Raw genomic sequence first — 57,671 nt, forward strand, 5'->3', positions numbered from 1 at the left:
GTGAAGGCCAGCAGGCCGTGCTTTCTCCATTCGGGCATGGCCGCTACAAACTCACGGGTATTGCGGTCGGCATCCCAGGTACCCGTGTCGGCGTACTTCCACATGCTGCGGGTTTCGGCGTTGAGGTCGTCGTAGATACCCTGTACCATGCGGGAATTGGGCAGGAGGCCTTCCAGCCGCATTCCCTCGTAGGTCTTGCCTTTCAGGGTGACTTTGTTGTTGATGTAAAAATCTTCTCCTTTGATGGAAACTTCGGTTTTGCGTTTCTGGGCAACTGCCACCGTACTCAGCAACAGCAGGACAACAAGTAATTTTTTCATTGCAAATTCTGGTTAATTGTTCAGGATACTAAATCAGTCAATCGTCCACCGCATGCGCAGCCACATGGCTACGGCGGCAATATTCAGCAGGGCACCCGTCAGGAAAAAGGGGGTTACGCTCCCGCTCCAGGCAAACAGGTAGGGAAAAGCCAGGCTGGTCAGAAAAGCGCCCAGGTTACCGGCCATATTCATAGTACCCGATATCAACCCGGACTGGGCTTTGCCAATATCCACGCACAGGGCCCAGGAGGGCGGCAGGGTCATATCGGCCCCCAGCAGGGCTATTGCCAGAAAAGCCACGGCCCCTACTACCTCTTCCTGATAAATACTGCCCACCAGCCCGCCCGCCGCCAGGGTAAAGCCTACCATAGCCGGGATAGTCCGGGACCAGCGCTGGTGTCCTTTCCGGTACAAATGGTCAATCCATCCCCCCGACAGCCAACTGCCCGCCGCTCCGGCCAGTAAAGGCAGCGACGCCAGCCAACCGGCCTGGGTCGCCTCCAGCTGGTAGGTACGCTGCAGGTGCGGATACAGCCAGGTCAGGGCAAAAAAGAAAGTAAAATTGGAACAGAAGTACTGCCCCATAACCGGCCAGATAATCCGCTGGCGCAGCAGTTGCCGCAGGGTTATTTTTGGTTGGGCGATTTTTACATTCGCCGACTGCCGTTGCGCCAGAATCAGGTCCTTTTCCCGGCTCGATAGCCGGGGGTGTTCTTCGGGCAAATCCCGAAAGAAAAACCACCATAGTAAAGCCCATACGATACCCATTCCGCCCAGGATACCAAACGAAGCCCGCCAGCCGAGCCACTGGATGAGGGAGGCAATAAAGGGCAAAGCCAGCGCCGCCCCCAGCCGGGAACCGGAAAAATTGATTCCTGTAATTAATCCCCGCTCCCGTACCGGAAACCAGGAGTAGGTGGCCCGGGCAATACCCGGAAAAGCACCCGCTTCGCCCGCGCCAAAGAAAAATCGCAGGAAAAGCAACGAAATAAAATTCCAGCTCAGGCCGGTCAGTGCCGTCAGCAACGACCAGAATGATACAATGCCCGCCAGCATACGCCGGGGCCCCAAGCGGTCGACCCAGGAACCCGAGGGGGTTTGAAACAAGGCATACCCCAGGGAAAACGCCGCCAGTACCCAGCCCATCTGCTGGTCGCTAAGGTCTAGTTCCTGGGCAATGGGGTTTTTCGCTACCGAGATACACACCCGGTCGATGTACAGCAAAAGTGCCAGCAGGAAGGTACCCACAACAATCAGATAGCGAAGCATGAGGGAGGCTATTAGTTATGATTTTTGAATCAATAGTGTACGAAGGAAAAATTTTTGGCCAAAGAGCGGCCCCGGAGGCGGACGGCCGCTGCCGGGCCAAACTTTAGTAGCAAGTTAACGATTAGGAGAGATTTAAGCCCCAGCGGGGCGACTCCTTTAATTACATGTGCCGCTGCCACGGTGGCCGCTCCTACGGAGCTTGATTTATAATTTTTACGCTGTTTCTACTAAGATACCGCCCCTCTGGGGCTTAACTAGAATTCCTTCGTACACTCCTACTTGTGAATTCTGAATTAGATCACAAATGCTTTTACCAATCGTCACAGCTTTTGGTGCCGCCGGTGCTTTATTTTATTAGTATGATGAATCTAGCTTCTTTCCACTTCCAGAAACTTCTTCACTACTTCGTACAGCGCCTGGTCGTTGCCAACGTTGCCGGGGAATACTACGTAGGGAAATCCGCTGAGACGGCTGTCCTGGCCGGGTTCCCAGACTGATACCCCCGGAATAAGCTGACCTTTCACCATCGCTTTTTTTATCCCCAACCCCCTGGTGGCGATATCACTGGAAGTAATGCCTCCCTTGGCTACCACAAAAGCCGGTACCTCCTTAATGCGCCTGATGATGGATACCAGCAACTCCGAGTATTGCTGCCCAATCTGCATGGATTCGGCGCGGGTACTTCCGGTCTGGAGGGAACGCTGGGTGTACAGCAATACAGTTTCTCCCCGCTCGAGGTGTTTTTCAAGGGTAGTGGCCAGGTCCACCAGATTAGCCTCGTCGCCCAGCCGGGTACTTACCACGTAGGCCGGCAGGGAGATCTGGTCCATCAGGTAGCTGACCTGACGGGTACTCAGGGGTACAAACGACCCTACAACCACCAGGCCACCCCGGTGATTCCGGGGGTCCAGGAGTTCTTTGGCACGCAACATCGGGGCTGTTTCCAGATTGCCCAGAGTACGTACTACCGAAGCCCCCGACCGGACAAGTACCTCCCGCCCCTGCTCAAACAGCCTCTTTATCAGCTCCGAAACCAGGGTCAGGTCACCGTAAGACTCCGCGTCCGCAATGACTACTTTGAGTTCGGGGTCGAGTAGTTCGGTCACTCGTTGTTCCAATGCCGCACCAGTCAGTTCCTGCCGTTGTACGCGGGTAATCTGTTGCGGGCTAATAGCTCCGCCGGATTTCTCCATAACCCATTCGGTCAGGTCGGAGTGGGTGTACCCAAATACCGGGTCTTGGGCAAAGGGCGTTTCGGCTACGGGTACCGGCCTGCCTTCCTGCATCAGGTAATGTACCCCATTGATGGTATAGCGTCCGCCTTCGATGAAGGCGGGAATCAGAAAAGTCAGGGGATTCTGTAATCCGTAGCCCCGGCTCAGGGCGTCTACTTCGGCCGGAAAATGGCCGCGCAGGGTAGAGTCGGAGCGGCTTATCAGCAACAACCGGCGGTCATATTGCCGGGCCAGCAGGTGCAGTAACTGCCCGATGTCTTCGTTCATGGCCACCGCCTCCCCTTCGGAGAATGCCCTCGAATTGGTAAGTATATAAAATAAAGAAACCTGCTGACTGAACATTTCCTCCAGCGCCGTGGCATCCCAGGTTGTCAGGACCGGTACGTTATGCACGGTTTGGGTGCCGGTGGGGTCATCATCCAGTACGACAATCGTGGTAGAGTCTGAAAAAATAGTCATGGGTTTTGCATTACATTCCACTGTACAAGCCGCTTTTTTGTCTGAACTACCTATGAGCCGGCCGATTCGCTCCCGGTGGCGATACCTTCCACCGCAATGACCCGGGCCGGTGCGCCGTCCCCACCGGCGTATTTTAGAGGTAAGGCAAAGAGTAGTACCTTTTCCTGCCGGAGCTGGTCCAGATTACACAGCCCCTCCACGATGGTAATACCCCCACCCAGTAATATCCGGTGAATCAGGGTTACCTCCGGCAGATTATTTACATCCGCTACGGAGGGCGGCTCTACCCCAATCATTTTGACTTTATTATCCACCAGCCAGCGCGCCAGTTCCTCGCCGATGCGGGGTAGTGCGTCGCGGTACTCGTCCGTTCCGTTTCGTAACGACCAGTTGGTATAGAACAACAAGCTATCCTGCGGGCTGATTTTACCGGCAAGCTCTCCCAGGTGGGCCACTGTAAGTACCTCCCTGGGCTGCGTGTCGGGGAGGCGGAGGACCCAGGCCCAGCCTACCAGCTGCTCCAGGGGCATTGTATCAATCGTTTCCTGACCCATACCAAAATGCAGGGGTGCATCCACGTGCGTACCGGCGTGCGAATACAGGTGCAGGGTGGTAGCATTCCAGCCGTCCTGCTCGAGTACCCGGGCCGGTTCCCAGCTTACCCCCGGCGTACTGCGCTGGTAGGTTTGGGTGAGGTCAATGAGCCTCATTACGCTTCCAGGGCTTTGATTATGGCTTCGGCTACTTCGGCGGTACCGGCTTTGCCTCCTACGTCGGCCGTCCGGAGGCCGCTGGCGGTTACGGTATTAATGGCCTGCACGATGGCGTCCGCCGCTCCCTTTTCGCCGATATGTTCCAGGAGCAGAGCTCCCGACCATATCTGCCCGATGGGGTTGGCAATACCCTTCCCGGCTATGTCCGGTGCGGACCCGTGTATCGGCTCGAACATCGAAGGGAACTCCCGCTCGGGATTGATGTTTCCACTCGGCCCGTACCCCAGGCTCCCCATGATGGCACCGCCCAGATCAGACAGTATATCGCCAATCATGTTGGTGGTTAATACAACGTCAAATACTTCGGGGCGAAGGACAAAATTGGCCGCGGCGGCATCCACGTACATTTTGGTGTAGGCTACATCGGGGTACTGTTCGGCTACTTCCGCAATCACTTTGTCCCAGTAGGCCAGCGTATTGATAAGGGTATTGGATTTGGTCACGTTGGTTACCTTGCCCCGGCGCTTTTGGGCCAGTTGAAAGGAATAGTGGGCCACTTGCTCAATGCCCTTCCGGGTAAATACGCTGGTATCGGTAGCCAGTCCATGGGGGCTATCGGGATAGAGTATCTTGCCGTTCTGAACAAATTCGCCCTCGTTATTTTCCCGAATTACCACAAAGTCAATGTCCTGCTGCGTCTTATTTCTTAATGGGCCGTCAACACCCGCCAGCAGCTTTACCGGCCGGTAGTTGACGTACTGCTTAAAATGAGTTCTTACCTTAAAGGTGTAGAGTTTGGCGGGTAGGGTGTCATCAACTGCCGGTAAACCTACGGCCCCAAAGTATATAGCGTCGAAGGCTTTCAGGGTATTCAACCCATCGGTGGGCATAAAATCGCCGTGCTGCTGGTAGTACCCGGCCCCGAAAGGAAAATGGGTAACGTCAAGTGAAAAACCAAACCGACCGGCGGCCGCTTGCATGACGTCCAGGCCCAGGGGTACTATTTCGTGGCCAATCCCGTCGCCGTTCACGGCGGCTATTCTATACGTTTTTGACATGATGATTGCTTTCGATTCTATTGAACAATTATAAGATTACGTCCTTTGCTTTCTGCGGTATTTCTACCAGCCGTTTCCTAAACCAAAGAGATTGGCCGACAGAAAGCAACAGAAAAATAGATTATTTCTCTGCAAAGGTTTGCGGAAAGGTTTGCAAAAGATCAGGACTGCTCCGGTATAATACCTGCGTGCTGCTTCTTTTAAGGAAAGGCACCCGGAAAGACCCAACCATACAATTGTACTTTTAGAATAAATGGAAGAAATAAGTCTGAAAACTATCGCCAACCGGCTGGGTATCTCCATCTCGACGGTGTCGCGGGCGTTGCGCAACCACCCCGACATCCGGGAAGAAACCAAACGCGCGGTGGTACAGCTGGCCGAAGAGCTGGAGTACGAGCCCAACCACCTGGCGTTTCAGCTGCTCCGGCGAAAAAGCAATTCCATTGGGGTCATTGTACCCAAAATAAGCTACCCGCTCTACGCGGAGGCCATCAGTGGCATTGAAGCGGTAGCGGAAGCACAGGGGTACCAGTTGCTGATTTGCCAGAGCAACGAAGATTACCAGAAAGAAATAAAGCAGATCAACAGCCTGATTGCCTCGCGCGTCTCCGGCATTATTCTTTCTGTTTCGGCCCACACTACCCAGTACGACCACCTCCTGCGCATTCAAACCCGAAACATCCCTTTTGTACTTTTCAACCGCGACTGCGAACAGATCAGCTGCTCCAAGGTACTGATTGATAATTATAAAGCGGCCTACGAAGCGGTCAATCAGTTGCTCGCGGCGGGCCGCCACCACATCGGGTTCATGGGCGGTCCGCCCCACCTCCAGATCAGTCTTCGCCGGGAGGCCGGCTACCGGGCGGCTTTGCAGGAAAGGGGTATTACCATCAATGAAGACCTGATTCGGCAGGTGGAATTCAGCCGGGAAGCGATCCGGCAGGGAGTTACTAACCTCCTGGACGAAGCCCCGCAACTCGACGCCCTGATTACCTACAGCGACCAGATAGCGCAGTGGGCGCTGGTGCTGGCCCGGCAGCGGGGGCTCCGGATTCCGCAGGACCTGGCCCTGATCGGGTTCAACGACGAACCCGCCGACGAACTCCTGGAACCTTCCCTGAGTTCGGTGCGGCAACCGGCCTACGAAATGGGAGCCGAAGCGGCCCGACTGATTTTCAAGGAATTGCAGAGTACCAAATTTGCCTACGAAAAGATTATTCTGGAGAGCCGACTGATTCACCGGGGTTCCACCTGGGGTTCCGCCGGGGGATAGTAGTGAAAGAAAGTACTTTGCTTTTAGTACAAATGGAGTAGAAAGAATGACCTCAACCCAAGTACTTTATCGTAACCTCAGCCTTAAATTGAAAAAGACCATTACCTGCCACGGGGTAGGGCTGCTGGCGTTGCTGTGCGGACTGCTTATCACTTCCCCGCCTGCTTTAGCTACGCCCGACTCGCTGCTCACCGTAAGGAAAACACCCGACTTTGAGGTGAACGGAAAGGGGACCCACACCAACTGGTCCCGGGCCGAATGGTTCACCTTGACGCAACAACGCGCAGCCGGTCCCCAATTGACTACCCGCGCCAAGGTACTTTACTCAGCTACCGGCATGTACTTCCTGATGGAATGTGAAGACCGAAAGCTGACGGCCACCCTGACGGAAGACTTCGCTGACCTGTACAATGAAGACGTGGTGGAAGTATTCCTGTGGACAGACCAGTCGGTGCCGGTGTACCTCGAGTACGAACTTTCGCCGCTGGATTACGAGCTGCTTATCATGGTACCTAACATTGAGGGGAAATTTTACGGCTGGCGGCCCTGGCACTACGAAGGAGCCCAGAAGGTACGGCACGCGACCAGCGTACAGGGCGGGGAGAAGAAGTCAGGGTCAGCTATCACTGGCTGGACTGCGGAGTTCTTTATTCCGTATAGTGTCATGAAACCCATTGTGCTGGCCCCTCCTACTCCGGGTACCCGCTGGCGCGGCAACCTGTACCGCATCGACTACGACGCGGGCATGTCGGCCTGGTCGTGGCAAAAGACCCGGACCAACTTCCACGACTACCAGCGCTTTGGTACCTTTGTTTTTGAGTAACAGGACGTCCTGGTGAAGCTCACCCGTTAATTTGTCCGGCGGGTTTCCTCTTCCGAGCCGATACTACGTTGCCGGGCACCCTTTACCTGCTGATTGCCAAAAGAATAGGTTAAATTTAGCATAACAATACGCGTATCAAACGTCAGAACTCCGTTTTGGGTACCTGTAGGGGTAGAGACCGAGGGCCTGAAACGGTTGGTATGGAATACATCCTGCACGCTGAGTTTGAGTTTCATAACCGATGTTACAACCTTTTGTACGCCCGTATCCATTGCCCCCAGCCAGGGTGAACGCCAGATTCCATTAACGGCCGGTGTACTTATCCACCCGTTGAGTTCGGCGGTCCACCCTTTGCCAAAGGTAAAGGCGTTGTTACTGTTCAAACGTCCCGCCACGTTCTGAATTTGCAGGAGCGTACCTTCATAGTCGTACTGAAAATGGTTATAATAACCCAGTACATTGGTCTGAACCTGCCAGCCTTTCAGTACGGTCATTGGCCAGCTCAGCGTCAGCGTATAACCCCGGGATTGACCCAGATTTTCGGTCGTTACAAACGATTTGTTGCCCTCTACGGCATGGATCGTAAAAAACATCAGGTCGGTGGTATAGTTGGCTGCCAGGGAAGCAAAGACGCCGTTTTGCATACTTAGCTTGCCTTCTACTGCGTGCGTAAACTGTGGCTTCAGGTAGGGATTGCCTTCCGAATAGGCAAACGGGTCTACATAGCCCCGGGCCGGGTTAAGGTTCTGGTAGTTGGGACGGTCGATCCGGTGGCTGTACGATAGGGTCAGGGTCTGCTTTGGAGACAAGGGACGGGATACAAACAGGCTCGGAAACCATTTTAAATAGTTGCGAACCACGACTTGTTCCAGCGACAGCGAATTGCCTTCCGAATGGGTATGCTCCGCCCGCAAACCCGCCTGCACCTCAATCTTTGGTCCCTCTCCACGTCCTAGTTTGCCCGCAACGCTAACGTAACCGGCATTGATTCGTTCGGTGTACTGAAAATGATTGGACAATAACGGGTCGGGTACCAGTACTCCATCCCGCCCCATGCTTAGTTGCATGTCATTATCAGTTTTGACGGAGGCGGTTTTTAGCCCAGTCTCAAATTTCCAGCCGTTTGCGAGCGACCGGTTGTAGTCGACTTTCGCCGTACGGATATCTACCGTAGTAGGTTGCGTAATCAATAAATTTTCGGCGGGCAGAGTTACATCGCCGATAGCCACGAGCGTTTTGGTCATCAGGCTGTTAGAATATTCACGACTAAAATGCCCCCGGTCAAGATCAGCGGAAAGCGTCCCCCCTTTTTCCCCAAAGGTATGTTGTAGATTGATATTTCCGATCTGGTTTTGAGAAAGCGAATTATACGTTTTATCAGTATGAGTTTGCAGGTAGACGGGGCCAGTCGCTGTCCGTCGAAAACTGGATTGGGCCGGACCCACCTCGCGGTGATCAGACCAGAAACCCGTCCACACTGCACCGATCGTCGTGTTCTTACCGGGAGAAAAATCAAATCCGACTTTGGCATCCTGCCCCAGGTCACGAAATTTTAAATAAGAGTATTGCTCAACCAGGTTCCGCTGTACAATTCCGGCCTGTGTATTATCAGGCTGGTTTCGATTCAGTACAAAATCCCAGTAATTTCCGCCTCTATTCAAGCTGTAATTACCAAACAAGTTCAATTTTTGGGTCCGGTTGTTCAGTTGAATGCTCCCCCGTTGCCGGTCAAACCGCCCCGACCCACCTGCGATGGAGGCCGTCCCATTTGTACCCAGGGCCATGTTTTTTTTGAGACGAATATTAATTATGCCCGAATTTCCCGCTGCATCGTATTTGGCAGAGGGGTTTGTGATCAGCTCGATCTTATCAATATTATCACTCGACATGCTTCGCAGCATAGCAATGACATCCTGAGCGGAAAGGTACGTCTGCTTGCCGTCTATCTGCACAATGACCCCCTCCTTTCCCCGGAGCTGCAGCCGCTCGTTCTGGTAATCGACCGTTACACCGGGTGCCTTTTCCAGTACTTCCAGCGCGGTGCTACCACTGCTCACGATACTATTGGCCACGTTCAGGATGGTACGGTCCAGCATTTGTTCCACAAAGGGCCGTTTGGTAGCGACCTGAACCTCCGCTAGTTCGGTGGCTGACTCGGACAATACCAGAGCCGGGAGTTGTAAAGACTCCTTATTCACTTCGATATTTTCGGAATAGGCATTCTGAAACCCAACGCCATGGGCAGAATAATGGTACTTGCCAGCCAGAATGTTCTCAAATTCAAAATCTCCCCGATCATTCGTTGCGGTAGCCTTCACCAGGGTAGAGTCAAGGGTAAAGAGCGTTACTGAAATGAAAGCCATTCCCTGGGCCTGTCCGTCGATGATCTTTCCTTTCAGGGTAGTTTGTGCGTGTACATGTCCGAGTGCTACCGATGCGACGAGTATGTAGAGGAGTATTTTCATATTAAAATGTGGTAAAAGTGGTTCCTATATTTTTTAGAAAACCGACAGGCGAGAACGTAGCTATCGCTACCTTGCACCTCTTCAGCTAGCCAGATTTTTGATAAGGGTCGGTTACCAGCGATCTATTTTACCCGTTGCCAGGTTTCTGCAATGGAGTTCCCATTGGCTAAGGTACCCCTCACGGTCATGGTATCTCCCGATAGTTCCACCTGCAGGCGCTTTTCAGCCTGGTACAACTCCTCCACCTGGGCTGGTGTGGTATTGCAGGTTTTATAGGCGGCAGTGCGAAAGTCGGCTCCCACGCCCTGCAAAAAATCAACTTTTTCGGTGCAGATATTCTCCCCCAGGCTGTAGCTCCCTCCTGCCGTTGAAATCACTTCTTTGGTCGTGGCACAATGGTAGGTCCAGCTGTAATGCGAGGGCGTAATGGTTTTAAGGCAAACTTTATCCGGAGCAAGTGTTTGCGGAAGACCCACATAATTATAGGAGATCAGTGTCCAAGTACCCACTAGTCCGGCAGCCACCGAATCCGGTTGGGAAGCAGGTAAAGCCGCTGAACTGGTGAAACTAAAGAATGCCAGTAGCATGCCTGCTACTAAGGGTTGAGCTTTGAAGTAGGATTTCATAGTCGTAAAGTTTTGCGTTGATTACTGATTGCAAACTTCACTTTTCGCTATTCAAAAGGCTGTCTTTATCGTGCCAATTCCTGTCAGGATTGTGCCACCTGCTTTTGCAGGTACTCAGAAGGGGTCATTTGATAACTTTCTTTAAAGCTTTGGCTGAAATAAGAGGGACTCTCAAAGCCTACCTGGTAAGCTACCTGCGCAATCGGCTGACCTGCTTTCAGGAGCTCAGTAGCCCGCCTGAGCCGGTACTGCCGGATCACCTCATTTGGTGTCAGGCCCGTCAGAGTACTTAGTTTCCGGTAGAGCGTTCTCCGGCTGATGGTGACGGCCTGGGCCAATTGGTCCACATCAAACTGGGTATTGTCCAGTTGCGCTTCAATCGCCGAGTAGAGCGCCAGCAGGAACGTATCCTGTGGGGTAGCTTCAACCGGCGCAGGTTCAGGATTTGCATTAGCGGAGGCTCCGGCCAGGTGCTGCCGGTAGTACTGGCGCAACTTCTGCTGATGGCTCACTATATTCCGTAAGCGTAAGTGCAACTCCTGAGGATGAAACGGCTTGGTCAGGTACTCATCGGCGCCTTGCACCAGACCTGCCAGTTTGCTCTCCTGAGCCGCTTTCGCCGTTAGCAGTACCACGGCAATGTGGTTAGTCGCCGGGGTGGTCTTGATGAGCTCCGTCAGGGTGAAGCCATCCATTTCGGGCATCATGACGTCACTAATCACCACCTCGGGTAATTCCTGTTGCACCCGTTCCCAGCCTTCCTTCCCATTCGCCGCAGTAAGTACCCGGTACGACGCCGAAAGTTCATTGGCGATAAAGGCCCGCAACTCCGCGTGATCCTCGACCACCAGCACTAAGGGCGCCTCCGGATCAGCCGTTAAACCGGGATGGACTTTACCGGAGTCAGGTACTTGTCCTTCATGGGTTTCCGGAAGAGAAGTTGAAATGGGTAACGGAGTAGTGGCGTCAGTATCGCCTGGAATAGCCTCCTCCATGGGCAGGCTCACCCGGAAGCGGGTACCGCTCCCCAATTTACTCTCTACGTTAATCTGGCCGCTCAGCAGGGTAACCAGTTCCCTGACCAGGGAAAGCCCCACGCCGGTACCTTCAAAAGCCCGGGTAGACGAAGCATCTGCCTGATAGAAGCGATCAAAGATATAAGGTACCTGATCGGCGGCCATACCAATGCCCGTATCCGCTACCGTAAGTTGCACCTCCTTTTGAACAGGAGAATCCTGGGGTTGACTCTGCCTCATGTCAAGTGCTACGGAGACCGTTCCCCCGGCAGGCGTAAATTTAAGTGCATTGGATACGAGATTGCCCACAATCTTGCCCCATTTGTCTGCATCAAAGAGCCACTCCTGCTGCCCCAACCGGGCATCATAGTGCAGCGTGATGCCCTTTTCCTCGGCGGAATACCGGAAAGAGTCCACCAGTTGTCCGGTAAATTCAGCGACATTACCCCGGGAGGCGCTGGTGGACATACTCCCCGCTTCCAGTTTAGACAGGTCAAGTAATTGATTGATCAGCTGAAGCAGTTGGCGGGCATGCCGACCAATGAGCGATAAGCGCTGTTGATGGCGCGGCTCGGTGACCTCCCGGAGCAGTTGCTCGGCGGGCGAAAGGATCAGGGAGAGAGGGGTACGGAGCTCATGGGTAATATTGGCAAAAAAGCGCGATTTTAGCTCATCCACCGCTTTTAGCTGCTCAGCTTCCCACTGCTGGCGTTCTAGGGTCTGGCGTTCCCGTTCCCGCTGGAGCCGGAAACGAATATACCCTACCAGAAGAATTATAAACGCCAATCCGTAGCAAGTATAGGCCCACCAGGTACGCCAGAAGGGGGGATGAATAATGAGCGTAAGCGAAGTACCTTTATCGTTCCATACCCCATCGTTGTTCGCCGCTTTGACTCGGAAGGTGTACGTGCCGGGGCCAATGTCGGTATAGCTGGCCAAATGCCGGGTACCGCTATAGACCCAATCTGGATCAACTCCATCCAACCTATACGCATACTGGTTCTTTTGCGGGTTGCGGTAATTGAGGGCGGCAAACTGAATGGAAAAAAAGTTCTGGCTGTGTGCCAGTTCAATAACCGTGTCTTCCTGTATGCCAGGCAGAGGCTGATCAAACACGCGAAACTGAGTAATAACTACGGGAGGGATGTAACGATTCAGGGGCAGTTGAGCCGGATCAAAGGCGTTAAGTCCGTTAATGCCCCCAAAGTACAGCCTACCATCTCGGGCCTTCAGATAAGCAGCTACAGGTTGAGAACCGATTAGCTGATTGCTTTGCAGGCCGTCCTGGGCATCAAAGGCGGTGAAGGTGCGGGTGGCTACATTGAAGCGAGCGAGCCCTTTGTTGGTACCCAGCCACAGATTTCCCAAATCGTCTTCCAGGATGGAATATACCGAATTACTGGGCAGGCCATCCCGCTGCGTATAGGTGGTGAAGGTTTGCTTCTGGTGATCGAACCGGCTAAGACCACCTGCTTTGGTACCAAACCACAGGTTTCCCCTTGAATCTTCGTAGATACACTGCACAATAACCGACGGAATGCTGGTCGTATCGCCTGGAATAGGTTTGTAATGGGTAAAGGTGCCCGTCCGTTCATTGAATCTGGTTAAAGCGACGCTGCGGCTGCCAATCCAGAGATTACCCAAGCGGTCTTCCAGCAGGGCAATAGCCGGATAATCACTCAACCCGTTGGGATTGCCCGGATCGTGGCGGTAGTGCATTATGGTTCCGGTTCGTTGATCAAGGCTTTTGATACCGTTGGTCGTGCCCAGCCAGAGCAGACCATCCCGGTCTTCATAAAACGTAAATATCCGGTCGCCGCCCAACTCGGGCAAACCCGTTCGGGATGCGACAAAAGGCCGAAATGTTCCCGTTTTCGGGTTAAGTACCGAAAGCTTGCCATTACTATACCCTTGTTGGGTAGCTACCCAAAGAGTACCCCGCGTGTCTTCAAATAAGGCGCTCACACTATTACCTGGCAAACTGTTTGGATCAGATGGGTCGTGCTGGAAACGGGTAAAGGTACCTGAATGCTTGTCGAAGCGGTTTAAACCACCTTCCTGTGTACCTACCCAAATGTTGCCCTGTTTGTCTTCACAAAGGGCTGTAATGTCATTATGACTCAACGAAGACGCATCGAATGGGTTACGCTGGTAGAGCAGAAAAGGTTTGGGTGTAGCATCCAGTTTTTGAACGCCGCTGCCGTAGGTACCTATCCAAAGAATTCCTGACCGGTCTACGAGCAGTCCAACGATCTGATTACTACTCAGACTGGTAGGATCCGCAGGCTGGTGCAGATAGCGGGTGAAATGGGTTCGCTGTGGGTCCAGTTTACGTAAGCCGCCATTGAAGGTACCTATCCATAAATTTCCGGCTTTATCCTCAGCAATGGAATTTTGGCTGGTAAAGTTACCGTTTGAGGGAAGAGTGGAATCATTCGGTATAGTTGTAAACTTTCCTGAACGACGATCAAAACGACTCAGTCCCTGATCTGTACCCACCCACAGGACACCCGCACTGTCTTCAAAAATACTGGACACAATATTGTTATTCATCCTGCCGGGCTGTGCAGGTTGGTGTACATAGCGCTTAAAATGAATACCCGGTTTTCCCTTCACAAGCTGATGTAACCCGGTAGAGTTGCCGATCCAGAGGGTACCCTGCCGATCCTGGTAAATACACCCAATAGCATCGTGGATGGCGGCTACCCCGATAGCTCCTTCCTGCTGCCGGTAGCCTAAATCAATGGGCGGTGAATACTGCTCCGTCCGGGGGTTAAACTGGCGTAATTCACCGGCCCAGTTGCCGATCCACATCATGCCGGTGGCATCCTGATTAATGGCCGAAACAGCACGAAGTTTGGGAACAAAACTTCCCGTAGAAGTAACCGCGTAGCGGGTAAAGGTTTCAGTACGCGGATCAAATTTACACACCCCGCCCTCCGGGGTTCCAATCCATAACTGTCCCTGTTTATCCTCCCAAAGCGCCATAATTTCGTTTTGGGGTATGGAAGCTGTATCGTGTGGAGTAAGCTGGTAGGTGGTAAAGGTATACCCATCGTACTTATTTAGCCCGTCCTGGGTACCAAACCAGAGATACCCTTTGTGGTCCTCAAGCAGGCACGAGATGGAGTTATGGGACAAACCATCATTAATGGTCAGCTGCTCAAAGCCAACCTTCTGCGCTTGTAGATAAAGGGGTAAGATCCATAAGCAGCAAATACCCAGAAAGAGAAAAAGCAGTCGCATAGGCTTAAACCCTGTATAGTGGTTAAGTTAATAAATAATCCCATTATTGTATAGTACCCTGACGTACTCTTTAAAAATCAGGCTTTTGAAAAATTGTAAATTCAGCCAGTCGGACGAGATTGGGGCGCATTTAACGTAAAAAAATTGCTGATTATTGATGGGTTAATTACCAGGTAAAGTAAGGAACCTCCTTATTTTGGAAGTATAGAACGATCAATGTGGTGGCTTTTCTTATCACCTATATTTTTTTCAATACGATTACCTGCTGGTCGTGGCAGAAGACCCGTACCAACTTCTACGACTACCAGCGCTTTGGTACGCTGGTGTTTGAGTAGAAGCCAGTCCCTTAAGACCTTACTTACAATAAAACCGGCCTGTCAATGAAAAAGAATCTTCTCCTTACCCTTTGGGTAGGACTTTCGCTCCTGCTGATGGCTGCCCTGCCCGCAGCATTTAACCCAGGTACAGTACCCAAAGTGCCTGCCGCAAAGGTGAGCCGGTACCTGTACGTGGCTACCCCCGGCGTCCGAAACTACCTCGAGTACGGAGGGCACGGGCTGCTGGTGTACGATATAGATAATAATTATCGGCTTGTCAAACGTATTCCTACCTATGGGCTGGCTGATAACGGCAAACCCAGCAACGTGAAGGGAGTAGGTGTAAGCCTGGCTACCAACTGCATTTATATTACTACCCTGGAAGCGCTGCAGTGCATTGACCTCACCACCGAGAAACTCCTCTGGGAGAAGAAATACGAAGGTGGCTGCGACCGGCTGGCCATTTCGCCCGATGGTAAAACCATTTACCTGCCTTCTCTGGAGAAAGAACACTGGAACATTGTTGATGCTAAAACCGGCGATGTAATCAAGAAACTGGAAACCAACTCAGGTGCCCATAACACCCTCTACGGTCCGGATAATAATAAAGCCTACCTGGCTGGCCTCCGCACGCCCACTCTGGGCGTTGCCGATACCCGCACGCATACCGTCACCAAACAGGTAGGTCCGTTTAGCGCCGCCATCCGGCCCTTTACCATCAACGGCCGCCAGACCCTCTGCTTTGTCAATGTCAATAACCTGCTGGGATTTGAAGTAGGCGATATGGTAAGCGGGCAGAAGCTGCATCAGGTGGTGGTGCAGGGCTTTGAGAAAGGACCGGTGAAGCGGCACGGCTGTCCCAGTCACGGCATCGGCCTCACCCCCGACGAAACCGAAGTGTGGTTGGCGGACGCCTATAACCAGCGGATGCACATTTTTGACGCTACCGTCATGCCACCCCGACAAGTACACAGCGTGGCCCTGCGCGACCAGCCCGGCTGGATTACCTTCAGCCGGGACGGAAAGCACGCCTATCCTTCCACGGGTGAGGTGGTTGATGTAAAATCCCGACGCATCATTACCGCCCTCCAGGACGAACAGGGCAATCCAGTGCAAAGCGAGAAAATGGTGGAAATTCATTTTAACGGTAAGAAACCCGTACAGGCGGGAGACCAGTTCGGGATTGGCCGAGTCCTTTAACCAGAAAAACAGTCCCAAAGGAATTTACTAAAAAAGTAAGGGTAAAAAGCCGGAGGTAAGTCTTGCTATAAATATCTTTACTGCTTCCTGTAAAAAACCCTACCAATATTTTTAATGAATACTACGCTCCAAACGAATCGTTCCGCTGCCTCCCATCTGTTAAGTGTACCCGTCATTGTAGCAGCCTTGGGGTACTTTGTGGATATCTATGATCTGCTGCTTTTTGGAATTGTGCGCATTCCCAGCCTTTTATCTTTGGGCCTTTCCGAAGAGGCGGTTTCGACCGTGGGCGCCAGTATCCTCAACTGGCAAATGACCGGCCTGCTGCTGGGAGGCATACTATGGGGGGTACTGGGTGATAAAAAAGGACGGCTTTCGGTCCTTTTTGGCTCCATTGTAACCTACTCCCTGGCTAATATCGCCTGTGGGTTTGTGCAGGACCCCACCACCTACAAGGTACTTCGGTTCATAGCCGGCGTGGGGCTGGCCGGTGAGTTAGGGGCCGGTATCACGCTGGTATCCGAAATTTTACCCCGCGAACTTCGCGCCATAGGTACTTCGCTGGTAGCGGGTATTGGCCTGCTGGGGGCGGTAGTAGCCTATTTTACCGTTGAGTTTTTTGACTGGCGCAATGCCTACTTCATCGGCGGTGGACTGGGCATAGCCCTGCTGCTGCTGCGGGTGGGGGTATTCGAGTCCGGTATCTTTGAGCAGGTAAAAGGGCAAAAACACGTGGAGAAGGGCAACTTCTTTTCCCTCTTTACCAATCGGGACCGGCTGATCCGGTACTTGAAGTGCATTGGTATGGGACTACCCACCTGGTTTGTGATAGGTATTCTGGCTACTTTCAGCAATGAGTTTGGCAAAGCGCTGGGCATAGCCGAAACGGTAAAACCGGGCCTCGCCATCATGTGGTGTTACGTGGGCCTTTCGGTCGGCGACTTATCCAGCGGGCTCATCAGCCATGCCCTTAAATCCCGCAAAAAGGCCGTGACCCTGTTCATGTTATTTACCTTCTGCATTAGTGTGGCCTACCTCTACGCGGGCGTTAACACTGCCGGTCAACTATACTTACTTTCCGGATTGCTGGGCTTGGGTATTGGCTACTGGGCCATGTTTGTGACCATTGGAGCCGAGCAATTTGGGACTAATCTGCGGGCTACTGCCGCCACAACCATCCCAAACATGGTACGCGGTACGGTGGTACTTATGACCACTCTGTATGGTACTTTCAAGGGACCTTTGTCTATTATTGATGCCGGTGCCATGGTAGGTGTGATATGCTTTACCATCGGCTTCTATTCCATCCTGACCATCGAGGAAACCCACGGCCGCGACCTGGATTTTATCGAAGAGTAAAAAATAATTTTTTGAATCTAACACCTAACTAAAGGCCCCTGGAATCCTATCAGGTGGCCTTTTTGCATTTTTAGCCTACTATTTTCGGCTACAAATAACTCATTCTGAAAATATTTTTAGAAAAAACAGGATTAAAAACCAGTCTTTTCTCCATTAGTACCTAGAAAGCATCCAATTATTACAAAGACCAGAAAGTCATTCTACAAAGCTGCGACGGTGGTGATAGCAAAAAAGCCCAATGATGTTCTTTGGAACGCCTTTCGTCAAGGTGACCATGATGCTTTTCAGCAGATATACCGGCTATACGCCAAAGAATTACTGAGCTATGGGTATAAGGTCACTGGCAATGTTCAACTCATTGAAGACAGTATTCACGACTTGTTTATTGAGTTGTGGCAAAGTCGCACTCAATTGAGTGAAACCGATTCCATCAAATTTTACCTGTACCGGTCCCTGCGCAACAAGATAGTACGGGCTCAAAGCCAGGATAGGCTGTACCAGGCTGCCGACGTGGATAGGGTGGGAGAAAATCAGGATGAATTTTCCATTGAAAAGCATCTCATTGAACTCGAAGGTCACGAACAGCTACTCAGGCAACTCCGAAAAAGCTATGAACTACTGAGTCCCCGTCAGAAGCAGGCCCTGGACCTGAGGTTTACCCATCATTTTAGCAACGAGGAAATCGCTGAAATCATGGGCATCAACTACCAGTCGGCTTGTAAGTTTATTTATTCAGCTCTGAAAGTACTACGAGAAACGGTGCGTATATTTTGCCTAAGCCTGATTGCTTTTGGTAGCGACTTCCTATAACCCCCGGGATACCATGATACCTATTCAAGCATTTGTCATATACTCACGACCGTGACCTGTTTCCGAAAATGAACTACTACCAATATAGCGCCGAAGATTTTGCTGCCGACGATGACTTCAAAGCCTGGGTCCACGAACCTACCTCTGAGACAAATGCATTTTGGCAGGGGTTTCTGAAAGAATATCCCGAGCGGTTTTACCAGATTGAGGAGGCCAAACGTCTGATACTGGGATTGAATCATATTCAAAAAGAAGAGGTTTCGGATTGGCAGGTAGAGCGAATATGGTCCCGGATTGATACTTCCATTGCCACGAGCCAGACAAGTACCAAACAACGGTGGTTAAACTGGGGAATGAGTTGGAAAGTAGCGGCTGTCGTCCTGGTGGTAGCCGGAGCGGTCTGGCTGGCCCAGCCCTCACTTTTGAAAAAGGAAATAGCCTTACCGGAGTTAGGCGTAAAAACTTCTCCTGAGTGGACAGAAGCCGTCAATGAGAACGACAAAACCATGCTTATTCAATTGGCTGACGGCAGCACCATCCAACTTGATAAGAATAGCCGGCTCAAGTACCCAAAGGAGTTTACCGAGAGCAACCGGGAAGTATACCTGACGGGGGCCGCCTTTTTTGACGTTCAGAAAAATCCGGATAAGCCGTTTCTGGTTTATTCCAATGGCTTGATTACCAAGGTACTGGGCACCAGCTTTTATGTGCAGGCCCACACCGAGGCCCCCGATGTGAGGGTATCGGTCCGGACGGGTCGTGTGTCTGTTTATGCCGATAAGCCCAGCCCCACCCAGGATCCCGAAGCAAACGGCGTAGTACTTACTCCCAATCAAAAGGCTATTTACCAGCGCAAAGAAGCGACCATCAGTAAGGTACTTGTTGAAAAGCCCATACTGTTAATTCCAAAAACGCAGCTAAACTTGTTCGCTTTTGAGGCGGCTTCGGCCAGCCAGGTATTTACTGCGCTGGAAAAAGCCTATGGCATTGAGGTAGTGTATGACGAAGAACTACTCAAACACTGCTCCCTGACCATTAACCTATCCGAAGAAAACTTATTTCAAAAGCTGGAAGTAATCTGCAAGGTACTTGGGGCGCAGTACAAGCTCATTGACGGGCAGGTTATTCTATACAGCAAAGGCTGCGATTAAGTGGCCCCTGGTTTTTCTGTTAATACTTAAACGCCCTTAGTTATGAAATGAAACTTCCACTATTCCTAACCTGAAAACAAAAGCACCGGTAGTGTTGCGAGCGCTACCGGTGCAGTTTCCCCCTCTTTGATTTATCCGATCATGTGACGTCTGTTTCCAGATGTACAGGGAGGTGTTTTTGCTTATTTTATCACAAAAACAATTAAAACTAATGAAAAAATTACTACGTTTCAAACTACTCTTTTACCACCTCATGAAAATATCACTGATACAATGCCTTCTGGCGGTGATTTTTGCGGGTGCATCCCTGGCGCGTGAAGCCTCTGCCCAGGAGCTGCTGCAGATGCGGGTGAATTTGAAAATACAAAACCAGGAGGTACGTCAGGTACTGACGGCCATTGAACGACAAACGAAGGTCAAGTTTGCCTACCGGCCTAAACTTGTACCGGCCAGTCAGCGGATTACCATTACCAGTACCAACGAGTCACTAGCCGAAGTACTGGACAAAATAACCCGCCCCCTGCAACTGAAATACGAGGTCGTAGGCCAGCAGATTATCCTGAGCCCCCGGCCCGACTCCAATTCCTCTTCCTCCATCAATTTGCTCCAGCGCTCGGTTACAGTACCGGCCGACCGCCGTATAACGGGCCGTGTCACCGACGAAACCAACACCGGACTACCGGGGGTTAGTATAATCGTAAAGGGAACTTCCCGTGGTACAACCACCAACGTAAATGGCGACTTTGACCTGAATGTACCTGAAAATAACCCGGTTTTAGTGATCAGTTTTGTGGGGTACCTGACCCAGGAGATTGTGGTGGGAGATCAATCCCGGGTTATCGTATCGCTGAAAGCAGATACCAAGTCGCTGGAGGAGGTGGTAGTGGTGGGATACGGTACCCAGAAAAAAGGGAATGTAACGGCGGCAGTTACCAGTATTAAATCCAAGGATATCCAGAACCAAATTACCAAAAATCCATTGGAGGCCATGGCCGGACAGTTGGCAGGAGTCAGCGTAACGCAGGGTACCGGAAGGCCAGGAGCCAATCCGGTAGTCAGAATTCGGGGAGCGGGATCTATTAGCGCGGGAAATGCGCCCCTGTACGTGGTGGACGGAATGCCTTTGGAAGATGCATCGGCCTTTACGCAGATAAGTCCGAATGATATTGAATCCATAGATGTATTGAAAGACGCCGCATCTGCCGCTATCTATGGCTCACGTGGGGGAAATGGCGTGGTACTTATCACTACGAAAAAGGGGAAAGCCGGACAGGCCAAAATAGACTTTAACTACTATACGGGCATTCAGCAAGTCACCAAAAAAATTGATATGCAGAATAGGGATCAGCATATCCGGCTGATCAAAGATGGTGTTCTGTTAAGATGGACTGAGGCGGGAGGAGATCCCACTATACCTAACGGACAAAGGATCAGGAATGGCTCAAAGACGAATTACAACTATCCGGATTTCTACGATGATATCACTAACGTACCTGACACCGACTGGCAGGATCAGGTTTTTAGGGATGCTCCCATTTCTAACTACCAACTCTCCGGGCAGGGAGGTACCGACAAGGTACGGTTTTACCTTTCAGGCAACTACTTCACCCAGGATGGTATCATTAAAGCCACCGATTTCAAACGGTACTCAGCGAGGGTAAACGTAGAAGCTGATCTTACAACCTTTTTCCGGGTGGGCACCAACCTGATGCCTTCTTACACGAAGGAAAACATCCGCAACACGGATGGCCATTTTACGTCCGGGGGAGGCGCAGTACTCCAGTTGGCCCTACTGATGCCCCCTACCATCCCCCCACGGTACGAAGACGGACTGTATGGACAGGCGCTGGGTAACCCCGAATATCAGATTTACGCAGGTCCCATATTTTCGCCCCTGCCCATCCTGGAAGATCCTAATTACATTGATAACGCGGAGACCATCCGTATGATCGGAACGGCTTACGCTGAACTTGAGCCAATCAAAGACCTGAAAATACGGACTTCCTTCGGTGCCAATACCCGCAACTACACTGAGAACTTTTACCGCCCATCCACCGTCAGCATAGGGGGCTCAGCGGCCTCTACGCCCGGTCAGCCTAACCCCGTTCAGAGTCATATTGCCAGTAACGTTTCTAGATTCCAGAGCATAAACTATGCCTGGGAAAACACAGCCACCTACCAGAAAATCTTCGGCAGCATCCATGATTTCTCATTTTTGGCTGGTTACTCTGTGCAGAAGACAACCAGTGAAGGCATAACGGCCGTGGGACAAACGGGAACCTTCGAAAATGATCAGACACAGTACGTCACGGGTGCCGCCACCATTTTTGGCAATGGATCAAAAGAGCAGTGGTCGTTGCTTAGCTACCTCGGGCGGGTGAATTACACTCTGAAAGACCGCTACCTCTTTTCAGCTTCCATTCGCCGGGATGGGTCGAGCCGTTTTGCTACTAATAATAAGTGGGCTGTTTTTCCTTCTGCTTCGGTTGGGTGGCGGCTGTCAAGCGAACCTTTCATGCAAGCTCTGGGTGATTTTCTAAATGAGCTTAAAATTCGGGCAAGCTACGGTGTGACCGGCAACTTCAATATCGGAAATTACCGTTGGCAGGCGACCCTCTCGAAGGAAAATTACAATTTTGGCTTGGGCACGGGTGCTCTCGCTGCGGGCTACGCGCCGGGGAATTTCGCCAATCCGGACCTCACCTGGGAAACCAACAAGCAAACCGACATCGGGATAGACGCGGCAATACTCAAAAGCCGGATTGGCTTTTCGATAGATTATTACCATCGAATCACAGACGGTCTGCTCTATTCCATCCCTGTTCCTGCCATTAGTGGCTTTACTTCCACTTTTGGAAATGTAGGAGAAGTACAAAACAAAGGAATCGAGCTGGAGCTCAATACGGTCAATACAATTGGTGAATTCAAATGGACTACGAGTCTTAATGTTTCCCACAACCGCAATAAGGTACTGAGCCTGGGGCTGAACAATGAGCCTATCCGGGAAATAAGCGAAAATACTATTACTCAAATTACTGAGGTTGGCCAGCCAATGGCGCAATTCTATGGCTACAAGACCGATGGAGTATTTATGAACCAAACCGACCTGGATGCCAATCCGGCGATGAAATACAACGCTTCGGCCCGTCCGGGGGACATCCGGTTTGTCGATGTGAACGGTGATGGCACCATAACACCCGATGACCGTACCACCTTGGGCTCACCCTACCCGGACTTCATATATGGAGTTACCAATCGCCTCTCATATAAGAATTTCGACCTGGATATTCAGTTGCAGGGGGTGCAGGGGGGTAAAGTGTTTTTTCTGAACAGTCGCTTCATCGGGGGCGATCGCTTCAACCTTAATGCCCTGGCTGCAACAGCCGACTACTGGCGCTCGGAGAGCGAACCCGGAGACGGCATTACTCCCCGGCTCGGAGCACCCCAAATCACCGCCCATCACGCCTATCGCTTTTTACAGGATGCATCCTATTTAAGAATCAGAAACATTACTCTTGGGTATAATATCCCTAAACAAATTACGGAAAGGGCTCATCTGAATTCCGTACGAATCTACGCCACGGCACAGAACCCGATCACCTTTTCAAAGTACATCGGCTATAATCCGGAAGTAAGTACCAATGGAGAAAGCGTAACAGCACCGGGGATAGACTACGGAGTCTATCCTCTGGCACGAACATTCACGTTGGGAATAAACATTGGCCTTTAAATCTTTTCAAATAATGAAAAAGCAACTATTCATTTTTCTCACGGTCCTGTTCCTAACAGGCTGTAACGAAGATTATATCAATCTGAACCCTATTACCTCTGCTTCGACGGAGCGGTTTTATAATACAAGTAACGATTTTATCAATGCTGTCAACGCTACGTATGGTGTACTTCAAAACATGTACAGAAGTCAGTACTATTTTGGAGATATCCCAACAGATGATGCTCTGGCCCATACCGGAACCTGTATAAATGGAGCCTGTGACTTTGATAACTTCGTAGTCAACCCGGCAGAATCAGCGGCATCCAATGTTTTGTCCAATCGGTGGAATGATGCCTATCGGGGAATTTCGCGTAGCAACACCATTCTGGATCGAATTGATGCCGTTGAAATGAATGCCAATTTGAAAGCCCGACTCAAAGGAGAGGCAAAATTCTTAAGAGCACTATATTACTTTAACCTGGTGCAGATATTCGGAGAAGTGCCCCTGGTAGTACACGAGCTCAAAACCACAGAAGAATCGTATTCCTATGGTAAGGAATCTGTAAACAAGGTCTATGCCCAGATAGGACAGGATCTTAAAGATGCCGCAGCTGCCCTACCGCAGCGTTATTCCGGTGCCGATGTCGGCCGGGCCACTGCGGGAGCAGCCAAGGGCTTATTGAGCAGGGTACTGCTTTTTCAGGAAAAACATGCAGCTGCTTTGCCGCTGCTGAAAGAAATAATCGACAGCAAGACGTACAGCCTTCTCCCTACTTTTTCGGATGTATTTCGCCATGACAATGGCAATAATGCCGAGATACTATTCTCGGTTCAGTACACAAAGGGTGGTTTAGGAGAAGGAAATAATATCGTCACCCAATTTGCACCCCAAGGCTCGGGCAATGCTGTCATAGTTGGAGGCGGCGGCACCCTGAATCAACCTACAGCTGACATTCTGAACGCCTTCGAATCTGGAGACAAGCGTAAAAACGCAACCATCGCCACCAGTTACCTGGCCGCCAATGGCAAACCGGTGAATATATTCTTTGTCAGTAAATTCCTTGATCCTGCCATGAATGCTCCGCAGGAAACAGAAACGGACTACCCGGTGCTGCGCTACTCGGATGTACTGCTGATGTACGCCGAAAGCCTGAACGAAACCGGAAATACCAGCGAAGCCCATCAATATCTGAATATGGTAAGAAATCGGGCGGGGCTGGCCAGCAAGGAAGGTCTATCCCAATCAGCCATGCGGCTGGTTATCGAGCAGGAAAGAAGGGTCGAGCTGGCCTTTGAAGGACTAAGATTTTTTGATCTGGTACGCACCAATCGTCTCCTACCCGTGATGAATGAGTACTTTCAAAAAAACAATCTCAAAGTCAATGGTCAGATCATTCAAGTGAAGGACTATCAGAAGATCTTCCCTATTCCTCAATCGCAGATTGACATCAACTCCACCAAGATTACCCAAAATCCGGGCTACTGAGCTGGTCCTGAAACAACACTTAATACTAAATAGAAACCAATGAATTTACTCCTGTTGAAAATCAACACTCTTCTTGTTTTATACTTTTTGGGAAGTTACGGCTACAGTCAGAAAAAAGACAGGTCGGGCGAAGTCCTGTTGAGTATTCCTAATTTGATCTGCTTTTGGGACTTTCAAAAAAACCCGAAAGGCCAGGTAAACCTAACCAGCAAAGGCCCGTATGCCTACACCCTGAAAGAAATGAACGGGCCAATTGCCCTTAACGCTGAGGGGATATTCGGGCCATCCAGCCTAGAAATCGTTCGTGGACAGTGGCTAAGGATTAAGCGGGAAGACTGTCCGGCTCTAAATATTCATGGGAAAAAAGAAGTAAGCATAGTAGCCTGGATTAAGCGAAAAGCGAATGTCCGCTGGCAATATATAGCAGGCGTGTGGGACGAGCGGCACGAAAAACGCCAATACGCCCTTTTCACAGGTGGGCATATGCAGACCGACTATACTACGCTTACTCGTACTGCAGCCGAAAACCAAATTCATGGGTATGTATCGGACGTCGGTGGCCCAACGCCCGACAGGCCCTGGGCCTTTTCATACGCCACCGGAAAGCAAAAGCTTGAAGAAGATGTATGGCATATGGTGGCTTTCACCTATGACCACAAGCAAATCAAGGTTTATGCGGATGGCGAATTAGACACGAACGGTAATTACAATCCCTTTCTATGGGATAAACCTATCTTTGACGGAGGCGATCAGGGAGCTGATTTCACTGTGGCCCAGCGGGATGTGCATTCCTGGCCAAGTTTTCCCGAAGGCATGCCAGGAAATAAGGTAGGTTTTGGCGGTGTCTTAGGAGGACTGGCCGTATATGGCCGAGCTCTCACTTCCCAGGAAATTCAAAAAATCCATCAGTCAACCAGACCCGGAAAAAATAATTAAAGAAAAGCATTCCCCAATAAAATCCCGTACTACTTAAATTCAAAAAAACATGCTTTACCCATTTATAATGCTCATCCTGGCACCCTTTTGGGCGTTGTCTATTGAAGAAGATCGAATGAAAATTACTCCTGAGACCATCCCAAACCTTATTAGCTTTTGGGATTTCCAAAAGGACGGGAGCGGACGGGTCAATCTCACGAGCAAAGGTGCATATTCCTATACTCTAAAAGAAATGAATGGGCCAATCTCCTTAAACGATGAGGGGATATTTGGACCAGCGAGTCTGGAGATCAGGCGCGGCCAGTGGCTGCGGATCAAACGGGAGGACTGTCCGGCCCTGAATATTCACGGCAAGCAGGAAGTAAGCATAGTGGCGTGGGTTAAGCGGAAAACGAATAACCATTGGCAGTATATTGCTGGTATGTGGAACGAGCGTGATGCCAAACGCCAGTATGCGTTGTTTTTCAACGGCCACAAGCAAACCGATTACACTACTTTGGAAAGGATTGATGCCGATAATCAACCACATGGCTATGTTTCGGATGTAGGAGGTGCAACGCCTAATCGTCCTTTTTGTTTTTCATACGCAACAGGAAAACATAAGTTAGAAGCTAATGACGAATGGTATATGCTTGCTTTTACCTATAATCACAAGGAAATCAAAGTCTATATCAACGGAGTACTTGACGCAAACGGCAACTACAACCCCTTTCTATGGGACAAGCCCATATTTGACGGAGGCGAGCAGGGATCAGACTTCACTGTGGCTCAGCGAGCGCTTCCCAAATGGCCTGGTTATCCTGAGGTAGAAGAGCCTACGCACCCTGAGGGTTTTGGAGGGACTTTGGGCGGGCTTGCTGTTTACGGCAGAGCGTTGCAGTCCGACGAGATTAAGGCTCTATACAAGTCTACAATGGATCAAAAATAGAAATAGTCCACATTGAAAGTGCAGATTCTGAATTGTAGGAAAGATAATCTGACAATCAGACTAGTACACACATTGAGTTAATAAATTAAAAAAGAGAGCCAATTGGACGAATTTTGTAGTGACCAAACTGACAAAAAACTCCTATGACTCTCTTTGACAAACTTAGCAAAATACCGGGCAAATACCACAAGCGCACGGTGGAAAACGTGACAGTAGTGCTGGCGTGCCTCCTGACCAGCAGGACGACCAACCTCAACCGGATGAAGGACGAGATGGCCCGCATAGCAGGGGGTAAGCCCCTTCGGCCCGGAAGCTATTACCGTAGACTGACGCGCTTTTTCGACTGCTACGCCCCTACACGACTGTTCATCGACCTGCTGCTGTGGGTGCTGCAAACGCTGCCGGGCTGTATCGACGACTTTCTGCTCGACGGCACAGAGTGGAAGATTGGCTCCTTCGAGTTGCACGTGCTGGTGCTGGCTGCCCGCACGCGGGGCGTGGCCGTTCCGGTCTACTTCCGCGTTTATCAGCACAAGGGGGTACTCAGCGAGCAGGAGCGGATCAACTTTATGCGCAAGGCCCTGTCGGTCATTAACTTGGCGGGCTTCCTGCTGGTGGCTGACCGGGAGTTCATCGGGAAAGCCTGGTTCAGATTTCTGGCCGACTCGGATCTGGACTTCGTCATCCGCCTGCGCAAGGGCATCTACCGCCAGCCCGTGGAGGCCAGCGGGCAATGCTACGGCAGGCTGGAGAAACGCGCGCTCAAGAAGGGCTACTCCCAGGCCGTCTTCGAGTTGCAGGGCTGTCAACTCCATTAATCCAACTGATTTACAGTCTAGTGCTTTACAAGCCACACTTGTCCAAAAGCTTTTAGACACAAAGTACAGCACCCAAAAGCTTTTGCTTGCCAAACTCAAAGAAGTACCAAAACTCAAAAAAGAAGCCCACTCGCTTCTGACCCAACATTTGACTGTACTGAACGGGCAGCTAATCGTCGAAATTCTTCAACTATTTCTCCAACAACAAGTTACCGACATTGAAGTCTGTCGAAGTGTTTCGATATTACTCGCGTCACCAAATTCGTTTGTATCGGGAAAGGCCTATGCTTTTCTCACAAAAGTTAATCCGCAAGATGGGATAGTAAAAAAAAGGATCGTGGAATACAAAGAGAAACACAAAATCCCGGCGATTGAGTAAAGAAAGCCCAAATCGCCCTTCCTTTTTAAAATTCTACTTTTGCCCATGAAGAAATATTTAATTCTACTTCTACTAGCCCCCTTGCTGAGCCTGGCTCAATCCCAGAATCGCCCCAACATCATCTTCATTTTCTCCGACGACCACGCCTACCAGGCCATTGGGGCCTATGGCAACAAAATCGCCAAAACGCCCAGTCTGGATCGTTTGGCCCGGGAAGGTGCGTTGTTCAAGAATAGTTTCGTGACCAACTCCATCTGCGGCCCCAGCCGCGCTACACTGCTCACGGGCAAGTACAGCCACATGAACGGCTACAAGCGCAACGACCGGACCCTGTTTGATACCGATCAAGTGTTGTTTTCGAAGGAGCTGCAAAAGAATGGCTACCAAACGGCCTGGGTGGGTAAGATGCACCTCAACAGCCTGCCCGTGGGCTTCGACTACTGGAATATCCTGCCGGGTCAGGGGCACTACTTCAACCCGGACTTTATCAGTCAGCCCAACGACACCACGCGGTACTCGGGCTACGTGTCGGACCTGGTGACGCAGTTTGCCACCGAGTGGCTCGAAAAGCGGGATAAAGAGAAACCGTTCTTCATGATTGTGGGCCACAAGGCTACCCACCGCGAGTGGTCGCCGGCTTTGGAAGACCTGGGAGCCTACGATAACATAGATTTTCCAATCCCTTCTAATTTTTATGATAACTACGAGGGCCGCGAAGCCGCCCGGCAGCAGGATATGACCGTGGACAAAACCATGCGCATGCGCGAAGACCTGAAAATGGATGCCGATTACGAGAAAGGCTGGCTCTACGGACGGATGAACGCCGAGCAGAAGAAGACCTACAAGGCCTACTACGATAAAATAAACGCGGATCTGAAAGCAAAGAACCTGACCGGCAAGGCGCTCGTGGAGTGGAAGCTCAAACGCTACCTGAAAGACTACTACGCCACCGCCAACGGCCTGGACCGCAACATTGGCAAGCTACTTGACTACCTCGACAAATCGGGCCTGACCAAAAATACCGTGGTGATTTACTCCTCCGACCAGGGCTTTTACCTGGGCGAGCACGGCTGGTTCGACAAGCGGTTCATCTACGAGCAGTCCATGAAAACGCCCTTTATCATCCGGTATCCGGACGTAGTGAAGCCCGGCACCACCGTAGAGCAGATGATACTCAATATTGACTGGGCTCCCACCGTTCTGGATATAGCGGGTGCCAAGGTACCTTCCGTCATGCAGGGGGTATCCGTTCTGCCGCTGCTGAAGGCGCCGCAGGCGGCCAAAGTACCCTGGCGGAAGGAAGCATACTACCATTACTACGAGTTTCCGCAGCCGCACCACGTGTATCCGCATTTTGGTGTGCGGACCGATCGGTATAAATTGGCCTATTTTTACGGCGGCGTAGATCGCTGGGAGCTATTTGACCTGGAAAAAGACCCGGACGAGATGGCCAATATCTATGGTCAGAAAGGTACCGAGGCGCTCACAAAGCAGTTGAAGGCCAGCCTCAAAAAACTGATGACAGAGTATAAGGACGAGGAGGCATTGAAGATCCTGGCATTGGCCCGGATGTAGGGAATAGCTGTTAGCTATCAGGTTATTAGCTATTAGCCTTTGCAGGCTGGTTTACGTTTGTGAGCGGTGCGCTTCGTCGCGAATCTATATAATGTACGTTTGTAATGTGCTTGACCATAAAAAGTGTTTTACACACCTGAATCACTAAAAACGATTACATAATTAAAAAAACTAACAAGCTAATAGCTAACCACCTAACAGCTACTAAGCTAATTGTCCAATGAATTTTTTAATTAAAAGTACCCTTTTACTCGTAACCCTGGCCGGAGTACATTTCCAATGCCAACGGCAGCAGTCAGATGCAGAAGCTACCACCAACAGTCAGGAAAATCCTATTTCTGAAACAGGTTTTAAACGCACAGCAGGCACCGCCGATACCAGCGGCATGGTGTTTATCCCGGGAGGAACCTTCCTGATGGGAGCCGACGAGTTTCCTGACTCCCGGCCGGTACATCAGGTAGCAGTAGACGGCTTTTACATGGACGAGCACGAGGTCACCAATGCCCAGTTTGCCGAGTTTGTGAAGGCCACCGGCTACAAAACCGTAGCCGAGCGCCCCCTCAATCCGGCTGACTATCCGGGTGTCGACCCCGCGATGCTGGTGCCCGGCTCGGCGGTGTTTACCCCTACCCTCACCAAGGTGTCGCTGGAAAATCCCCTGCAATGGTGGCGCTACGAAAAAGGCGCCAGCTGGAAGCAGCCCGAAGGCCCCGGCAGTTCCATCAAGGGACGGGAGAATCACCCCGTGGTGCACGTATCCTACGAGGACGCCGCCGCCTACGCCAAATGGGCGGGCAAGCGCCTGCCTACCGAAGCCGAGTGGGAGTACGCCGCCCGCGGCGGCAAAGGGGAGCACACCTACTACTGGGGTGACGACCTCAAACCCGGCAACAAGTGGGTCGCCAATATTTATCAGGGTAGTTTTCCGAATAATAATTTGAAAGAAGATGGCTACGCCGGCGCGGCTCCCGTAAAATCCTTCCCGGCCAACCCCTACGGCCTGTACGACATGGACGGCAATGTGTGGGAGTGGTGCCAGGACTTGTACCGGCCCGATACCTACACCAACAGCGCCAACAAAAACCCCACCGGCCCCACCGACAGCTACGATCCCGACGAACCGGGCGTGGTCAAGCGCGTGCAGCGCGGCGGCTCGTTTCTGTGCAGCGATGAATTCTGCATCCGCTACAAGGCGGGCAGCCGGGGCAAGGGCGAAGTCACCAGCGGCAGCGACAACCTGGGCTTCCGCTGCGTAGCAGATCGAAAATAAGGTTTGGGGGGAGCGAAAACTCCCCTTTATTTTTTAGATTCAGAGACTTTCCTACACTTTCATGAAGAAATTCCTTATTCTTTTACTGGCCTTCCCTATACTGGCCTTTTCTCAAAAATCCAAAAAACCCAACATCCTCTTCATTATGTCCGACGACCATACCTCACAGGCCTGGGGTATCTACGGAGGTATTTTGCGGCAGTACGTTAAAAAAGATAACATCCAGTGGCTGGCCAATCATGGGGTAATGCTCAACAATGCATTCTGTACCAACTCCATTTGCGTTCCCAGCCGGGCGGCCATTCTGAGCGGACAGTACAGCCACCGAAACGGGGTATATGATCTTGAAGATGCCTACGAGCCCGACAGCATGAATTTTGCCAAACTGCTGCAACAGGCGGGCTATCAGACAGCCATCGTCGGTAAGTGGCATTTGAAAAAAGAACCGGCAGGTTTCGATTATTACATGGTACTGCCCGGCCAGGGCCGGTACTGGAACCCTGTCCTGAAAACAAAGGAAAACTGGCAGGATGGAAATGCCGGTGGACGGGAATATCCGGGTTTCTCGACCGATGTGATTACCGAAAAATCCATTGAGTGGCTAAAAAACCGCGACCGAACCAAGCCCTTTTATCTTTCCACACATTTCAAAGCTACCCATGAACCCTATGACTACCCGGAACGCTACAAAACATTTCTGGAAGACGTAGAACTCCCCTACCCGTCGGATTTTAATGAATGGGGCACCAACGGCCGTACCCACGACGGCTGGCCGCTGGAACTGCTCGGAAAACGCTACGAGAATGGTACCGGCAAACAATACCCCGGCACCTCTTTTTCTCTGCAAGGCCTGGATTCGCTGGCCGCCCGGAAGAAGACCTACCAGAAATTTGTCAAAGATTTTCTGCGGTCCGGGGCGGCGATTGATGACAACATTGGTAAACTCATTGAGTACCTACGGCAGAGCGGCGAGCTAGGCAACACCATCATCATTTATACCGCCGATCAGGGGTATTTTTTGGGCGAACACGGCTTTTTTGATAAACGATTTATTTACGAACAGTCGCTGCGAATGCCTTTTGTGATTTCGTACCCTAAGGAACTGAAAGCCGGGCGACGGATAAATGATATTATCCTGAACATTGATTTCCCGTCGCTGTTTCTGGACTATGCCGGGGTAAAACAGCCTGCGTATATGCAGGGAAGGAGCTTTCGGAAAAATCTGGAAGGCAAAACACCCAAAGACTGGCGCCAGGACATGTACTACCGCTACTGGGCCAACGAGTCTAACCGCCCGGCGCACTTGGGCATCCGGACGGATCGCTACAAGCTGGCCCTGTTTTACGGACAGTCCCGCACCAAAACCGAACGGGACAAGATGAAGTACCCGCCGGGCTGGGAGTTTTATGATTTAGAAAAAGACCCCCGCGAGGGCCATAACGCGGTCAATGATCCGGAGTATCAAACCATTATCCGGGAGCTGAAAAACCGGCTTCGCACCATCAAAACTGAAAATGGTGATGGCCCGGAAACCAACCCAGCAATTCAGAAGATTTTCGAGGATAATTGGTAATGGTATTGACCGCAGAGGATGCAGAAGTTTTCGCAGAGAAAAAGGATACAAATCCCCTCGGTAAAACTCTTTCCCAAACTCACGAAAACTCTGAGTTGACTAATTTAATCAACTGTTTTGAAACAAAGTACATTGACCATGAACAAAAAAATCATTCTCCTGACCATCCTCGCTGTTAGTATGTTTGTCGCCGCGGCCTTCCGTTTTTCTAAAGAAAACCGCCCCCCCGGACAATCCAACGTGGTGCTAGTCTACATTGACGACCTGGGCTTCGGGGATTTGGGCAGAACGGGGGCCATCGGTTATCAGACGCCCAACTTCGACGACATGGCGGCCAAAGGGATGTTCTTTTCCAACTACTATACCCCACAAGCCGTCTGCACGGCCTCCCGGGCGGGGCTGCTGACGGGCTGCTACCCTAACCGCATCGGGTTTGCCGGGGCAACGGATCATACGGCCAAAACGGGTATCAGCGCCGACGAAGAGACCATTGCCGAGCTGCTGAAAGCGAAAGGCTACGCCACGGCGGCCTTCGGTAAATGGCACCTGGGTTATCAGAAGCAGTTTTTGCCCAAACAGCACGGCTTTGATGAGTACTTTGGCATTCCCTACTCCAACGACATGTGGCCTAACCACCCGGTCAATAAAAACTACTATCCTCCCCTGCCCCTGATCGAGGGCGACAAGGTGGTAGCAACTAATCCGGATCAAAGCCAGTTTACAACGCAATTCACCGAGCGAACCATCGATTTTATCAGGAAAAATAAGGACAAACCTTTCTTTGCCTACCTGGCGCATCCCATGCCGCACGTACCGCTGTTTGTTTCAAAAAAATTCAAGGGCAAATCACAGCAGGGGCTGTACGGCGACGTAATCATGGAACTGGATTGGAGCATTGGCGAAATTAGAAAAACCCTGAAAGAGTTGGGGCTGGATAAAAATACGCTGCTGATTGTAACCTCCGACAATGGCCCCTGGCTGGCCTACGGCAACCATGCCGGCAGTGCGGGCGGCTTTCGGGAAGGCAAAGGAACCACGTTTGAAGGAGGCCACCGGGTACCCTGCCTGATGGAATGGACCGGAACGATCCCGGCGGGAACGGTTTCCAACAATTTGGCCGCCGGTATGGACATTCTGCCTACCATTGCAGAGGCCACAGGAGCAGCTTTACCCAGGAAAAAGATTGACGGTGTAAGCCTGCTGGCCAACGTCAAAGGCGACCTGTCCGTCAAGCCCCGCGAAACCTTTCTCTACTACTATCGCCGGAATAACCTGGAAGCGGTGCGCCACGGCGACTGGAAGCTGGTACTTGCCCATCCGGGCCGTACCAACGAAGGCTTCAAACCCGGCAAGGACGGTCAGCCCGGCGGCGGCAACGAGAATTTCAACCATCAGGGCGGACTCTACGACCTGCGGCGCGATCCGGGTGAGCGGTACAACGTGCAGTTTGATTTTCCCGAAATCACTGCTCAACTCATAAAAATAGCCGAAGCGGCGCGGGAAGATCTGGGCGATGAATTGACGGGCAAGCCAGGCAAGAACCGTCGTCCGGTGGGAAGAGTGGATAAATAGAGTGTTGCAGCTTTTATAATTCCACAGCTTTTTTCAAAGTTGAGTAATGGCGGGAAACGAGTAAACACTTCTTATAACTAGTTGAAAAGCCTACCGATAGTACTTCGTCCTGCCATACACTTAAAGTACTTTTTTGCCCAAACAGTGACCTGACCGCTGAATATAGACAGGGCGTTTGGTTAAGGAAGTCCCGAAGTAGTTTACTTTTTCATAAGTAAAACCCCGCGGATGAACTCTTTCATTATGTAGTTTCGTTATGGGTATAATCACATAATCTTTTTTTAGTCAAGTGCTTATCCCGGCTAAATTCTGACACAATCAGACTATTTTCTCTTTATACTATCTTGCTTATTTACTATTCATCTGAGTCATAACTATGGAAAGACGTGCGGCGCTCAAAGGTTTAGCAACAGCCATCGGTGGATTGGTTGCCCTGCCATCCTGGGCTTCTAACTGGAATCAAAACTCCCTCCAACCTACCGATCTGCTTTCTGCGGAAGAAGTACCCCTTCTGGCCAGCGTAGTAGACACGATCATTCCGGCTACCGACACGCCCGGTGCCAAAGAATTGGGCGTTGACCGATTTGTACAACTTATGCTAACAGATTGCTACGACAAGAAAGCACAGGACACGCTGGTAAGCGGACTGGCTACGGTAGAAGAAGACAGCAAAGAAACCTTTGGCAAATCGTTTACCGCCTGCTCGGCTGCTCAGCGTATACACATCCTGGAAGGCATGAGCCTCAGCGACAACCCTTCCAGCAAAGCCTTTTTCGGAATGGTGAAAGGGTTGACTATTCAGGGTTATATGTCGTCGGAGTACGTTATGATCAATATCACCAAGTACAGCATGATCCCTCCTGCCTGGAACGCCTGCGTACCCGTCACTCAATAGTGAAAGAGCAAATGAGTGAAAGAGTGGAGGAAAAACTCTACGTACCTCTGCGCTACACTCCTGTTGACACTGCGTTTATAAAATTAACTCGAAAATCCGAAATTGAAATTCGACAATCACTATGTACTTCAATATAGATAGTCAGAAAGCCCGCACCTACGACGCCATCGTGATTGGCTCGGGAATCAGTGGAGGCTGGGCCGCCAAAGAATTATGTGAGAAAGGGCTGAAAACCCTGGTACTGGAGCGGGGCCGCGACGTAAAACATAACATCGACTACCCCACTGCCATGAAAATGCCGTGGGAGTTTAATCACCGCGAGCGCATGCCGCTGGACGTGGTACAGGCCAATCCTATCCAGAGCAAGTGCTATAACTTTAAGGAATCGGCCGCTCATTTTTTTGTAAAAGACCAGGAGCAGCCCTACATTCAGGAGAAGCCTTTCGACTGGATTCGGGGGTACCAGGTTGGTGGCAAATCCATGCTGTGGGCCCGCCAGACCCAGCGCTGGAGTAAGTACGATTTTGAGGGGCCCGCGCGCGACGGCTTTGCAGTAGAATGGCCCATTGGCTACGACGACATTGCTCCCTGGTACAGCCACGTAGAGAAATTTGCGGGTATTACCGGAAATAAGGATGGGCTTGACAGCTTACCCGACGGCGAGTTTCTGCCTCCTTATGACCTGAACTGCGTGGAGAAGTACTTCAAGGAAAACCTGTCGAAAGAATACAAAGACCGCCATGTGGTTATATCTCGGGCTGCGCACATCAGCCAGCCGCAGCAAATTCACCTGGACCAGGGCCGGGCGCAATGTATGAGCCGCCAGCTTTGCGAGCGGGGGTGTCCATTCGGCGGGTACTTCAGCAGTAATGCCTCTACCATTCCCTGGGCGGCCAAAACGGGTAACATGACCCTGCGCCCACAGTCGGTGGTACATTCCATTATTTACGACGAGAAAAAAGGTGGGGCCGCCTCCGGCAAGGCCACCGGTGTCCGGGTTATAGACGCCGATACCAAGCAAATGATGGAGTTTTACGCCAAAATTATCTTTGTCAACGCCGCTGCCCTGAATACTAACCTGGTACTGCTCAACTCTACCTCTTCGCGCTTCCCCAACGGACTCGGGAACGACAGCGGAGTACTGGGTCAGTACGTCGCTTTCCACAACTACCGCGCCCGTATCTCAGCCGAGTACGAGGGACACCTGGATACAACAACCGAAGGTCGCCGGCCTAACGGTGGAGGGTACATACCGCGCTTCCGTAACGTGTACAAGCAGGAAACTGATTTCTTACGTGGCTACGCGGCCGGATTCAGTGCCAACCGTCGTTACAACAGCAGCCGAGACGGCCTGGGTGAAGACCTGAAAGCCAACCTCTTCAAAAGTGAAATAGGGAACTGGGGCGTGGGCTCGCACATGATGGGCGAAACCATTCCGAAGGCAAGCAACTACGTAGCTTTGGACCAGAACAACAAGGACCCGTTCGGACTACCTCAGCTGAAGATATCCATCGACTACGACGATAACGACGACAAGATGGTGAAGGACTATCTGGAGCAGATGACCGAGATGTTTACCAAAGCCGGTTTTAAAAACATCCGTGGCTCCGACAGCAAGCAGGCTCCGGGTCTGGATATCCACGAAATGGGTGGTGTACGTATGGGTAAGGATCCCAAGACCTCCATGCTGAACAAGTGGAATCAACTGCACACGGTACCTAACGTATTCGTAACCGACGGTGCCAGCATGACCTCCACCTCCACCCAGAACCCGTCGCTCACCTACATGGCCCTGACGGCCCGCGCGGTTGACTATGCTGTGAAGCAGATGAAGGCGAAGAACCTGTAAGTATCAAGTTGCTGGGCCTTTGGTCCTAGCTTTTAGTGATACGTTTTTAAATCGAAGAGCCGGTGGATGCTAGCATCCACCGGCTCTTCTTTTGCATAGGCTACGTTCCATTCCTACTTAACGCTTACTCCTCCCTGATTTTGGTCCTGATCTGCTCGGCCATCTCGGGCGTTACCTGTACCTGATGTACCTCGCTGGCGTGCTGAGCCGCCATTTGCAACACCTGGTCTTCTTGTTCGGCTTTGATTACACCGGGGCAGTCAAAGCCTACATCCTGACAACGTAGTACTTTCATAGTAGTAAAAGTTAGGGGTATAGTACTTGATTTCTTACTTTGGGGGTAACCAGCCCACCGTCTGCAATGTGTCTTTACGTAAAGTTCAGGATAACTTAACCCTTTGTCAATACCTCTTTTAGAGTATTTTTTCTTTTTTTTCTACAAACGAGTAAGGGAAAAAGAAGAGGTATGAGTCATAGGGGTACTTATCGAAAAGAAATACCCTATGGTACATCCTTTACCCCAACCATTTAATACCAAGCAGCCAGTCTTAAAGCTAGCCATAGATGACAGGGGCCAGCGTGGAGATGCTCCTGACGGAGATGCCCAGCAAGGCGATCCCCGTCAACTCGACGCCGAACTACTCCTGAGGGAAACATTTGAGCAAGACCCCCGCAAAGGGCTGGAGCTTCTGTTCAGAAAGTACCACGCTCCCTTATGCAGCCACGCGGTCCGGTTCGTCTACTCCAGGCAGATCGCCGAGGACTTGGTAAGCGAAGTTTTCTACCAGTTTTACCGAACCCAAGCCTATAAAAACATCAATACCTCTTACCTCAGCTACCTGTTCCGGTCGGTGCGCAACGAGGCTTTTACGTACCTGCGCCGGGAGTTTGGCCGGACCTCCCCGCTGGACCCCTCCACCGAAAATCAACCCGACTCCCAGCAGCTGACTCCCGAGGCCGAGGTCCAGTACAACCACCTTTTTCTGAAAGTCAACGAAGCTATTGCGCAGCTTCCAGCCCAGTGCCAGCGGGTGTTTCTGATGAGTCGCTTTGACAACAAGAAGTACCATGAGATAGCCGAAGAATTGCGAATTTCCCCTAAAACGGTGGAAGTCCACATATCAAAAGCCCTCCGCCACCTGCGCGACGCTTTGCGTGGTGAATGGCTCCTGCTCCTCCTCTTTTTATTCTGCTAAACCTGTCCACACTAAGGGAAAATCTCTTTCGGAGAGTCATTAGCCCGATAACCACTCTAAACATGGAACACCAAATTACAAAACATATACTTTTTGAGTACCTGTCGGGTCGTGCGACCCCGCTCGAAAAACAGGCCGTTGATGAATGGCTGAAACGGGAAGAGAACGGGGAGCAGTTTCACCGCTGGCTCCTGGAATGGGAGCTACAGCAGCCCCAGTACCTACCCGACTCCGAAGCGGCTTTTTCTGCTCTGCTACAACGCATCGATGAGCAGGAGGAGAAAGTAGTACGCCCCCAGTTTGGCTGGGAGCCGTCCGTCCGGCGGCTCCCCCACTTCAACTGGCAGGTGGCAGCCTCCATAACTATCCTGCTCTGCCTGAGTGGATGGCTGCTGCGTAAACCGCTCCTTTACAAAACCTACCAGACCGACTACGGCCAGACCAGCGCCTTCACGCTCAGCGACGGTAGCCACGTTACCCTCAACGCCAATTCCAGCCTACTAGTACACCGTTTTGGATTTGATGGTACCATCAGGGAGGTTTTGCTGGAAGGGGAAGCGGAGTTTTCGGTCCGGCACACGCACGATAACCGCCGCTTCGTGGTCAGAACTTCCGACGAATTTCAGGTGGAGGTGCTAGGTACTGAGTTTTCGGTTTATGCCCGGCCCCGGGGTACCCGGGTGGCGCTGAGCCGGGGAAAAATTCGCCTGGACTATACCGAAGGTACCCAAAAGCGCCAACTGCTCATGAAGCCTGGGGAACTGGTCACCATGAACAAATCTAGAACGCTTACCCTGCAAAAAATTGAAAAGCCGGAACTGCAGTCGGTCTGGAAAGAGCAGCGATTTGTCTTTAACAATACCTCGGTGCAGGAAATATGCGCCCTGCTCCATGAAAACTTCGGACTGGTGGTGCGCGTAGCAAATGCCGAAATCGCGAATCGTACCATCACCGGCAACTTCAAAGCCCAGACCGCTGACGACCTGCTGGATGTACTGAAAGAAGTACTGGATTTGCAAATAAGAAAAGAAAAAAACAAGCTATTCCTGCATAACTCTGAATCAAGCCTAAATCCGATATACTAATGAATAAACTACTACTCCTAACCCGAAACCTTGGCCTGGTTATCCTGCTGACCAGTCAGCTCAATGCGGCCGTCTTTTCACAGACCCTGGCTTTTGTCCAGCAGCAGCAGCCGACTGCACCAGCCCCAAAATTAGTCCAGCTCAAAACCGTTCTTCTCTCCTTACAGGAACACTACGGTATTGAAATTGTGTTTGAAGACCGGCTCGTGTCCAGCCGTACCGTCGCTGGCCAGTCTATTGACTATTCGTTGCCGATAGAGAGTAACCTGGAAACTATTCTTCGACCGACGAGCCTGCGTTACAAGAAAATCCGGAAGGGTACCTACGTTATTACCGAAAGCAAACCCAGCCGGGAAGTACCCGCCCAGGAAGTAAAAAGCCGGGCCGACAGCCGCGTCCTGGTCGAAAAAAGCAGCTCTTTATCAAACATACCCTTGGTCATTGTAGCAGGAGCAGAAGCCCCCAAACGAATAGTGTCAGGTACTGTCCAGGACGAGTCTGGAGCTAATCTACCCGGGGTGAGCGTGGTTCTGAAAGGTACCCAGCGGGGTACCACTACCAATGCCGATGGGCAGTTTCAGCTGGAGATACCAAATGAAAGTTCAACACTGGTTTTCAGTTTTGTGGGATACCTAAGCCAGGAGGTAGTAGTTAGCAATCAGACTAGTCTATCTGTTACCATGGCCCCAGACAACAAGCAACTCGAAGAAGTAATTGTGGTAGGGTATGGTACCCAAAAGAAGCGGGACTTAACCGGTGCTATTTCCAGCATTTCCAGCCGGGATATCGCCGAAACACCGTCGTCCAACTTCCTCCAGAATGCGCAGGGCCGACTGGCGGGGGTGGATATTGTGCGCACGAATGGTAATCCGGGTTCAGCGCCTACCATTCGCATCCGGGGCAACCGCTCCATCAACGCCAGCAACAACCCGCTGTATGTGATTGATGGTATACCGACGGATGTGAGCATCAACGATTTCAACCCCAACGACATTGAGTCTATGGAGGTATTGAAAGATGCCAGTGCCGTGGCCATTTACGGCTCACGCGGGGCCAATGGGGTTATCCTCATTACTACCAAGAAAGGGCAGGCCGGGAAGGCCGTCATTAGCTACGATGGCTACTACGGCATCAAGAAAGCCCAGAAAAACCTGAACCTGATGAATGGCGAACAGTTTGCGCAATATTCCAGAGTAGCGAGGGGTATTGATGCCAATGATGCCAATAAGGACAATACGTTTTTCAGTACGCTGGAAATTGATAATCTGAAAAATGGCGTGGAAACCAACTGGCTGGATCTCATCCTGCGCGACGGACAGCAGCAGCAGCACCAGATTTCGGCCAGCGGCGGCAACGATAACACGATCTACTACCTGTCGGGAGCTTTCTACGACGAAAAAGGAATTATGCAGGCTAGCGATTACCAGCGCTACTCTTTCCGGGCCAATATCGAGACTAAACTCACCGAACGACTTCGGGTTGGCGTTAGTTCGACGGTATCCAGCGATTTGCAGAACACCATGTCCAACGGCCCCTATACCAATGCCTTGCAGTTTTCGCCGCTCGTGCAGCCCTACGATACCGATGGTAATTTCATTGCCTACCCCAATCCCCGCGAAGGCCTGCTCACCAGCCCGCTGCTGCAATACCAGCCCGGACAATTTACCAACGAACGCAGAAAGTACCGGGTATTTGCCAATATTTTTGCGGAATATACCTTCATGGAAGGCCTGAGCTACCGCCTTAATTTCGGTCCGGACTTTAGTACTTCGCGCCAAGGTGAGTACAATGGTACCCTGGCCGGCAGCGCCAATACCGCCGAAGTGACTAACCAGCAAAACTTTGCCTATACGCTGGAAAACATCCTGTCTTTCAACCGCAAGTTCGGAGAGCATTCGCTCAATGTGGTTGGCCTTTTTAGTACCCAAACCAATCGCTTCGAGTCGTCGGGAGCTGCCGCCCGCAATATCCCGGTGGAGTCTTCCCTGTTTTACAATTTGGGTAGCGCCGAAACGGTCACCGGCATCAACAGTTCTCTCACCAAATGGGGACTGCTCTCCTACATGGGAAGGGTTAATTATAGTTTCAAAGACAGGTACCTGCTCACCTTGACCGGTCGGGCGGATGGTTCTTCCCGCCTCTCCCAGAAGAACAAGTGGGCCTTTTTTCCATCGATATCGGCAGGTTGGGTGATTACGGATGAAGCCTTTATGAGCAACGCGAAGGCCATATCCTTCCTGAAACTGCGGGCGGGCTACGGGGCCGTAGGGAACACCTCCATATCGCCCTACCAAACCCTGGGCGGATTGGAACGCTCCGTGTATGCCTTTGGGAATGACCCGGCCTTTGGCTACGCCCTCAATGTAATCCCGAATCCTGATCTGCAGTGGGAAATTTCCAGCACGGTCAACATCGGCATGGATTTCGGCCTGTTGAACGACCGCCTGACGGGTTCGCTGGAAGTGTACAAAACCAACACCACCGACCTGCTTCTGAACCGATTGATCCCCATTACCTCCGGCTATGAGTCTATTTTGCAAAATATTGGCTCGACCAGCAATCAGGGTTGGGAGCTATCGCTGAACGGAAATATTCTGCGCTCACCCGGTGGATTTAAGTGGGAGGCTAATCTGAATGTGTTCAGTAATAAGGAAAAAATCGTCGAACTCTTCAACGACAAGGATGATGTGGGCAACCAGTGGTTCATCGGGCAACCCATCAGCGTTTTTTATAATTTCAAACAGGAGGGTATCTGGCAGACCAGCGAAGCCGATGAGGCCGCCAAGGTGAAGCAGAAGCCGGGCGATATCAGGATCGTGGACGTAAACGGCCGCGATGCCGAAGGCAACCTAACCAATCAACCCGACGGGGTTATCAACGCCGATGACCGGACGGTCTTGGGTTCTACGGTACCCAAGTGGAGCGGCGGGTTGACCAACCGGTTGAGCTATAAGGGGATTGACTTCTCGTTCCTGGTCTATGCCCGGCAGGGTCAATACATCCGTAGCGACTTCCACAACCTGGGCGGTAACAACTGGCAGGGTCGCTACAATGGCATTAATTTTGATTACTGGACTTCTACCAACGCTGTCAACAAAATTCCCCGGCCCAATTCCGCCGCCGCGCCCCTGTATTCCGATGCAATCCGGTTCTTCGATGGTTCTTTTGTAAAAATCCGGAACATTACCCTGGGGTATACCATTCCAAAAGGTATTACTTCTAAGATCAGGATAAACAGTCTGCGTCTGTACGCCACGGCCGACAACGCCCTGATTTTCTCACCCTACAAGCTGGTAGACCCCGAAACGGCCAATGGCATCGTGGGGGGTAGCTCCCCAATGACCTCCGCCACCTACGTGTTTGGTCTGAACCTTAAATTCTGAAATCCTTACTGACATGAAAAAGAACTATATTTTATTCAGCCTGCTGTCTGTATTTGTCCTTCTTACTTCTTGCAATGATATCTTGGAAGAAAATCCGGTAGGGTTGGCCACCGCCGAAAGCTACTACGCCACCCCAAAAGGCATTGAGGATGGCCTGAAAGCCACCTATTCAACGCTGCGCAGATTTTATGGACTCGAATACGCGTTTTTCCTCACCGTGACCGGAACCGACATGTACACCAACGGGTTCGGTGGTGCTACCAACAACCCGGACTACAACAATTACTCACCCAATTTCCTGGGGTCCAGCGCCTATGTCAAAACCATCTGGGACACTTTCTACGTCGGGATCAACCAGGCCAACGCCGTAGTGAGCCGGGCTCCCAGAGTGGTGGGGCTGAGCGAGGCCGAACGCAACCGCATCGTTGGGGAAGCGCGCTTTCTGCGAGCCCTCTACTATTTCCATCTGGTACAGCAATTCGGCGATATCCACTTTACGCTGGACGAAACCCAGGGGATCGAAACGGAGGCCAAACGGACGCCGGTAGCGACTGTGTATCAACAGGGTATTTTGCCTGATTTACAATTCGCCGTGGCCAATTTGCCCGCTAAAACGCCGGTCTACGGACGGGTTACCAAACATGCCGCCGAGGGGCTACTGGCACGGGTACAACTCACTTTGGGCAACTGGGCCGAAGCCGAAAAAATGGCCGCCGCGGTAATTAGCAGTAATGATCATTCACTGGTAAAAAACTACGGTGATTTGTGGGACATTAACAAGGAGCTGAATCCTGAGGTGATCTGGTCGGTGCAGTACACCGACAACCCACTTACCAACGGAAATGGCAATCAGGGGCACATGTTTTTCATATTTGACTATACCCTCAATCCGGCCATGACCCGCGACATTACCAATGGACGTGCTTTCCAGCGGTTTATGCCCACCAACTACACCCTCAACCTGTTTGACCTGAGTAAGGACAGTCGTTTTGATGGCTCCTTCAAGACCGTTTGGCTGGCCAATACCAAAGCGACCATCAATGGCAAAACCGTCCAGCCCGGCGATACCGCGATCAAGATCGTGATGCGCCCCGTGCCCGACGCCCAGCAGAAAGCCGCTCCTTACTGGCTCATCGACTACAACAACAAGTGGGTGGCGAGCGTAACGGACCCATTGGAAATCGGAGGATCGAACCGGCGTCAGTTTCCGAGCCTGAAAAAGTACCTGGATCCCCTGCGCACCAGCGTCAATGCGGTGGACGGCCGACGCGATTTCATCGTGCTTCGCCTGGCCGAAATGTACCTGATTGCCGGAGAAGCGGCTTTCCGGCAGGGCAATCTGGCCAAAGCCGCCGAGTACGTCAATGTAGTGCGCACCAGAGCGGCCCTGCCCGGGAAGGTAGCCGAGATGCAGATTACCAGTACTGATCTGAGCGAGGAATTTTTTCTGGATGAACGAGGGCGCGAACTCGCCGGTGAAATGCACCGCTGGTACGATCTGAAGCGCTCCGGCAAGTTTTTGGAACGCCTTAAAAAGTATAATCTGGATGCAGCCGTCAATGTAAAGGAAACGCATCTGGTACGGCCCATTCCTCAGACGCAGATAGACCGCGTGACCAACCCCGGTGATTTCCTGCAAAATCCGGGATACTGAATTTTAATGATAGAATGAGTGAATTACGGCTGGTTTGCGTCTGCGACGCGAACCCATGAGGCGCGCGTTTAAAACCGGGGCGCGTAGCCGCTCAACACAACCCGTTCGCGTCACAAACGCAAACGAGAATGTCACAGATTCAAACCAGCCACCAAATAACATCTATGATAAAAAAGAGTCTATTTACAAGCGTCGCGCTCCTGAGTCTATGGTGGATTCTCAGCAGTCTGTGGGTACAAAAGCAGCCACCCAATGTACTCTTCCTCTGCATCGACGACCTTCGTCCCGATCTGAACTGCTACGGCAATGCAGAGGTACACTCGCCGAACCTGGATGCCCTGGCGGCGGAGTCTACCCTTTTTACCCGGCACTACGTCACCCAGCCTACCTGCGGGGCTTCGCGGTATAGCTTGCTGACCGGCCAGCGCCCGACCAGGCCCGTCCACCTGACCAATGCGGCCATTGAGAAGGAGATCAGCGGTAAAGCCCGTACCAATACGCCCGAAACCTTCGTGGATCATTTTCGGCGCAACGGCTACTATACGGTAGGCATTGGCAAGATCAGTCACTCGGCCGATGGCTACGTGTATGGCTACGAAGAGCCCAAAAGCGATAAGCTGGAACTCCCCTGTAGCTGGGACGAGATGCTGTTTGATCCGGGCAAATGGGTAACGGGCTGGAATGCCTTCTTTGCTTACGACGACGGCTCCAACCGCCAAAGCCACAAGGGGCAAGTGAAGCCCTACGAAAGCGCCGACGTACCCGACGAGGGCTATCCCGATGGGCTGAGCGCCCAACTGGCAATGAATAAATTGAAGGAATTGGCCGAAAGAAAGCAGCCGTTTTTTCTGAGCGTCGGCTTTTTCAAACCGCACCTGCCTTTCAATGCTCCTCAGAAATACTGGGATTTGTACGATGAAGCGAAGCTTTCAATAAGCCCCTCGCCTACCATTCCAGAAAACGTCAATCCGGCCAGTCTGCACAACAGCGGCGAGTTTAACGGCTACAAGGCGGGTGAAGAGCACCCCGCGCTGAACAGTCCCGCGTCGGATGCCTATGCCCGCCAGCTACGCCACGGATACTACGCCAGCGTCAGCTACACGGATGCGCAGGTGGGAAAGGTACTGGCCGAATTGAAACGTCTGAAACTGGACAAAAACACGATTGTAGTGGTATGGGGCGACCACGGCTGGCACCTGGGCGACCACCGTGTGTGGGGCAAGCATACCATCTTTGAGCGGGCTCTCCGGTCGGCGCTCATCGTGAAAGCACCGGGTAGTACCGCCGGACAGCAACGGGAAGAGATTGTCAGCAGCGTGGATATTTACCCTACCCTGCTCGAACTTTGCCAGCTAAAACCTGCCACCGAACTAGACGGAAAAAGCTTCGTCAGCTTGCTAAAAAAGAAAAAGGCACCCGCTTGGGACAACGTAGCGTATAGCTACTTCAACCGGGGTATCAGCGTACGTACCGACCGCTATCGCTTTACGAAGTACTTCCGTAAGCAGGAGCCGACGGTAGAGCTGTATGACCATACCACCGATCCAAATGAAAACCATAACATTGCCGGGCAAAACCCGGAGGTTGTGGAAAGACTAACGCCTATTTGGGCAAAAGGAAATACCGGCGTGTATAAATAAGCGGGGATAATGCCAGGATATTTCTGGCTCATTAGCCTTTATCGTACAGTAGGACATCGTTCAAAGCCATAGGCCCGGAGGGCCGACACCTTAATAGTAAAATGGCAATAAACAGACAAAGCCCCAGCGGGGCGACACCAGACTACCACAGATTTGTACATATCCTTCCAGCGAAATCAAGATCATTTAAAAATTACATTTTCTATGCAAATCCGATCACTCCTTACGATACTTCTGTTTCTTATTTCGCCCTTGCTATTCGCCCAGAAACCCAACATCATCGTCATCATGGCCGATGACCTGGGGTACAGCGACATCGGCTGCTACGGCTCCGAAATCCAAACGCCTAACCTGGACGCCCTAGCGGCGGCTGGCGCGAAGTTTACGCAGTTTTATAACGCCGCCCGCTGCTGTCCCAGCCGGGCTTCTCTGCTCACGGGCGTGTACCCCCATCAGGCGGGTATGGGCAAAATGGTGGTAACCTCAGCCATCAAAAACCGCGACCCTGAAACACCCTATCAGGGCTGGCTCAGCCGCAATACCGTCACGGTGGCCGAGGTACTTAAAAACGCCGGCTACCAGACCTACATGTCGGGCAAGTGGCACGTGGGCGAAGAGCGCCCCGACTGGCCCCTGCAACGCGGCTTCGACAAGTACTTTGGCCTCATCAGCGGGGCCAACAGCTACTACCGCCTGCTGCCGGGAAGGCTGATTCTGGAAGGTAATGAACCCTACGAAATACCCGCAGGCTTTTACTTTACGGATGCCATTTCCAAAAAAGCCGTCGACTACATCGGTACCGCCTCGGGCAAACCTTTTTTTATGTACGTAGCCTACACGGCTCCGCACTGGCCCCTGCACGCGCCCGAGGAGGAAATGGCCAAGTACCAGGGCAAGTATATGAAAGGCTGGGACAAACTCCGGCAGGAACGCCACGCCCGGCAACAGAAAATGGGCCTGCTGCCCAAAGATCAGGCGCTATCTCCGCGTGACCCTTCACTCCCTGCCTGGGAAGATGCCAAGGATAAGAAAGAATGGGATCAGAAAATGACGGCCTACGCGGCCATGGTCACGCGCATGGACAAGGGCATTGGACAGATCGTGGCCAAACTCAAAGCCACCGGCCAACTGGATAATACGCTGATCATGTTTTTGTCGGACAACGGCGCTTGCGCCGAAGAACTGGACGGACGCGCCAAACGCGACCTGGGCGAGGAAGCCTACGAGCGTTCGCTCGTTACCCCGCCCGGCGACAAGGGCTCCTACGTAGCCTACGGCAAAGAGTGGGCCAACCTGGGCAACGTACCCTTCCGCCTGTACAAAAGCTACACGCACGAGGGGGGCGTATCGAGCCCGTTGATTGTTCACTACCCTAAGCTCATCAAGAAGTCTTTTCAGACCGATCAGGTCGGTCATATCATGGATATCATGCCCACCTGCCTGGAACTGGCCGGGGCTACCTACCCCACCAACTACGACGGCCATGCCATTAAGCCCGTGGAAGGCAAAAGCCTGCTGCCCATCCTTCAAGGCGAAACCCGCACACCGCACGACTTCATTGCCTGGGAGCACTTCGATAGCCGGGCCATTCGGCAGGGCAGTTGGAAACTGGTGTGGGCTAAGGAACAGAAAAAATGGGAGCTGTACGACTTGGCCAAAGACCGCGCTGAAATGAATGACTTAGCCAGTTCCAAACCTGAAAAAGTTAAGGAATTACTGTCGAAGTACAACACCTGGGCCAGCCGGGTGGGGGTGAATGAGTAGTTACCGCATCATTTTCTTTATTACACATATGCTTTACTTCTAGGTAATAAAGATTTTTTCTAACAAACCCTACGGCCTACTAATTCTCCCGGACTAATCTCCCACAACAAAAAGCCCGTGCACACACGGGCTTTAGAAATTTACAGATACTACCTACCTAAAGTACCGCTCCGCCAACCGTATAATCGTGGGCCAGTTCAGTCCGGACGTGTGGCCACCCGCGAGCTGATGGTAGGCCAGGTCGCCGCTGATGAGGGTAGTTTCTAGGGCGGTGAACTCCTGCCTACCCAGCCCCTTCTTGCCGAGTAGCTCGTATACCTCACCGGCCGCGGCCATAAACATGCCAATGGCATCCACCCAGGCGTCGCCCTTGTCGCCACTACTGATGAACACCGGGCGCGGCGAGCTGATAGCTATCAGTGGTGGGAGTTGACGGGCAGGTCGTTGCAGCCGAGCGGACAGGCGTACTTGAGGTATTTACCAGCCATCCAGTGGTATTCATTGGCGGCTGCCACGTTCTCCACCAGGTCGCCCCAGTTGCGGCGGTGCCAGGCTGCACCGCCTGCTAAACTCCAAACTCATTCAAAACCCCGGCTATTGACAGTACACCAACTTTCGGGAAGTATGATTATCTTCACTACCTAAACTACCGAACGCTAATTTGAAATAATATACCTGATGAAAAGAGTAACCATAAAGTATGCAGCACTGGGGCTGTTAGGAGGTTTGTGCCTGAACGCCATCAATTCCCACGCCCAGCCCAAGCCCCGGCAGATCAGCGGTATTTACCCCCACCTGGCCTACTACAACAACGAAGGCGAGTGTGGGACCGGTGCCGTGGTACCCTGACCGGCTGTGGGTGGTCACCTACGGCCCCCACCTACCCCTGGGTTCCTCAGACAAGCTGTATGAAATCACAACCGATTTGCGAAAGACCATTCGTCCGGAAAGCGTGGGCGGTACCCCCGCTGACCGGATGATTCACAAAGAGAGCAATCAGCTGTTTATTGGTCCCTACGCCATTGATGCGCAACGGAAGGTACGGACCATTCCCTACAAGAATGCCCCGGGCCGGTACACCGGCCTGGCCCGCCACCTCACCGATCCGGCCAATAAAATTCTGATCGCCACCATGGAAGAGGGATTCTATGAGCTGGATGTACACAGCCTTAAAACCAAAATGCTCTACGAAGATGCCAACGTGAAGCATGAGAAAGGCGACGATATCTCGACCAATCAGCCCGGTACCCTACTACCCGGTGCCCACGGAAAAGGGTACTATTCTGGACAGGGGGTAGCGGTGTATTCCAACAACGGCGAAGCCTCCCCGGAAGCCCTCAAACAGTTTGATATCCTTTCGGGCGTACTGGCCGAATGGAATGGCAAAGACTGGAAGGTGGTGCGCCGCAGCCAGTTTGTGGAAGTAACCGGGCCCGGCGGAATCTACGGCAATCCCAACCCCGCTACCGACCCCATCTGGGCCACCGGCTGGGACCACAAGTCTGTGTTGCTGGGGGTACGGGATGCCGCTCAGGGATGGAGCTTTTACCGCCTGCCCAAGGCCAGCCACAGCTACGACGGAGCCCACGGCTGGAACACCGAATGGCCCCGCATCCGGGACGTGGGTACCTCCACCCAGCCCGACTACCTCATGACCATGCACGGCATGTTCTGGAAATTCCCCCAGTCTTTTACCGCCAAAAACACAGCCGGTATCCGGCCCCGCTCGGCTTACCTGAAAGTCATCGGAGACTTTACCCGCTGGCAAAACGGCCTGGTCTTTGGCTGCGACGATTCGGCCCAGAAGGAATTTTTGAACAAGCGCAAAATGAAGGGCGACATCGAAGGGCCCGGACAATCCAACTCCAACCTGTGGTTTACCTCCTACTCCAAGCCCGACGAACTGGGTCCCAATACCGCGCAGGGTGCCGTGTGGCTTTCCGAAAAAGTGGGCACCAACACCCCCTCCGAGCCGTTCCTGTTTGCGGGATGGGATAAGCGCATGGCCTGGATCAACAACGAAGGTACCCAACCGGCCACCTTCACCTTTGAAACAGATCGAAATGGGACGGGGAACTGGAAAACACTGAGCTCCGTCGAGGTAGGTGCAGGACAGGCCGCTACCGTCACCTTTGCTACCAGTGAGGCGGGCGAATGGATCCGGGTAATGAGTAATCAACCCACAACCGCCACGGTCAACTTCAACTATACCGATGCTTCCCGCTATCAGAAGTCGCCGGATGGTATGTTTAAAGGCATCGCTCCGATTGGAAGCCAGAATTATACCGGCGGACTGATGTACGGTTTGGGCAATCACCGTCGCGCTCTGGGCATGCTGGCCGGAAAGCTCTCGAACGGCACCTTCACCGAAAGTGGCTACTACGAACTCGACAGCGCCCTGAATCTGGTAAAAAAGGACGATCCCAAAACCGCGCAGTACATCAGCCAGAAGTTTGCAATACCCAAAAATGTACTCACCGTAGAGGATGCCTCGGTACTCATTGTGGACGATAGCGGGCGCCGATGGAGGCTTCCGCTTGGCCATCAGGACTTTACCGGGAAATCACAAAAGGCCGTCCTGCGGATTGACCGCGAAGTAGCCACCGAGCGTGACTTACTCAATGCCCACGGTACCTTCTACGAACTACCCGCCGAAAACGCCGACGGCTACGCCAAAATGCGACCCGTAGCGTCACACGCCCTGGCTATCCATGACTACGCTTCCTACCGTGGTCTGCTGGTCATGACGGGTCTGGATGCCAATGCTTCGGCCGGTGAACATATCATTACTTCCAGGGATGGCCAGGCCAAAATCTGGGTGGGTACCATTGATGATCTGTGGAAGTTGGGCAAGCCCGTCGGACAGGGTGGGCCCTGGAAAAATTCCCGCGTGAGCGCCAATACGCCTTCTGACCCGTACCTGATCGGTTTTTATGACAAGAAAAGTATGAAACTATCGCATGCCTCCAATCAGCCGGTAACGTTCAAAATCGAAGTAAATCCGATCGGTCACGGTCCGTGGATGACCTACCGGGAGGTGACCGTAAAGCCCGGAGAAACTTTTGCCTATACCTTTCCCGAGGCCTTCCAGGCCCGCTGGATCCGGTTTGTGGCTGATAAGAACTGTGAGGCTACGGCATGGTTGGACTATGAATAACGTGAAGAGGGCATTTGCATGAAAGTCTTTAATTTTATAAAAGTGGAGAATGCAATTGAAGTATTTTCGCACAAATTATCACCTTACTTAGAATTTCTGGATTATGAAAATCAACTCACGACGAGACTTTCTTAAAAAATCTACCCTGGGTGCGTCAGCACTGGGAGTAGTTGGGCTACCCGCCGCCATCGCTGTCCCCAACCAAAATAAGCGCGAAGTATGGGTGGCTACACTCACCCAGTATGGTATGGAAGGCAAAAACTACCAGGAGGTAATTCAGGCCGCGCTGAAACAGATGGAGAATGCTCTCCCCTGGTCACCCGACATCATTTGTCTGCCGGAAGTTTTTCACGTAGCCGGAGTTAAGGGAGGGCGCCCTGCGGTGGAAGAGGCCGCTGAAGACGGAAGCGGTCGGATTATTGGCCCATTTCAGAAGTTTGCTATCAAGCATAACTGCTATGTTATATGCCCCGTTTATGCCAAAGAAAACGGACTCCATCACAATAGTGCCTTTGTCATAGGCCGCCGGGGCGAGGTGGTTGGTACCTACCACAAAATTCGTCCTACTACGGGCGAGATGGAAAATGGATTGGCTCCGGGCCCATTGGATCCGCCTGTATTTAAAACCGACTTTGGCACCATCGGCATTCAGACCTGCTTCGATATCGAGTGGTCCGACGGCTGGCGTCGTCTGAGAGAGAAGGGGGCGGAAATGGTGTTTTGGCCGTCGGCCTTTCCGGGCGGTAAGATGGTCAACACCATGGCCTGGCTCAATAAGTTTCCTGTCATATCCAGCACCCGCAAAGGTACCACTAAGATTTGCGACATTACTGGTGAGGAGCTAGCCGTGAGCGGTAGCTACAGCCGCTGGGGGGTATGTGCGCGCATCAATTTGGAAAAAGCCTTTTTACATACGTACCCTTATAACCGGCAGTTTCCCGCCATCCAGCAGAAATACGGCAAGAAAGTGAAGATTTATACCCTGCACGAAGAAGAATTCTCCATCATTGAAAGTTTATCGCCCGACGTGAAGGTAGCCGATATTATGAAAGAATTCGGTTTGAAAACTCACGAAGAACACATGCAAATCGCCGAAATAGCGCAGAAAAAATTCTGGTCGTAAAATTTCCAGAAGTCGACCCTGTCGGTCATTTGATAAATACCCATAAATTAAATAAATGAAAGTACTAGTCGTCGTTTTTACGCTGATCCTGCTGTGTCCAAACGGTTGCGTTGCTCAGCTAAAACCCAATTTCATCGTCATCCTCACCGATGACCAGCGGTTCGACGCCGTGCAGGAGAACGGCAACCCCGCCATCCTGACCCCCAATTTGGACCGGTTGATGAAGAAGGGTAAAAACTTCACTAACGCCCACGTAGTATTTGCGCTGTGCAGCCCCAGCCGGGCCGCCATCCTGACGGGCCGCTACGGCAGCGCCAACGGGGTACTGGAACTAAGTAGCAAGCTGAATCCCGGCGAAAAAACCATCGCCAGCTACCTGAAAGAGCAAGGCTACTACACAGGTGTATCAGGCAAATGGCACGTAGACCAGTCGCCGCAGGCGCTGGGCTTTGACTTTGCCACCACCTTTTACAGCAACGGTACCTACCACGGCCGTAAAATCACCGATCAGGGAAAAATGGTGCAGCCCAACGAGCATTGCGATGCCTACTGTGCCCGACGGTCGCTGGATTTTTTGCAAATGGCTGCTGCCAAAGACCAGCCCTTCTTTCTGTTCCATAACACGCAGCTCCCGCACATGGACGACCACATGGAGTGGCCCGCGCAGGATTCTACTCGTGCCCGGTACCAGTCCTCCGATATGCCCGTAGCAACCAATAAGAATGACGATCTGGCCAATAAGCCCAAGTACCTGAAAACCGTCCGCAACCGGACTCAGGCCAGCGTATACGGCTATCCGGATAAGGACAAAATCCAGGCGCACACATTGGATTACTATTCGGTTATCACTGAAATGGATGCTTTTGTAGGCAGTATTCTAAAAAAAGTGGATGAACTGGGCCTGGCCGACAACACCTACCTGATATTCCTGAGCGACAACGGCTGGATGCTCGGCGACCATGGCTTTACCAGCAAAGTACTTCCCTACCAACCCAGCACGCACGTACCCATGTGTATAGCCGGACCGGGTATTGCGCCCTCGGTGAACGCCAGCCTGGTACTTAACATTGACATAGCTCCTACCCTGCTGGATCTGGCTGGCCTGAAACTTCCCGCGAGGATGCATGGCCAGAGTCTGAAACCGGTACTTACCGGAAAAAAACCTGGTATCCGGGACTTTTTTATTTATGAAGGATTAGGAAGCTATGGCGGGGCCAAACCCAACCTGACTGTGATTTCTGACCGATACCGCTACATCGTTACCTATGAAGATGAAGAACTGGATCGGGTGAATTTCCGGGAACTGTATGATCTGAAAACGGATACGGACGAAATGGAAAATCTGGCCTCCCGTCCACAATACGCTTCCCGGATAAAAACCTTTGAAAAAGCCATTGACCGCCACCGGAAAGAAGTAGTACTTCCGGCCCGGTCAGCTACTCATTAAGTCTTTTATTTCTATACCCTTATGAAAACAACCCATTCCAAACTTTACCTCGCCCTGTTCCTGGCTGGCCTGCTCAGTATGGCAGCCCATAACCGACTCGTTCCCCCAGCTAATGAAACACCCGCGAAGGGTCAGTATATGGATAAGGTCATGGCCCACTATAAAAAACAGTTGACCACCGGACTCGACGTGTATGGTCCCCGGAAGACCGCCTTCTGGATGGCCAGCCTGAACACCGAAACCGGCATGTATCCCAAAGACCCCACACGTCCGCCGCACATCCCCCAGCGCGCCTACCTCAACCGCTCCGTGGATGCCCCCCGGGGCGCTACCCTCTACTGGGATATGCCCTCTATTGTGGCGGCCATCAACCTGTCCCGCATTACCAAAAATGACTTCTACAAAAACTCGGCAACGGCTTACATGAAGGATTTCATGAAGTACTGTATCGCCGACAACGGGGTATTCCTGTGGGGCAACCACTACTTTTACGATGCCTACGTGGATAGTACCATGAAGTTTTACAGCAAGCCCTATGCCGTAGATTTTAAAACGGAGGATGGACACCTGCACGAAGCCCGACCCCTCATACCGGCCTGGCAGGCGCTCTGGAATGTAAACCCCCAGGTCACAAAAAAGGAAATTCTGGTCAGTACAGAGAACCATCTGGTAGACCCTGCTACGGGAGAATTTAACCGCCACGCCGACAAAAAAAGTGACCATGCTTTCACGGAAGCCGGCGGCACGCTGTTTTATACCATGGCGTGGCTGTACAACAAAACCAAAAACCCCGAACACCTCGCCATCGCCGACCGCATTGCCGGTTTCAGTTTCAATAACCGCAATAAGGACACCGGCCTTATCCCCAACAGTCCCATGCACGACCGCTGGGACAAGTACGTATCTACATCAGAGGTAGGTTTGTGGTCGGCTTGTCTGCTGGAAGCGGCCAAGTGGGCCGATAAAGAACATGCCGCGAAATGGAATGCCATGGCCGAAGAGGCCATCACCGCCTGGTTAAAGTATGGTTACGACGAAGAAAAGCAGCGGTACTACGGTATGCTCAACCTCACCGATGGCAAACCCGTCTGGCGCACCGACGACTACCCCTATAAACCACAGAATTACTCGGACATCTGGGAACCCCTGTTCCCGACCCATAACTACCCCATCTCGTTCGGTGAAAGCTGCCTGATGCTCTACAAGCGCACTAACAAGCCCCAGTTCCGGCAGGCCGTAGACCGCTGGGTAAATATTGTTCGCGAAGAGCTTCCCGCGCGGAAAGGCCGGGGTGCCTATGCCGAGCATTACGGCCGGGTGATCTTCTTTCTGCTCAACTGTCACGAGCAGCTGGGCGACAAGGCCTACCGCGACCTGGCCGTAACCGTGGCTGACGAGGCCGTCGGGAAGCTCTGGGCGCAAGGTATGTTTCGCAGCCATCCGGAAGAAGACCGCTACGATGCCGTTGACGGATTAGGCGTACTTTCATTGAGTCTGATGTGGCTGGACACCGGAAAAAAGCCCGATATGATGGGATTGTATTTTTAGAGAAAATCTGATTTATCGGGTACCACTGCTCCGGTCAATCCGGAAGCAGTAATAAATTAACTCACCTGCCAATATCCATTATCTGCCCGAAAGGTGCAGATAATGGATATTGGTTTGTTAAAGGTTTATTTTCAGAAAGTCAGGCTGCCTCTTTTTAAGCCAGGCAAAGCTAGTTTTAAATAAAAATCTCTTTTTCTTCTACGTACATTCTGCTTCGAGTTTGTCTATATTCAAATGGTTCTTGAATAATTTCAGGAAAAAGTAGACAAATTCGCCGCAATATGACTCAAAATCTACCATTCAACGCCCCAGAAAGCTCAGAATCGCCCGGCCCAAAGAAGGAGAGTGGATCCGGGCAGGATGCCCAAACTCCCCGGCCGGAGGATTCGGAGCTTTTTATTTGGAAAACTTTTGAAGCTGATCCACAAAAAGGCTGCGAACTACTATTCAGGATGTACTACCGGGCCATGTGTACCCACGCCGTTCGCTTTGTCTATTCCAAAGAGGTAGCCGAGGATATTGTCAGCGAGATCTTCTACAATTTCTGGAATACTAAAGCCTACCTGTCGGTCACGACTTCCTACCGGGCTTACCTGTTTCGGTCGGTGCGAAACCGGGCTTACAACTACCTGTCTAATGACCTGCGCAAATCGGACCCCTTGTCCGCTGCCCAACAGCAGGAAGTACCCCTGGGGGAATCTCCCGAACAGTTAATGCAAATCGAAGAACTGCTCAACACCATCAATACACTGATTAGCTCTCTGCCGCCCCAGTGCCAGAAAGTGTTTTTAATGAATAGGTTTGAGGGGCTCAAAAGTAAAGACATCGCCGAAGAACTCCAGCTTTCCCAGCGTACCGTTGAAACCCATATTTTTAAAGCCCTCAGCGTACTCAAAGCCGGGCTAAAAGGGCAGTGGCTATGGGTGACCCTCCTGTTTATTTGCTCCTAACGCTACGTACAATTAACCTTTGATTTGTCTATCAGCAAAGCATTCATCATAAGACATGGAACCTACCGTTACTAAATATTTGATTTTTGACCATTTCGCCGGGAAAAGTACCCCAATGCAGAAGCGCCTCATTGAAGAGTGGCTGCACGCGGCTGATAACCGGGAAACATACTACCAATGGCTGGTCGAATGGGAACACCAATCGCCCCAGTACCTGCCCGAACTGGACCAGAAACTGGATGCCTACCTACACTTCATGCAGGAGAATCCCGCCCGCCCGGTACCCGAAACAGCTCTTTCGTCGGATAGTACCTCCCCCGTTTCCCGCTCCATCTGGTTGAAATGGCTGGTGGCGGCTACCCTGCTGCTATCCTGTGGACTGCTCGGCTGGGCTAATAAAGATTTACTCATTTATAAAACCTACCAGACCAGCTACAACGAAACCAGATCGCTGCAACTGGAAGATGGTACCCGGGTAGCCATGAATTCCAATTCAAGCCTGCGCGTGCCCCGCTTTGGCTTCGGCAGCAAAACCCGGGAGGTACTTCTGAAAGGCGAAGCCAACTTCTCCGTCACCCACACCATTGATCATCAGCGCTTTGTCGTAAAGGCCGAAAATGGGCTGGAAGTAGTTGTACTGGGCACCGAGTTTACGGTGTATTCGCGCCAGCGGGGCTCTAAGGTAGTGCTCAACAAGGGCAAGGTACAGCTACGCTACCAGGAAGGAAACGCCCGCAAGGAAGTGATGCTGAAACCCGGCGACCTGGTCACGCTGGACCAGCAGGGACGAGCCAGTTTGCGCAAAACTGCTTCGCCCCAGAACTACGCCGCCTGGGCCGCGCACCGCTTCGTATTTGAAGGTACTTCCCTGAGCGAGCTTACGCATTTGTTTGAGGACAACTTCGGCTTAAAAATCAAAATAGAAGGCGAGGATCTGAAACAACTGACCCTGTATGGTTCCTTTCAGGCGCAGTCGGCCGAAGAGCTGCTGCAGGCACTCACGGATGCGGCCAACCTCCGCTATACTCAATCCAATGATACCATTACAATCACCTACCACGAATAAATAACGTATTACTGCTAAGTACTTGCGCAAAATTACTTTGCATTAGAATTATTTACAATCCGTTCTTATACAGCAACTTAGAGAACTAACCACTAAAAGCTAATTTCTAATAGCTACTTATTTCTAAATCTTTACCGTACACATGAAAAAAGTATTACCTGTCCTAGTATTAGTGGGTCTACTGCTGGAGGTCACTCCTCCGCTCCACGCCCAGCTGCTCGCCAAGGTGCATCAGGTACCGGCCCGATCTACCCAGGCCGACCAAAGTACGATGCGCAAACTGAAAGATGTACTTAATGAGCTGAAAAATCAGCATCGGGTGGACATTCTGTTTTTTGGGAAAAATATCGACCGATATGAGGTACCTGCGGACGCCTATAATGTCACCAAACCGCTTGAACAAAACCTGGACCTCTTACTCCGTCCCCTGAATCTTACCTACAAAAAATCGGGTAAGGGCGGATTCGTCATCACGGAGAAAAGCGGAAACCGAGCGCCTGCCCGGCAGGAAAAGACTTCGACTACCGGCCAGACTTCCGCCACGCCCGCAGAGGGTAGACCCCTGGCTACTACCACCGGACCGCAGTCTGTCACGGCTGATGCCGCCGAAACAGCTGAGGCTCCCAGGCGACTGGTTAGTGGTACCGTTAAAGATGAATCCGGAGGGGGTTTGCCGGGTGTGAGCGTGGTTCTGAAGGGTACTACACGGGGTACTACTACCAACACCGAGGGACAGTTTCAGCTGGATGTCCCCGACGATAACGCCGTACTAGTGTTCAGTTTCGTAGGTTATAAAAGCCAGGAAGTAATAGTAGGTAATCAAACTACCCTCAACCTCTCCCTGGAACCCGATAACAATGCCCTTGAGGAAGTGGTGGTAGTGGGCTACGGTACCCAACGCAAGAAGGACCTGACCGGGGCGGTAGTGCGGGTGGACCCCAAACTCAACGCCACCAATCCTAACGTCAATGTAGCGCAGGCCCTGCGGGGTTCGGTGGCGGGCGTAACCGTGGTTGATACGGGTCGGCCCGGGGCCGACGGTACCATTACGATACGGGGAAATACGTCCATTTTAGCCAGCAACGCGCCTTTGATCATTCTGGATGGCATCATTTATACCGGAAGACTTTCGGATATTAATTCCAATGACATTGAATCCATTGACATTCTGAAAGATGCCAGTTCGGCCAGTATCTACGGGTCCAGGGCTACCAACGGGGTTATTTTAATTACCACAAAAAAGGGTACTACTTCCCGGCCCAAGCTGACTTACAATACCTACTACGGTATGTCAGATTTTGCCAAAACTCCCCGCATGATGGGCC

40 protein-coding genes and 1 pseudogene (2 of these 41 running past the window's edge) are annotated in these 57,671 nt (G+C 51.8%); 31 read left to right on the plus strand and 10 right to left on the minus strand.

The genetic code is table 11. The annotated features are described in order from the left end of the window. The 5 genes from VGN67_RS18330 to VGN67_RS18350 all read right to left on the minus strand — a co-directional run. A protein-coding gene (locus VGN67_RS18330) for a hypothetical protein (protein WP_327488313.1) crosses the window boundary here: on the minus strand, window positions 1-320 show its start. The gene continues 760 nt to the left of window position 1, outside the view; only the first 320 of its 1,080 coding nucleotides appear in the window; its start codon is at window positions 318-320; its stop codon lies beyond the left edge, outside the window. Between the two features lie 33 nt (window positions 321-353). Further along, window positions 354-1,589: an MFS transporter gene (locus tag VGN67_RS18335; protein WP_327488314.1), complete on the minus strand. Its 1,236-nt coding sequence runs from the start codon at window positions 1,587-1,589 to the stop codon at window positions 354-356. Window positions 1,590-1,957: 368 nt separating this feature from the next. Beyond that, window positions 1,958-3,283 (minus strand): four-carbon acid sugar kinase family protein, encoded by a 1,326-nt coding sequence (locus VGN67_RS18340; protein ID WP_327488315.1) that lies wholly within the window; start codon window positions 3,281-3,283, stop codon window positions 1,958-1,960. A 50-nt stretch (window positions 3,284-3,333) separates the two neighbouring features. After that, window positions 3,334-3,993, minus strand: coding sequence for a cyclase family protein (locus tag VGN67_RS18345; protein WP_327488316.1), 660 nt, complete (start codon window positions 3,991-3,993; stop codon window positions 3,334-3,336). Next, on the minus strand, window positions 3,993-5,054 hold the full coding sequence (locus VGN67_RS18350) for an isocitrate/isopropylmalate dehydrogenase family protein (protein ID WP_327488317.1): 1,062 nt from the start codon (window positions 5,052-5,054) through the stop codon (window positions 3,993-3,995). The genes VGN67_RS18345 and VGN67_RS18350 overlap by 1 nt, the downstream gene beginning before the upstream one ends. A gap of 253 nt (window positions 5,055-5,307) precedes the next feature. On the opposite strand from VGN67_RS18350, the gene VGN67_RS18355 reads away from it, so the two are divergent. After that, window positions 5,308-6,327, plus strand: a complete 1,020-nt coding sequence (locus tag VGN67_RS18355) for a LacI family DNA-binding transcriptional regulator (protein WP_327488318.1) — start codon at window positions 5,308-5,310, stop codon at window positions 6,325-6,327. A 46-nt stretch (window positions 6,328-6,373) separates the two neighbouring features. Further along, window positions 6,374-7,150 (plus strand): carbohydrate-binding family 9-like protein, encoded by a 777-nt coding sequence (locus tag VGN67_RS18360; protein WP_327488319.1) that lies wholly within the window; start codon window positions 6,374-6,376, stop codon window positions 7,148-7,150. Window positions 7,151-7,176: 26 nt separating this feature from the next. On the opposite strand, the gene VGN67_RS18365 is transcribed toward VGN67_RS18360, so the two are convergent. The 3 genes from VGN67_RS18365 to VGN67_RS18375 form a co-directional block, all read right to left on the minus strand. Then, on the minus strand, window positions 7,177-9,615 hold the full coding sequence (locus VGN67_RS18365; protein ID WP_327488320.1) for an outer membrane beta-barrel protein: 2,439 nt from the start codon (window positions 9,613-9,615) through the stop codon (window positions 7,177-7,179). A gap of 122 nt (window positions 9,616-9,737) precedes the next feature. Next, entirely contained in the window at window positions 9,738-10,241 is a 504-nt protein-coding gene (locus VGN67_RS18370) for a hypothetical protein (RefSeq protein ID WP_327488321.1), read from the minus strand. Between the two features lie 83 nt (window positions 10,242-10,324). Then, window positions 10,325-14,503: a hybrid sensor histidine kinase/response regulator transcription factor gene (locus tag VGN67_RS18375; protein ID WP_327488322.1), complete on the minus strand. Its 4,179-nt coding sequence runs from the start codon at window positions 14,501-14,503 to the stop codon at window positions 10,325-10,327. Window positions 14,504-14,883: 380 nt separating this feature from the next. Here VGN67_RS18375 and VGN67_RS18380 point away from each other — a divergent pair, with 380 nt between their 5' ends. The 16 genes from VGN67_RS18380 to VGN67_RS18455 all read left to right on the plus strand — a co-directional run bounded on the left by VGN67_RS18380 (window position 14,884) and on the right by VGN67_RS18455 (window position 36,333). Then, window positions 14,884-16,020 (plus strand): hypothetical protein, encoded by a 1,137-nt coding sequence (locus VGN67_RS18380; RefSeq protein WP_327488323.1) that lies wholly within the window; start codon window positions 14,884-14,886, stop codon window positions 16,018-16,020. A gap of 114 nt (window positions 16,021-16,134) precedes the next feature. Further along, the gene (locus VGN67_RS18385) at window positions 16,135-17,379 is read left to right on the plus strand and encodes an MFS transporter (protein WP_327488324.1); all 1,245 of its coding nucleotides are present in this window, start codon (window positions 16,135-16,137) and stop codon (window positions 17,377-17,379) included. 219 nt (window positions 17,380-17,598) lie between these two features. Beyond that, the gene (locus tag VGN67_RS18390) at window positions 17,599-18,189 is read left to right on the plus strand and encodes a sigma-70 family RNA polymerase sigma factor (RefSeq protein WP_327488325.1); all 591 of its coding nucleotides are present in this window, start codon (window positions 17,599-17,601) and stop codon (window positions 18,187-18,189) included. 32 nt (window positions 18,190-18,221) lie between these two features. Next, entirely contained in the window at window positions 18,222-19,340 is a 1,119-nt protein-coding gene (locus VGN67_RS18395; protein WP_327488326.1) for a FecR family protein, read from the plus strand. A 211-nt stretch (window positions 19,341-19,551) separates the two neighbouring features. Beyond that, window positions 19,552-23,070, plus strand: a complete 3,519-nt coding sequence (locus VGN67_RS18400) for a TonB-dependent receptor (protein WP_327488327.1) — start codon at window positions 19,552-19,554, stop codon at window positions 23,068-23,070. Between the two features lie 13 nt (window positions 23,071-23,083). Then, window positions 23,084-24,538 (plus strand): RagB/SusD family nutrient uptake outer membrane protein, encoded by a 1,455-nt coding sequence (locus VGN67_RS18405; RefSeq protein ID WP_327488328.1) that lies wholly within the window; start codon window positions 23,084-23,086, stop codon window positions 24,536-24,538. Window positions 24,539-24,577: 39 nt separating this feature from the next. Then, on the plus strand, window positions 24,578-25,474 hold the full coding sequence (locus VGN67_RS18410) for a LamG-like jellyroll fold domain-containing protein (protein WP_327488329.1): 897 nt from the start codon (window positions 24,578-24,580) through the stop codon (window positions 25,472-25,474). 67 nt (window positions 25,475-25,541) lie between these two features. Beyond that, entirely contained in the window at window positions 25,542-26,402 is an 861-nt protein-coding gene (locus VGN67_RS18415; RefSeq protein WP_327488330.1) for a LamG-like jellyroll fold domain-containing protein, read from the plus strand. 143 nt (window positions 26,403-26,545) lie between these two features. Beyond that, window positions 26,546-27,220 carry a hypothetical protein gene (locus VGN67_RS18420; protein WP_327488331.1) on the plus strand — a complete coding sequence of 225 codons (675 nt, stop codon included), beginning with the start codon at window positions 26,546-26,548 and terminating at the stop codon, window positions 27,218-27,220. Between the two features lie 82 nt (window positions 27,221-27,302). Next, complete coding sequence (locus VGN67_RS18425; RefSeq protein ID WP_327488332.1) at window positions 27,303-27,599, plus strand: hypothetical protein; 297 nt, start codon at window positions 27,303-27,305, stop codon at window positions 27,597-27,599. Window positions 27,600-27,644: 45 nt separating this feature from the next. Then, a complete protein-coding gene (locus VGN67_RS18430; RefSeq protein WP_327488333.1) occupies window positions 27,645-29,174 on the plus strand; it encodes a sulfatase in 1,530 nt (509 codons plus the stop codon). A 220-nt stretch (window positions 29,175-29,394) separates the two neighbouring features. Beyond that, entirely contained in the window at window positions 29,395-30,444 is a 1,050-nt protein-coding gene (locus VGN67_RS18435) for a formylglycine-generating enzyme family protein (RefSeq protein WP_414717346.1), read from the plus strand. A gap of 61 nt (window positions 30,445-30,505) precedes the next feature. Then, window positions 30,506-32,017, plus strand: coding sequence for a sulfatase (locus VGN67_RS18440; protein WP_327488334.1), 1,512 nt, complete (start codon window positions 30,506-30,508; stop codon window positions 32,015-32,017). Between the two features lie 138 nt (window positions 32,018-32,155). Then, on the plus strand, window positions 32,156-33,589 hold the full coding sequence (locus tag VGN67_RS18445; protein ID WP_327488335.1) for a sulfatase: 1,434 nt from the start codon (window positions 32,156-32,158) through the stop codon (window positions 33,587-33,589). A 376-nt stretch (window positions 33,590-33,965) separates the two neighbouring features. Beyond that, window positions 33,966-34,484 (plus strand): gluconate 2-dehydrogenase subunit 3 family protein, encoded by a 519-nt coding sequence (locus VGN67_RS18450; protein WP_327488336.1) that lies wholly within the window; start codon window positions 33,966-33,968, stop codon window positions 34,482-34,484. A 121-nt stretch (window positions 34,485-34,605) separates the two neighbouring features. Then, window positions 34,606-36,333 (plus strand): GMC family oxidoreductase, encoded by a 1,728-nt coding sequence (locus VGN67_RS18455; protein ID WP_327488337.1) that lies wholly within the window; start codon window positions 34,606-34,608, stop codon window positions 36,331-36,333. 124 nt (window positions 36,334-36,457) lie between these two features. Here VGN67_RS18455 and VGN67_RS18460 read toward each other — a convergent pair whose 3' ends face one another. Then, on the minus strand, window positions 36,458-36,628 hold the full coding sequence (locus tag VGN67_RS18460) for a DUF1059 domain-containing protein (protein ID WP_327488338.1): 171 nt from the start codon (window positions 36,626-36,628) through the stop codon (window positions 36,458-36,460). A gap of 208 nt (window positions 36,629-36,836) precedes the next feature. On the opposite strand from VGN67_RS18460, the gene VGN67_RS18465 reads away from it, so the two are divergent. The 6 genes from VGN67_RS18465 to VGN67_RS18490 all read left to right on the plus strand — a co-directional run bounded on the left by VGN67_RS18465 (window position 36,837) and on the right by VGN67_RS18490 (window position 47,055). Continuing rightward, window positions 36,837-37,529, plus strand: coding sequence for an RNA polymerase sigma-70 factor (locus VGN67_RS18465; RefSeq protein ID WP_327488339.1), 693 nt, complete (start codon window positions 36,837-36,839; stop codon window positions 37,527-37,529). 62 nt (window positions 37,530-37,591) lie between these two features. Next, window positions 37,592-38,614, plus strand: a complete 1,023-nt coding sequence (locus VGN67_RS18470; RefSeq protein WP_327488340.1) for a FecR family protein — start codon at window positions 37,592-37,594, stop codon at window positions 38,612-38,614. Further along, window positions 38,614-41,997, plus strand: a complete 3,384-nt coding sequence (locus VGN67_RS18475; RefSeq protein ID WP_327488341.1) for a TonB-dependent receptor — start codon at window positions 38,614-38,616, stop codon at window positions 41,995-41,997. The genes VGN67_RS18470 and VGN67_RS18475 overlap by 1 nt, the downstream gene beginning before the upstream one ends. A 13-nt stretch (window positions 41,998-42,010) precedes the next feature. After that, entirely contained in the window at window positions 42,011-43,651 is a 1,641-nt protein-coding gene (locus VGN67_RS18480) for a RagB/SusD family nutrient uptake outer membrane protein (protein WP_327488342.1), read from the plus strand. 164 nt (window positions 43,652-43,815) lie between these two features. After that, complete coding sequence (locus tag VGN67_RS18485; protein WP_327488343.1) at window positions 43,816-45,291, plus strand: sulfatase; 1,476 nt, start codon at window positions 43,816-43,818, stop codon at window positions 45,289-45,291. 204 nt (window positions 45,292-45,495) lie between these two features. After that, the gene (locus VGN67_RS18490; protein ID WP_327488344.1) at window positions 45,496-47,055 is read left to right on the plus strand and encodes an arylsulfatase; all 1,560 of its coding nucleotides are present in this window, start codon (window positions 45,496-45,498) and stop codon (window positions 47,053-47,055) included. A 153-nt stretch (window positions 47,056-47,208) separates the two neighbouring features. Here VGN67_RS18490 and VGN67_RS18495 read toward each other — a convergent pair whose 3' ends face one another. Beyond that, window positions 47,209-47,448 (minus strand): hypothetical protein, encoded by a 240-nt coding sequence (locus tag VGN67_RS18495; protein ID WP_327488345.1) that lies wholly within the window; start codon window positions 47,446-47,448, stop codon window positions 47,209-47,211. Window positions 47,449-47,733: 285 nt separating this feature from the next. On the opposite strand from VGN67_RS18495, the pseudogene VGN67_RS18500 reads away from it, so the two are divergent. The 7 genes and pseudogenes from VGN67_RS18500 to VGN67_RS18530 form a co-directional block, all read left to right on the plus strand. Next, window positions 47,734-50,212 (plus strand): annotated as a pseudogene (locus VGN67_RS18500) (hypothetical protein). Window positions 50,213-50,315: 103 nt separating this feature from the next. Beyond that, the gene (locus VGN67_RS18505; protein WP_327488346.1) at window positions 50,316-51,335 is read left to right on the plus strand and encodes a carbon-nitrogen hydrolase family protein; all 1,020 of its coding nucleotides are present in this window, start codon (window positions 50,316-50,318) and stop codon (window positions 51,333-51,335) included. Between the two features lie 55 nt (window positions 51,336-51,390). Then, window positions 51,391-52,782, plus strand: a complete 1,392-nt coding sequence (locus tag VGN67_RS18510; RefSeq protein ID WP_327488347.1) for a sulfatase-like hydrolase/transferase — start codon at window positions 51,391-51,393, stop codon at window positions 52,780-52,782. A 21-nt stretch (window positions 52,783-52,803) separates the two neighbouring features. After that, window positions 52,804-54,330 carry a hypothetical protein gene (locus tag VGN67_RS18515; protein WP_327488348.1) on the plus strand — a complete coding sequence of 509 codons (1,527 nt, stop codon included), beginning with the start codon at window positions 52,804-52,806 and terminating at the stop codon, window positions 54,328-54,330. 281 nt (window positions 54,331-54,611) lie between these two features. Continuing rightward, the gene (locus VGN67_RS18520; RefSeq protein ID WP_327488349.1) at window positions 54,612-55,280 is read left to right on the plus strand and encodes an RNA polymerase sigma-70 factor; all 669 of its coding nucleotides are present in this window, start codon (window positions 54,612-54,614) and stop codon (window positions 55,278-55,280) included. A 55-nt stretch (window positions 55,281-55,335) separates the two neighbouring features. Then, entirely contained in the window at window positions 55,336-56,346 is a 1,011-nt protein-coding gene (locus tag VGN67_RS18525) for a FecR family protein (RefSeq protein WP_327488350.1), read from the plus strand. 142 nt (window positions 56,347-56,488) lie between these two features. Beyond that, window positions 56,489-57,671, plus strand: partial view of a TonB-dependent receptor gene (locus VGN67_RS18530; protein WP_327488351.1) — the start only. The gene runs 2,195 nt beyond the window's last position; the window shows 1,183 of its 3,378 coding nt (coding positions 1-1,183); its start codon is at window positions 56,489-56,491; its stop codon lies beyond the right edge, outside the window.

This window comes from Telluribacter sp. (assembly GCF_035998675.1).
Lineage (GTDB): Bacteria > Bacteroidota > Bacteroidia > Cytophagales > Spirosomataceae > Telluribacter.

Coding starts and splice junctions, on each gene's coding strand:
- VGN67_RS18355 (WP_327488318.1), top strand. CDS start 5,308: ATGGAAGAAATAAGTCTGAAAACTATCGCCAACCGGCTGGGTATCTCC.
- VGN67_RS18335 (WP_327488314.1), bottom strand. CDS start 1,589: ATGCTTCGCTATCTGATTGTTGTGGGTACCTTCCTGCTGGCACTTTTG.
- VGN67_RS18420 (WP_327488331.1), top strand. CDS start 26,546: ATGACTCTCTTTGACAAACTTAGCAAAATACCGGGCAAATACCACAAG.
- VGN67_RS18450 (WP_327488336.1), top strand. CDS start 33,966: ATGGAAAGACGTGCGGCGCTCAAAGGTTTAGCAACAGCCATCGGTGGA.
- VGN67_RS18475 (WP_327488341.1), top strand. CDS start 38,614: ATGAATAAACTACTACTCCTAACCCGAAACCTTGGCCTGGTTATCCTG.
- VGN67_RS18340 (WP_327488315.1), bottom strand. CDS start 3,283: ATGACTATTTTTTCAGACTCTACCACGATTGTCGTACTGGATGATGAC.
- VGN67_RS18510 (WP_327488347.1), top strand. CDS start 51,391: ATGAAAGTACTAGTCGTCGTTTTTACGCTGATCCTGCTGTGTCCAAAC.
- VGN67_RS18485 (WP_327488343.1), top strand. CDS start 43,816: ATGATAAAAAAGAGTCTATTTACAAGCGTCGCGCTCCTGAGTCTATGG.
- VGN67_RS18505 (WP_327488346.1), top strand. CDS start 50,316: ATGAAAATCAACTCACGACGAGACTTTCTTAAAAAATCTACCCTGGGT.
- VGN67_RS18385 (WP_327488324.1), top strand. CDS start 16,135: ATGAATACTACGCTCCAAACGAATCGTTCCGCTGCCTCCCATCTGTTA.
- VGN67_RS18380 (WP_327488323.1), top strand. CDS start 14,884: ATGAAAAAGAATCTTCTCCTTACCCTTTGGGTAGGACTTTCGCTCCTG.
- VGN67_RS18460 (WP_327488338.1), bottom strand. CDS start 36,628: ATGAAAGTACTACGTTGTCAGGATGTAGGCTTTGACTGCCCCGGTGTA.
- VGN67_RS18400 (WP_327488327.1), top strand. CDS start 19,552: ATGAAAAAATTACTACGTTTCAAACTACTCTTTTACCACCTCATGAAA.
- VGN67_RS18350 (WP_327488317.1), bottom strand. CDS start 5,054: ATGTCAAAAACGTATAGAATAGCCGCCGTGAACGGCGACGGGATTGGC.
- VGN67_RS18360 (WP_327488319.1), top strand. CDS start 6,374: ATGACCTCAACCCAAGTACTTTATCGTAACCTCAGCCTTAAATTGAAA.
- VGN67_RS18455 (WP_327488337.1), top strand. CDS start 34,606: ATGTACTTCAATATAGATAGTCAGAAAGCCCGCACCTACGACGCCATC.
- VGN67_RS18405 (WP_327488328.1), top strand. CDS start 23,084: ATGAAAAAGCAACTATTCATTTTTCTCACGGTCCTGTTCCTAACAGGC.
- VGN67_RS18365 (WP_327488320.1), bottom strand. CDS start 9,615: ATGAAAATACTCCTCTACATACTCGTCGCATCGGTAGCACTCGGACAT.
- VGN67_RS18490 (WP_327488344.1), top strand. CDS start 45,496: ATGCAAATCCGATCACTCCTTACGATACTTCTGTTTCTTATTTCGCCC.
- VGN67_RS18435 (WP_414717346.1), top strand. CDS start 29,395: ATGAATTTTTTAATTAAAAGTACCCTTTTACTCGTAACCCTGGCCGGA.
- VGN67_RS18370 (WP_327488321.1), bottom strand. CDS start 10,241: ATGAAATCCTACTTCAAAGCTCAACCCTTAGTAGCAGGCATGCTACTG.
- VGN67_RS18345 (WP_327488316.1), bottom strand. CDS start 3,993: ATGAGGCTCATTGACCTCACCCAAACCTACCAGCGCAGTACGCCGGGG.
- VGN67_RS18465 (WP_327488339.1), top strand. CDS start 36,837: ATGGTACATCCTTTACCCCAACCATTTAATACCAAGCAGCCAGTCTTA.
- VGN67_RS18410 (WP_327488329.1), top strand. CDS start 24,578: ATGAATTTACTCCTGTTGAAAATCAACACTCTTCTTGTTTTATACTTT.
- VGN67_RS18525 (WP_327488350.1), top strand. CDS start 55,336: ATGGAACCTACCGTTACTAAATATTTGATTTTTGACCATTTCGCCGGG.
- VGN67_RS18480 (WP_327488342.1), top strand. CDS start 42,011: ATGAAAAAGAACTATATTTTATTCAGCCTGCTGTCTGTATTTGTCCTT.
- VGN67_RS18375 (WP_327488322.1), bottom strand. CDS start 14,503: ATGCGACTGCTTTTTCTCTTTCTGGGTATTTGCTGCTTATGGATCTTA.
- VGN67_RS18515 (WP_327488348.1), top strand. CDS start 52,804: ATGAAAACAACCCATTCCAAACTTTACCTCGCCCTGTTCCTGGCTGGC.
- VGN67_RS18415 (WP_327488330.1), top strand. CDS start 25,542: ATGCTCATCCTGGCACCCTTTTGGGCGTTGTCTATTGAAGAAGATCGA.
- VGN67_RS18445 (WP_327488335.1), top strand. CDS start 32,156: ATGAACAAAAAAATCATTCTCCTGACCATCCTCGCTGTTAGTATGTTT.
- VGN67_RS18440 (WP_327488334.1), top strand. CDS start 30,506: ATGAAGAAATTCCTTATTCTTTTACTGGCCTTCCCTATACTGGCCTTT.
- VGN67_RS18470 (WP_327488340.1), top strand. CDS start 37,592: ATGGAACACCAAATTACAAAACATATACTTTTTGAGTACCTGTCGGGT.
- VGN67_RS18430 (WP_327488333.1), top strand. CDS start 27,645: ATGAAGAAATATTTAATTCTACTTCTACTAGCCCCCTTGCTGAGCCTG.
- VGN67_RS18520 (WP_327488349.1), top strand. CDS start 54,612: ATGACTCAAAATCTACCATTCAACGCCCCAGAAAGCTCAGAATCGCCC.